At 75.9% G+C, this 56104-nt stretch carries 54 protein-coding genes and 2 tRNA genes (1 of these 56 only partly in view); 43 read left to right on the top strand and 13 right to left on the bottom strand.

What is annotated here, in order from left to right; translation table 11 throughout:
• The 3 genes from WDV86_RS10980 to WDV86_RS10970 all read left to right on the top strand — a co-directional run.
• Positions 1-169, top strand: the 3' end of a protein-coding gene (locus WDV86_RS10980) for a 2-hydroxyacid dehydrogenase (protein WP_339567675.1). The gene continues 839 nt to the left of window position 1, outside the view; 169 of the gene's 1008 nt are visible here — the last part of the coding sequence; the start codon falls outside the window, past its left edge; it ends in the stop codon at positions 167-169.
• A gap of 52 nt (positions 170-221) precedes the next feature.
• Positions 222-1976: a dihydroxy-acid dehydratase gene (gene ilvD, locus WDV86_RS10975; protein WP_339567674.1), complete on the top strand. Its 1755-nt coding sequence runs from the start codon at positions 222-224 to the stop codon at positions 1974-1976.
• 118 nt (positions 1977-2094) lie between these two features.
• Positions 2095-2586, top strand: coding sequence for an Lrp/AsnC family transcriptional regulator (locus tag WDV86_RS10970; protein WP_339567673.1), 492 nt, complete (start codon positions 2095-2097; stop codon positions 2584-2586).
• 6 nt (positions 2587-2592) lie between these two features.
• Here WDV86_RS10970 and WDV86_RS10965 read toward each other — a convergent pair whose 3' ends face one another.
• Complete coding sequence (locus WDV86_RS10965) at positions 2593-3027, bottom strand: GNAT family N-acetyltransferase (protein ID WP_339567672.1); 435 nt, start codon at positions 3025-3027, stop codon at positions 2593-2595.
• A gap of 392 nt (positions 3028-3419) precedes the next feature.
• Between WDV86_RS10965 and lat the strand changes: the two genes are divergently transcribed.
• From lat to WDV86_RS10920, 9 genes are all read left to right on the top strand, one after another.
• Positions 3420-4874, top strand: a complete 1455-nt coding sequence (lat, locus tag WDV86_RS10960) for an L-lysine 6-transaminase (RefSeq protein WP_339567671.1) — start codon at positions 3420-3422, stop codon at positions 4872-4874.
• A complete protein-coding gene (hglS, locus tag WDV86_RS10955; protein WP_339567670.1) occupies positions 4871-6304 on the top strand; it encodes a 2-oxoadipate dioxygenase/decarboxylase in 1434 nt (477 codons plus the stop codon). Before lat ends, hglS begins: the two co-directional genes overlap by 4 nt.
• A gap of 220 nt (positions 6305-6524) precedes the next feature.
• Complete coding sequence (gene amaB, locus WDV86_RS10950) at positions 6525-8057, top strand: L-piperidine-6-carboxylate dehydrogenase (RefSeq protein ID WP_445263045.1); 1533 nt, start codon at positions 6525-6527, stop codon at positions 8055-8057.
• A gap of 370 nt (positions 8058-8427) precedes the next feature.
• Complete coding sequence (locus WDV86_RS10945) at positions 8428-10401, top strand: acetolactate synthase large subunit (RefSeq protein WP_339567668.1); 1974 nt, start codon at positions 8428-8430, stop codon at positions 10399-10401.
• Positions 10398-10961, top strand: coding sequence for an acetolactate synthase small subunit (gene ilvN, locus WDV86_RS10940; protein WP_339567667.1), 564 nt, complete (start codon positions 10398-10400; stop codon positions 10959-10961). Before WDV86_RS10945 ends, ilvN begins: the two co-directional genes overlap by 4 nt.
• A gap of 126 nt (positions 10962-11087) precedes the next feature.
• Entirely contained in the window at positions 11088-12113 is a 1026-nt protein-coding gene (ilvC, locus tag WDV86_RS10935) for a ketol-acid reductoisomerase (RefSeq protein ID WP_445263035.1), read from the top strand.
• Between the two features lie 174 nt (positions 12114-12287).
• On the top strand, positions 12288-12854 hold the full coding sequence (locus tag WDV86_RS10930; protein ID WP_339567666.1) for an ASCH domain-containing protein: 567 nt from the start codon (positions 12288-12290) through the stop codon (positions 12852-12854).
• A 43-nt stretch (positions 12855-12897) separates the two neighbouring features.
• The gene (locus WDV86_RS10925) at positions 12898-13020 is read left to right on the top strand and encodes a hypothetical protein (protein ID WP_339567665.1); all 123 of its coding nucleotides are present in this window, start codon (positions 12898-12900) and stop codon (positions 13018-13020) included.
• Positions 13017-14198, top strand: a complete 1182-nt coding sequence (locus tag WDV86_RS10920; RefSeq protein WP_339567664.1) for a zinc-dependent alcohol dehydrogenase — start codon at positions 13017-13019, stop codon at positions 14196-14198. Before WDV86_RS10925 ends, WDV86_RS10920 begins: the two co-directional genes overlap by 4 nt.
• Before the next feature lie 142 nt (positions 14199-14340).
• On the opposite strand, the gene sdhA is transcribed toward WDV86_RS10920, so the two are convergent.
• On the bottom strand, positions 14341-16053 hold the full coding sequence (gene sdhA / locus WDV86_RS10915; protein ID WP_445263044.1) for a succinate dehydrogenase flavoprotein subunit: 1713 nt from the start codon (positions 16051-16053) through the stop codon (positions 14341-14343).
• A gap of 226 nt (positions 16054-16279) precedes the next feature.
• On the opposite strand from sdhA, the gene WDV86_RS10910 reads away from it, so the two are divergent.
• A complete protein-coding gene (locus tag WDV86_RS10910) occupies positions 16280-17167 on the top strand; it encodes a LysR family transcriptional regulator (RefSeq protein WP_339567662.1) in 888 nt (295 codons plus the stop codon).
• A 22-nt stretch (positions 17168-17189) separates the two neighbouring features.
• Here the strand turns inward: WDV86_RS10910 and WDV86_RS10905 are convergent, their stop codons facing one another.
• Positions 17190-17507 carry an antibiotic biosynthesis monooxygenase family protein gene (locus WDV86_RS10905; protein WP_339567661.1) on the bottom strand — a complete coding sequence of 106 codons (318 nt, stop codon included), beginning with the start codon at positions 17505-17507 and terminating at the stop codon, positions 17190-17192.
• Between the two features lie 101 nt (positions 17508-17608).
• Here WDV86_RS10905 and WDV86_RS10900 point away from each other — a divergent pair, with 101 nt between their 5' ends.
• On the top strand, positions 17609-18652 hold the full coding sequence (locus tag WDV86_RS10900) for a 3-isopropylmalate dehydrogenase (RefSeq protein WP_339567660.1): 1044 nt from the start codon (positions 17609-17611) through the stop codon (positions 18650-18652).
• A gap of 136 nt (positions 18653-18788) precedes the next feature.
• Positions 18789-19898, top strand: a complete 1110-nt coding sequence (locus WDV86_RS10895) for a branched-chain amino acid aminotransferase (RefSeq protein ID WP_445263043.1) — start codon at positions 18789-18791, stop codon at positions 19896-19898.
• A 60-nt stretch (positions 19899-19958) separates the two neighbouring features.
• Here WDV86_RS10895 and WDV86_RS10890 read toward each other — a convergent pair whose 3' ends face one another.
• Positions 19959-20873 (bottom strand): 3-methyladenine DNA glycosylase, encoded by a 915-nt coding sequence (locus tag WDV86_RS10890; protein WP_339567658.1) that lies wholly within the window; start codon positions 20871-20873, stop codon positions 19959-19961.
• Positions 20874-21114: 241 nt separating this feature from the next.
• Between WDV86_RS10890 and WDV86_RS10885 the strand changes: the two genes are divergently transcribed.
• From WDV86_RS10885 to WDV86_RS10865, 5 genes are all read left to right on the top strand, one after another.
• Complete coding sequence (locus WDV86_RS10885) at positions 21115-21891, top strand: fumarylacetoacetate hydrolase family protein (RefSeq protein WP_339567657.1); 777 nt, start codon at positions 21115-21117, stop codon at positions 21889-21891.
• On the top strand, positions 21888-23429 hold the full coding sequence (gltX, locus tag WDV86_RS10880; RefSeq protein WP_339567656.1) for a glutamate--tRNA ligase: 1542 nt from the start codon (positions 21888-21890) through the stop codon (positions 23427-23429). The genes WDV86_RS10885 and gltX overlap by 4 nt, the downstream gene beginning before the upstream one ends.
• Positions 23430-23538: 109 nt before the next feature.
• Positions 23539-23610, top strand: a tRNA-Gln gene (locus WDV86_RS10875).
• Between the two features lie 74 nt (positions 23611-23684).
• A tRNA-Glu gene (locus WDV86_RS10870) sits at positions 23685-23757 on the top strand.
• Between the two features lie 145 nt (positions 23758-23902).
• The gene (locus tag WDV86_RS10865; RefSeq protein ID WP_339567655.1) at positions 23903-25384 is read left to right on the top strand and encodes a nucleobase:cation symporter-2 family protein; all 1482 of its coding nucleotides are present in this window, start codon (positions 23903-23905) and stop codon (positions 25382-25384) included.
• Between the two features lie 37 nt (positions 25385-25421).
• On the opposite strand, the gene WDV86_RS10860 is transcribed toward WDV86_RS10865, so the two are convergent.
• Positions 25422-26141 (bottom strand): IclR family transcriptional regulator, encoded by a 720-nt coding sequence (locus tag WDV86_RS10860; RefSeq protein ID WP_339567654.1) that lies wholly within the window; start codon positions 26139-26141, stop codon positions 25422-25424.
• A 158-nt stretch (positions 26142-26299) separates the two neighbouring features.
• Between WDV86_RS10860 and leuC the strand changes: the two genes are divergently transcribed.
• The 4 genes from leuC (at position 26300) to murA (ending at position 30652) form a co-directional block, all read left to right on the top strand.
• Positions 26300-27727 carry a 3-isopropylmalate dehydratase large subunit gene (gene leuC, locus WDV86_RS10855; RefSeq protein ID WP_445263042.1) on the top strand — a complete coding sequence of 476 codons (1428 nt, stop codon included), beginning with the start codon at positions 26300-26302 and terminating at the stop codon, positions 27725-27727.
• A gap of 50 nt (positions 27728-27777) precedes the next feature.
• A complete protein-coding gene (leuD, locus tag WDV86_RS10850) occupies positions 27778-28392 on the top strand; it encodes a 3-isopropylmalate dehydratase small subunit (protein ID WP_339567652.1) in 615 nt (204 codons plus the stop codon).
• A gap of 193 nt (positions 28393-28585) precedes the next feature.
• Positions 28586-29101 (top strand): HU family DNA-binding protein, encoded by a 516-nt coding sequence (locus WDV86_RS10845; RefSeq protein ID WP_339567651.1) that lies wholly within the window; start codon positions 28586-28588, stop codon positions 29099-29101.
• 183 nt (positions 29102-29284) lie between these two features.
• Positions 29285-30652, top strand: coding sequence for a UDP-N-acetylglucosamine 1-carboxyvinyltransferase (gene murA / locus WDV86_RS10840; RefSeq protein ID WP_339567650.1), 1368 nt, complete (start codon positions 29285-29287; stop codon positions 30650-30652).
• Positions 30653-30800: 148 nt separating this feature from the next.
• On the opposite strand, the gene cofC is transcribed toward murA, so the two are convergent.
• The gene (gene cofC / locus WDV86_RS10835; RefSeq protein WP_339567649.1) at positions 30801-31502 is read right to left on the bottom strand and encodes a 2-phospho-L-lactate guanylyltransferase; all 702 of its coding nucleotides are present in this window, start codon (positions 31500-31502) and stop codon (positions 30801-30803) included.
• 32 nt (positions 31503-31534) lie between these two features.
• Here cofC and WDV86_RS10830 point away from each other — a divergent pair, with 32 nt between their 5' ends.
• Entirely contained in the window at positions 31535-32536 is a 1002-nt protein-coding gene (locus WDV86_RS10830; protein WP_339567648.1) for an NAD(P)H-dependent glycerol-3-phosphate dehydrogenase, read from the top strand.
• Positions 32537-32541: 5 nt separating this feature from the next.
• Positions 32542-33213, top strand: a complete 672-nt coding sequence (locus WDV86_RS10825; RefSeq protein ID WP_339567647.1) for a pentapeptide repeat-containing protein — start codon at positions 32542-32544, stop codon at positions 33211-33213.
• Positions 33214-33225: 12 nt separating this feature from the next.
• On the opposite strand, the gene WDV86_RS10820 is transcribed toward WDV86_RS10825, so the two are convergent.
• The gene (locus WDV86_RS10820) at positions 33226-34458 is read right to left on the bottom strand and encodes a trans-sulfuration enzyme family protein (RefSeq protein ID WP_339567646.1); all 1233 of its coding nucleotides are present in this window, start codon (positions 34456-34458) and stop codon (positions 33226-33228) included.
• A gap of 132 nt (positions 34459-34590) precedes the next feature.
• Complete coding sequence (locus tag WDV86_RS10815) at positions 34591-35370, bottom strand: DUF2071 domain-containing protein (RefSeq protein WP_339567645.1); 780 nt, start codon at positions 35368-35370, stop codon at positions 34591-34593.
• 257 nt (positions 35371-35627) lie between these two features.
• Here WDV86_RS10815 and WDV86_RS10810 point away from each other — a divergent pair, with 257 nt between their 5' ends.
• The 4 genes from WDV86_RS10810 (at position 35628) to WDV86_RS10795 (ending at position 40494) form a co-directional block, all read left to right on the top strand.
• On the top strand, positions 35628-35858 hold the full coding sequence (locus WDV86_RS10810; protein ID WP_339567644.1) for a hypothetical protein: 231 nt from the start codon (positions 35628-35630) through the stop codon (positions 35856-35858).
• Between the two features lie 195 nt (positions 35859-36053).
• Positions 36054-36401 carry a VOC family protein gene (locus WDV86_RS10805; protein ID WP_339567643.1) on the top strand — a complete coding sequence of 116 codons (348 nt, stop codon included), beginning with the start codon at positions 36054-36056 and terminating at the stop codon, positions 36399-36401.
• A gap of 936 nt (positions 36402-37337) precedes the next feature.
• Entirely contained in the window at positions 37338-39263 is a 1926-nt protein-coding gene (locus WDV86_RS10800) for an ABC transporter ATP-binding protein (protein ID WP_339567642.1), read from the top strand.
• Between the two features lie 61 nt (positions 39264-39324).
• Positions 39325-40494, top strand: a complete 1170-nt coding sequence (locus WDV86_RS10795) for a D-alanine--D-alanine ligase family protein (RefSeq protein ID WP_445263041.1) — start codon at positions 39325-39327, stop codon at positions 40492-40494.
• Positions 40495-40509: 15 nt separating this feature from the next.
• Here WDV86_RS10795 and WDV86_RS10790 read toward each other — a convergent pair whose 3' ends face one another.
• A complete protein-coding gene (locus tag WDV86_RS10790) occupies positions 40510-40980 on the bottom strand; it encodes a DUF3515 family protein (RefSeq protein WP_339567640.1) in 471 nt (156 codons plus the stop codon).
• The gene (locus WDV86_RS10785) at positions 40962-41192 is read right to left on the bottom strand and encodes an Lrp/AsnC family transcriptional regulator (protein ID WP_339567639.1); all 231 of its coding nucleotides are present in this window, start codon (positions 41190-41192) and stop codon (positions 40962-40964) included. Before WDV86_RS10785 ends, WDV86_RS10790 begins: the two co-directional genes overlap by 19 nt.
• A gap of 279 nt (positions 41193-41471) precedes the next feature.
• Here WDV86_RS10785 and WDV86_RS10780 point away from each other — a divergent pair, with 279 nt between their 5' ends.
• On the top strand, positions 41472-42536 hold the full coding sequence (locus WDV86_RS10780) for a thiamine-phosphate kinase (RefSeq protein ID WP_339567638.1): 1065 nt from the start codon (positions 41472-41474) through the stop codon (positions 42534-42536).
• A 153-nt stretch (positions 42537-42689) separates the two neighbouring features.
• Here WDV86_RS10780 and rpmB read toward each other — a convergent pair whose 3' ends face one another.
• Positions 42690-42875, bottom strand: coding sequence for a 50S ribosomal protein L28 (rpmB, locus tag WDV86_RS10775; RefSeq protein WP_339567637.1), 186 nt, complete (start codon positions 42873-42875; stop codon positions 42690-42692).
• A gap of 313 nt (positions 42876-43188) precedes the next feature.
• On the opposite strand from rpmB, the gene recG reads away from it, so the two are divergent.
• Genes recG through WDV86_RS10750 form a run of 5 tightly spaced genes read left to right on the top strand, consistent with a single transcriptional unit; the run spans position 43189 to position 48925 of the window.
• On the top strand, positions 43189-45504 hold the full coding sequence (gene recG, locus WDV86_RS10770; protein WP_445263040.1) for an ATP-dependent DNA helicase RecG: 2316 nt from the start codon (positions 43189-43191) through the stop codon (positions 45502-45504).
• Entirely contained in the window at positions 45501-46238 is a 738-nt protein-coding gene (locus WDV86_RS10765; RefSeq protein WP_339567635.1) for an ABC transporter ATP-binding protein, read from the top strand. Before recG ends, WDV86_RS10765 begins: the two co-directional genes overlap by 4 nt.
• Positions 46235-47920, top strand: coding sequence for a DUF6297 family protein (locus tag WDV86_RS10760; RefSeq protein ID WP_339567634.1), 1686 nt, complete (start codon positions 46235-46237; stop codon positions 47918-47920). The genes WDV86_RS10765 and WDV86_RS10760 overlap by 4 nt, the downstream gene beginning before the upstream one ends.
• The gene (gene rsmD, locus WDV86_RS10755) at positions 47917-48513 is read left to right on the top strand and encodes a 16S rRNA (guanine(966)-N(2))-methyltransferase RsmD (RefSeq protein ID WP_339567633.1); all 597 of its coding nucleotides are present in this window, start codon (positions 47917-47919) and stop codon (positions 48511-48513) included. The genes WDV86_RS10760 and rsmD overlap by 4 nt, the downstream gene beginning before the upstream one ends.
• A 4-nt stretch (positions 48514-48517) precedes the next feature.
• Positions 48518-48925 carry an NUDIX hydrolase gene (locus tag WDV86_RS10750; protein WP_339567632.1) on the top strand — a complete coding sequence of 136 codons (408 nt, stop codon included), beginning with the start codon at positions 48518-48520 and terminating at the stop codon, positions 48923-48925.
• 12 nt (positions 48926-48937) lie between these two features.
• Here the strand turns inward: WDV86_RS10750 and WDV86_RS10745 are convergent, their stop codons facing one another.
• Positions 48938-49558, bottom strand: coding sequence for an HAD family hydrolase (locus tag WDV86_RS10745; RefSeq protein ID WP_339567631.1), 621 nt, complete (start codon positions 49556-49558; stop codon positions 48938-48940).
• Positions 49559-49705: 147 nt separating this feature from the next.
• On the opposite strand from WDV86_RS10745, the gene coaD reads away from it, so the two are divergent.
• From coaD to WDV86_RS10715, 6 genes are all read left to right on the top strand, one after another.
• On the top strand, positions 49706-50206 hold the full coding sequence (gene coaD, locus WDV86_RS10740) for a pantetheine-phosphate adenylyltransferase (protein WP_339567630.1): 501 nt from the start codon (positions 49706-49708) through the stop codon (positions 50204-50206).
• A 308-nt stretch (positions 50207-50514) separates the two neighbouring features.
• The gene (locus tag WDV86_RS10735; protein ID WP_445263039.1) at positions 50515-51012 is read left to right on the top strand and encodes a YceD family protein; all 498 of its coding nucleotides are present in this window, start codon (positions 50515-50517) and stop codon (positions 51010-51012) included.
• A gap of 3 nt (positions 51013-51015) precedes the next feature.
• Positions 51016-51219: a 50S ribosomal protein L32 gene (rpmF, locus tag WDV86_RS10730; protein ID WP_339567628.1), complete on the top strand. Its 204-nt coding sequence runs from the start codon at positions 51016-51018 to the stop codon at positions 51217-51219.
• 83 nt (positions 51220-51302) lie between these two features.
• A complete protein-coding gene (rnc, locus tag WDV86_RS10725) occupies positions 51303-52022 on the top strand; it encodes a ribonuclease III (RefSeq protein WP_339567627.1) in 720 nt (239 codons plus the stop codon).
• A 28-nt stretch (positions 52023-52050) separates the two neighbouring features.
• Positions 52051-52953, top strand: a complete 903-nt coding sequence (gene mutM, locus WDV86_RS10720; protein ID WP_339567626.1) for a bifunctional DNA-formamidopyrimidine glycosylase/DNA-(apurinic or apyrimidinic site) lyase — start codon at positions 52051-52053, stop codon at positions 52951-52953.
• On the top strand, positions 52950-53270 hold the full coding sequence (locus WDV86_RS10715) for an acylphosphatase (RefSeq protein ID WP_339567625.1): 321 nt from the start codon (positions 52950-52952) through the stop codon (positions 53268-53270). Before mutM ends, WDV86_RS10715 begins: the two co-directional genes overlap by 4 nt.
• A 60-nt stretch (positions 53271-53330) precedes the next feature.
• On the opposite strand, the gene WDV86_RS10710 is transcribed toward WDV86_RS10715, so the two are convergent.
• On the bottom strand, positions 53331-54191 hold the full coding sequence (locus tag WDV86_RS10710) for a hypothetical protein (RefSeq protein ID WP_339567624.1): 861 nt from the start codon (positions 54189-54191) through the stop codon (positions 53331-53333).
• 170 nt (positions 54192-54361) lie between these two features.
• On the opposite strand from WDV86_RS10710, the gene WDV86_RS10705 reads away from it, so the two are divergent.
• On the top strand, positions 54362-56104 hold a 1743-nt coding region (locus WDV86_RS10705; RefSeq protein ID WP_339567623.1), incomplete at its 3' end, for a chromosome segregation SMC family protein.

Here is a 56104-nt window from a genome sequence, read left to right as displayed (position 1 = left end):
GCTGCCGCCCGACCACCCGCTGTGGCGGCTGGACGGCGCGCTCGTGACCCCGCACGTCGGCGGGGCGACCGACGCGATGCGCCCGCGCGTCGTCGCGCTGCTGCGCCGCCAGCTGGCCGCGCTCGTCGACGGCCGCGAGCTGGAGAACGTCGTCGCCACCGACGGCTGACGCCGGGACGGACCGGCCGGGGACGCCCCGAGGACGCTCCTAGACTCCGGGCATGACCTCCGGGACCGCCGACGCGCCCGTCACCACCTCCCCCGCACCGCCCGAGGGGCTCCCGGGCGTCGACCCCAAGCCCCGCAGCCGGCAGGTGACCGACGGCCTGGAGGCCACGGCCTCCCGCGGGATGCTGCGCGCCGTCGGCCTGGGCGACGACGACTTCGCCAAGCCGCAGATCGGTGTCGCGAGCTCGTGGAACGAGATCACGCCCTGCAACCTCTCCCTCGACCGGCTCGCGAAGTCCGTGAAGGACGGCGTGCACATCGCCCAGGGGTACCCGCTGGAGTTCGGCACGATCTCGGTCTCCGACGGCATCTCCATGGGCCACGAGGGCATGCACTTCTCGCTCGTCTCCCGCGAGGTCATCGCCGACAGCGTCGAGACCGTCATGCAGGCCGAGCGCCTCGACGGCTCCGTGCTCCTGGCCGGCTGCGACAAGTCCCTGCCCGGCATGCTCATGGCGGCCGCGCGCCTGGACCTCGCGAGCGTCTTCCTCTACGCCGGGTCGATCCTGCCCGGCATCGCGAAGCTCGAGGACGGCAGCGAGAAGCAGGTCACCATCATCGACGCCTTCGAGGCCGTCGGCGCGTGCTCGCGCGGGCTCATGAGCCGCCGGGACGTCGACGCCATCGAGCGTGCGATCTGCCCCGGCGAGGGTGCCTGCGGCGGCATGTACACGGCCAACACGATGGCCAGCGCCGCCGAGGCGCTCGGGATGTCGCTGCCCGGCTCCGCGGCGCCGCCGGCGACCGACCGTCGCCGGGACGGCTTCGCGCGGCGCTCCGGCGAGGCCGTGGTCGAGCTCCTGCGCCGCGGCATCACGGCCCGCGACGTCATGACGAAGGAGGCGTTCGAGAACGCCATCGCCGTCGTCATGGCCTTCGGCGGCTCGACGAACGCGGTGCTGCACCTGCTGGCCATCGCCCACGAGGCCGAGGTCGAGCTGACGCTGGCCGACTTCGACCGGATCGGCTCGCGCGTCCCGCACCTGGCCGACGTCAAGCCCTTCGGGCAGCACGTGATGACCGACGTCGACCGCGTCGGCGGCGTCCCCGTCGTCATGCGCGCGCTGCTCGACGCCGGGCTGCTGCACGGCGACGTGATGACCGTGACCGGCCGGACCATGGCCGAGAACCTCGCCGAGATCGCCCCGCCGGACGTCGACGGGGCCGTCCTGCGGGCGATGGACGCGCCGATCCACCGCACGGGCGGCATCACCGTCCTGCACGGCTCGCTCGCCCCCGGCGGCGCGGTCGTGAAGTCCGCCGGCTTCGAGTCCGAGGTGTTCGAGGGGACCGCGCGCGTCTTCGACCGGGAGCGTGCCGCCATGGACGCCCTGGAGGACGGCACCATCGCCGCGGGCGACGTCGTCGTCATCCGGTACGAGGGGCCCAAGGGCGGGCCCGGCATGCGCGAGATGCTGGCCATCACCGGCGCCATCAAGGGCGCCGGTCTCGGCAAGGACGTGCTGCTGCTGACCGACGGGCGATTCTCCGGCGGGACGACGGGGCTGTGCGTCGGGCACGTCGCCCCCGAGGCCGTCGACGCCGGCCCCATCGCCTTCGTCCGCGACGGCGACCGCATCCGCCTCGACGTCACCGCCAAGACCCTCGACGTCCTCGTCGACGCCGACGAGCTGGCCAGGCGGCGCGCCGACGGCTGGGAGCCGTTGCCGCAGCGCTACACCCGCGGCGTCCTCGCCAAGTACGCCAAGCTCGTCGGCTCCGCGTCCGGGGGAGCCGTGCTGGCCTGAGGTCCAGGCCCGAGGGCGTCGTCACGGTCGTCCAGGCTCGGTGGACGACCACGTCGCCGCGCTCGTCGGCTGGTGCCCGTCGGCGCGCAGCGGAGGGCGTCTGGGTACGGTCCCGGCCATGCCCGCGCCGACGCCCGGCCCCGAGGTCGACGACGTCGACCGCGCGATCGTCGCCGCCCTCGTGGCGGACGGGCGCACGAGCTTCACCGACCTGGGCCGGCAGGTCGGGCTCCCGACGTCGACCGTCCACCAGCGCGTCCGGCGCCTGGAGCAGCGGGGCGTGGTCAAGGGGTACACCGCCGTCGTCGACCACGAGGCGCTCGGGCTGCCGCTCTCGGCCATCGTCTCGGTGACGCCCTTCGACCCGGCCGCGCCCGACGACGTCCCCGAGCGCCTCGCCCGGGTCGCCGAGGTCGAGTCGTGCTGGTCGGTGGCGGGGGAGGAGAGCTACGTGCTGCTCGTGCGCACCCAGACCCCGGGGCGGCTGGAGGAGGTGCTGGCCGAGATCCGCACCGTCGGGTCGGTGGCCACGCGCACCACGGTCATCCTCTCGACGCCGTTCGAGGGGCGCCGCCACGCGCGCGAGATGCCGGCGGGCGAGCCAGGCTGACGTCGCTCACGCCGTGGGCTCGCGGCGCATGTGCAGCGTCGGCACCCGCTCCCGGAAGCAGCCCGTCGCCCCCGTCGGGGAGAAGCCGTGGCGCCGGTAGAAGGCGATGGCGCGCTCGTTGTAGCTCGCCACCTCGACGCGGACGCCGCGCCCGCCCGTCCACGCCAAGGCACCGCTCATGAGGCGCTCGGCGACGCCGGTGCCCTGGTGGGCGCGCAGCAGGTAGATCGCCGCGAGCGTGGCGTCCGGCTCCTCGCCGCCCGGCCTCTCGTCCTCCGGCCCCTCGTCGGGCTCGCCGTCCGCCGGCTGCTCGGCGTGGACGAAGCCGACGACGTCGTCGCCGCTGCGCGCGACCCGGTAGTAGACCCGGCTCGGGTCGGACCGCTGCGCGGCGAAGGTGCGACGTCGGTACTCCTCGGCCTGAGGTCTGAGGAGGGGCACGAAGAGCTCCTCGACCCACGCCGCGTCGACGCCGTGCTCGGGCGCTCGGGTAGGTCTCCAGCCAGGACTGCCGGTGCATGACGCCGAGCGCGCGGGCGTCGTCGTCACGCGGCGCCTCGACCCTCACCACGACGTCCTCCTCCGACCTCGTCCGTCCTTCCGACCCCACGCAGCACACCTTCCTCTCTCCGCGGAGCGACCTCACAGGGCTTTTCGAGCTGCTCGTTGCGCGTCGCGGTCGCCGCCCGTCGCCGGGGGAGGGACGCGTCACGGTCGTACATCGCGGGGAAGACGCGTCCGGTGGCCGATCGTCCGGAGGGAGTGGGTGGCGACGGGATGAACACCGCGCACGGTCCTTGCTCGCCGGAGGATCTCCCGCCTACCCTGCGGGCATGAGCGCTCCCACCGTCGACCGTCCGCAGGCCGCCCCGCACGTCGGGGAGGCAGAGGCCGTCACCGCCGCCACGGCCCACGAGCACGTGGCCGCGCACATGCTGGACGACGGCCTCGGGCTGGTCCTCGACCTCGCGGCCAGCCGCGGCTCGCGCCTGGTCGACGCGCGCGACGGCACCTCCTACCTCGACATGTTCACCTTCTTCGCCTCGTCGGCCCTGGGCATGAATCACCCGGACGTCGCCGAGGACGAGGACTTCCGTGCCGAGCTGCTGCAGGCGGCGCTCTCGAAGCCGAGCAACTCCGACATCGTCACCGTCGAGCGGGCCCGCTTCGTCGACACCTTCGCCCGCGTGCTCGGCGTCCCCGAGCTGCCGCACCTGTTCTTCGTCGAGGGCGGCGGCCTGGCGGTCGAGAACGCGCTCAAGGTCGCCTTCGACTGGAAGAGCCGCTGGAACGAGGCCCATGGGCTCGACCCGGCGCTCGGCACCAAGGTGCTGCACCTGCGCCAGGCCTTCCACGGCCGCACCGGGTACACGATGTCGATGACGAACACCGACCCGACCAAGGTGGCGCGCTTCCCCCAGTTCGACTGGCCGCGCGTGGACAACCCGCACCCCGTCGAGGGGGAGGCCGACAGCGTGCTGCGGGCCCGCGAGGACGCCGCGCTCGCCCAGGCCCGCGCCGCCTTCGAGGCGCACCCGCACGACGTCGCCTGCGCGATCGTCGAGCCGATCCAGGGCGAGGGCGGCGACAACCACCTCACGCCGCGCTTCCTGCAGGGCCTGCAGGCGCTGTGCCACGAGTTCGACGCGCTCTTCGTCTGCGACGAGGTGCAGACCGGCTGCGGCCTCACCGGCACCGCCTGGGCGCACCAGCAGCTCGGGCTCGAGCCGGACGTGGTCGCCTTCGGCAAGAAGGTGCAGGTCTGCGGCGTGATGGCGGGCCGCCGCGTGGACCTGGTGCCGGACAACGTCTTCCGTGTCTCGAGCCGCATCAACTCCACGTGGGGTGGCGGGCTCGTCGACATGGTCCGGGCCCGGCGCATCCTCGAGGTCTGCGAGCGCGACGACCTCTTCGGGCACGCCTCCCGGGCCGGGACGCACCTCGTGGCCGGTCTGCACGACCTCGCCGCCCGCCACCCGGAGGTCACGGGCGTGCGGGGCCGCGGGCTCATGTGCGCCTTCGACCTGCCCGACGGCGAGCGCCGCGCCGCGCTGCTGGCCCACCTGGAGACCCACGAGCACGTGCTCGCCCTCGGCTGCGGCACCCGCAGCGTGCGCTTCCGGCCGACGCTCACGGTCACGACGGCCGAGCTCGACGAGGCCCTCGCCGCCCTCGACCGCAGCCTGTCCGCCCTCTCCGGCACGGCCTCCGGGGACCCGCACATGGCCGGCGCCGCCGCCGGGGCGAGCGTCGGGTCCGTGCCGGCCCCCCTGCCGAGCGGCCGATGAGCTCCGGGGCGCTCGTCGGCACCACCGCGCTGCGCGCCCGCTTCGCCGCCGCCCTCTCGAGCCTCTACGCGGGGGAGGTCCCGGCCTACGGCACGCTCGTCGAGGTCGCCGGTGCGGTGAACGCGGCCGTCATGGCCGGCGACCCGGCGACGGCCCAGCGCCTCGGCAGCATCGAGCGGGTCACGGCCGAGCGGCACGGCGCCATCCGGGTCGGCACCGCCCGCGAGCTGGGCCAGGTGGGCCAGGTCTTCGCAGCCCTCGGCATGCACCCCGTCGGCTTCTACGACCTGCGCGAGGCCGGCCAGCCCGTCCCGGTCGTCTCCACCGCGTTCCGCCCGGTCGAGGAGGAGGAGCTGGCGGCCAACCCGTTCCGCGTCTTCACCTCGGTGCTGGCGACGGACGACCGCCGCTTCTTCGACGCCGACCTCCAGGAGCGCCTCGAGGCGCGGCTGGCGCAGCGCGAGCTCTTCAGCCCCCAGCTCCTCGCCCTGGCCGCACGGGCCGAGGCAGACGGTGGCCTGGGGAGCGAGGACGCCGACGTCTTAGTCCGTCTCGCGACGGCGGCTTTCGCCCTCTCGCCCGAGCCCGTCGACGCCGCCTGGTACGCCGAGCTCGAGCGCGTCTCGGGCGTCGCGGCCGACATCGGCGGCGTCGGCTCCACCCACGTCAACCACCTGACGCCCCGCGTGCTCGACATCGACGCGCTCTACGCCCGGATGACCGAGCGCGGCGTCACGATGATCGACGCGATCCAGGGCCCGCCCGGCGGCGGGGACCCGGTGCTGCTGCGGCAGACCAGCTTCCGAGCGCTCGCCGAGCCGCGGGCGATGCGGGACCCGGACGGCTCGGTGCGCGAGGGGGCTCTGCGCGTGCGCTTCGGCGAGGTCGAGGCCCGCGGGTGCGCGCTCACCCCGGCCGGCCGGGCCCGTTACGACGCCTGGATGGCGGCCGGCGGCACCCCGCAGGAGCGGGAAGCGCACTGGCGCAACCTCTTCCCCGCCGACGCCGACGCCCAGGCCGCCGCGGGTCTGACGAGCGTGCGTTGGGTGCCCGTCGCTGACCGGCCCGCGGACGGGCGCACCCCGGTGGGCGACCTGGCGCGGCTGCTCGCCGACGGGTGGGTGCGCGCCGAGCCCGTCGTCTACGAGGACTTCCTGCCCGCCTCGGCCGCGGGGATCTTCGCCTCCAACCTCGACCGGCGCGACGACGAGCCCGGGGGGCGCCGTGGCGACGGCGGCGCCAGCCACCGCGACCTCGCCTGGCTCGCCGAAGCCCTCGGCCGTGACGTCCTCGACCCCGTCGACCTCTACGCGGCCACCTCCCGCGCCAGCGCCGACGGCGTCGCCCGCGCCCTCGACCTCCCGCCGCTGGACCTGCCCGTCGCCGACGCGGCGGCGTCCGGCCGGGGCGGGGTCCTCGAGCACGCCTGAGGACACGGTCGCCTGCCACGCTGGCCCGACCCGGTCCAGCCCTCGAGCCGGACCTCGCCCGACCCGCCCACCCGCCCTTGACGGCGATCCCCGAGGAGCACCTCTCGTGACCAGCACCACCGCCACCACGACCGACCGGCCGACCGAGGGGGAGCCCCTCGAGGGCGCCGCAACCCCCGGCGGCGAGCACGTCCTCGGGCTGCGGCGCAGCACCGCCGAGATCCGCGAGGACGCCCTCGCCGCGCTGCGGGCGTGCGGGGTCGACGTCGACGCCCTCACCGCCGAGGGGGAGGCGGCTGCCGCCCGCGGGGCCGCCGTCGTCACCGCGCGCACCCCCATCACCGGCGAGGACCTCCTGGCCCTGCCGGCCACGAGCCCCGACGGCGTCGAGGCCGCCGTCACCCTGGCAACCGGTGCCTTCGGCGTCTGGCGGACGACGCCGGCGCCCGTGCGCGGCGCCCTCGTCAAGCGCCTCGGCGAGCTGCTCGTCGAGCACCTGGACGACCTCGCGGCGCTCGTGACGACCGAGGTCGGAAAGACGCCGTCCGAGGCGCGCGGGGAGGTGCAGGAGATGGTCGACGTCTGCGACCTCGCCGTCGGCCTCTCCCGCCAGCTGACCGGCCGGACGATGCCGTCCGAGCGCCCCGGCCACCGCCTCATGGAGACCTGGCACCCGCTCGGGCCGGTCGCCGTCGTCTCGGCGTTCAACTTCCCCGTCGCGGTGTGGTCGTGGAACAGCGCCCTCGCCGTCGTCTGCGGCGACCCGGTCGTGTGGAAGCCGTCGGAGCTGACCCCGCTGACGGCGCTCGCCTGCACCGCCCTGGCCGAGCGGGCCGCCCGTGAGTGCGGTGCGCCCGAGGGCCTCTTCCCGGTCGTGCTCGGCGGCGCCGACGTCGGCCGCCAGCTCGTCGACGACCCGCGCGTCCCGCTGGTCTCGGCCACCGGCTCGGTGCCGATGGGCCGTGACGTCGCCGCCCGGGTCGCCGCCCGCTTCGGCCGCTCGCTGCTGGAGCTGGGCGGCAACAACGCCGCCGTCGTCGCGCCGTCGGCCGACCTCGACCTGGCGGTCCGCGGCATCGTCTTCGCCGCCGCCGGCACGGCGGGGCAGCGCTGCACGACGCTGCGCCGCCTCCTCGTGCACTCCTCGGTCGCCGAGGAGCTGCTGGCGCGGCTCGTCGAGGTCTACGGCCGGCTCGCGGTCGGGGACCCGACGGCCCCAGGCGCTCTCGTCGGCCCGCTCGTCGCCCCCCGGGCCGCCGAGGCGATGGAGGCGGCGCTGGAGGCGGCGCGCGCCGACGGCGGCGAGGTGCTCGTCGGCGGCGAGCGGGTCCTGGTCGAGGAGGCGCCCGCGGCCCGCTACGTGCGGCCCGCGCTGGTGCGGATGCCGGCGCAGACCGACGTCGTGCGCGCCGAGACCTTCGCGCCCGTCCTCTACGTCATGACCTACGACGACCTGGCCGAGGCCGTCGCCGTGCACAACGACGTCCCGCAGGGCCTGTCCAGCGCCATCTTCACGACCGACGCCCGAGAGGCCGAGGCGTTCCTGGCCGCCGACGGCTCCGACTGCGGCATCGTCAACGTCAACATCGGCACCTCCGGCGCCGAGATCGGCGGGGCCTTCGGCGGGGAGAAGGAGACCGGCGGCGGCCGCGAGTCCGGCTCGGACTCCTGGCGCGCCTACATGCGCCGGGCGACCAACACGGTCAACTACTCCGACGAGCTGCCGCTCGCCCAGGGCGTCGACTTCGGCTGAGCGCCCGTCGGCCTCCGCGGGCCCGCGGAGAGCATCCGCTGCGCGAGACGCCCGTCCCACCCCTCGGGACGGGCGTCTCGTCGGTTGACGACGGCGGCCGAGCGGGCGCACTGTTGGCCCATGTCGAGTCCTCAGGACCTCCTCGTAGTTCTCGGGCGTGCGTGAGCCCGACGCCCTGACGGCTCCGCACGCGACCCCTCGCACCGCCCGCGCACCGCGCCGGCCGAGGGGTCTTGTCATGTCCGGGGCCGCCGCGGCGCAGCGAACGAGCTCCTGACGAGGCGACCAGCACCACCCGCACCACCGCCACGAGCACCCGCACCACCACGAGCCCGACCCGGGCCCGTGCCGCCCCACGTGGAGGACCGCCATGGCCACCGCCGACCAGCGCACCGCCCCTCGCCCCGGCCCGCCCGCCCCGGCGCCCCGCCCCGCCCCGCCGGCGCACGCGCAGCGGACGGTCGGCCAGGGGAGCGCGCACCCCGGCCCGAGCGCGCGGGCCGAGCCGGAGCCGATGACCGGCGCGCAGAGCCTGGTGCGGTCCCTGGAGGAGGCGGACGTCCGCGTCGTCTTCGGCATCCCCGGCGGGGCGATCCTGCCCGCATACGACCCGCTGCTCGACAGCCCCACGGTGCGTCACGTGCTCGTCCGCCACGAGCAGGGCGCCGGGCACGCGGCGCAGGGCTACGCGCAGGCCACCGGCCGCGTCGGCGTCTGCATGGCGACCTCGGGCCCCGGCGCGACGAACCTCGTGACGGCCATCGCGGACGCGCACATGGACTCGGTGCCCATGGTCGCCATCACGGGCCAGGTCTCCTCGGCCGCCATCGGCACCGACGCCTTCCAGGAGGCGGACATCGTGGGCATGACGATGCCCGTCACCAAGCACAACTTCCTCGTCACCGACCCCGCGAAGATCCCCCAGACCATCGCCGAGGCCTTCCACATCGCCTCGACCGGTCGCCCGGGCCCGGTGCTCGTCGACATCGCCAAGGACGCCCTGCAGGCCCGGACGACGTTCCAGTGGCCCGAGCACCTCGACCTGCCCGGCTACCGCCCGACCACGACGCCGCACCGGCGCCAGGTCCGCGAGGCCGCGCGGATGCTCGCGGCCGCCGAGCGTCCCGTGCTCTACGTGGGCGGCGGCGTCATCAAGGCGGGTGCCTCGGCCGAGCTGGCCGAGCTCGTGGAGCTGTCCGGCGCTCCCGTCGTCACGACGCTCATGGCCCGCGGGGCCCTGCCCGACAGCCACCCCAGCAACCTCGGCATGCCGGGCATGCACGGCACCGTCGCCGCCGTCACGGCGCTGCAGAAGGCCGACCTCCTCGTCACCCTCGGGGCGCGCTTCGACGACCGCGTGACCGGCCTGCTCTCGAGCTTCGCGCCGGACGCCCGCGTGGTCCACGCCGACGTCGACCCGGCCGAGATCGGCAAGAACCGCGCCGTCGACGTCCCCATCGTCGGGGACGCGCGCCGGGTCCTCGCCGACCTGCTGCCGGCGCTGCGCAGCGAGCACGAGGAGGGCCACCGCGCCGACCTGTCGACGTGGTGGCGCCAGCTCGACCAGCTGCGCCGGGACTACCCGCTCGGCTACACCCCGGCCGAGGACGGCTCGCTGTCGCCGCAGCACGTGATCTCCCGGCTGGGGGAGATCGCGGGGCCCGAGGCGACCTACGTCGCCGGCGTCGGCCAGCACCAGATGTGGGCCTCGCAGTTCGTCCGGTACGAGCGCCCCGGCAGCTGGATCAACTCCGGCGGCCTCGGGACCATGGGCTACGCCGTGCCCGCCGCCATGGGCGCGAAGGTCGGCGACCCCGACCGGGTCGTGTGGGCCGTGGACGGCGACGGCTGCTTCCAGATGACCAACCAGGAGCTCGCGACGTGCGCGCTCAACGGCATCCCCATCAAGGTCGCCATCATCAACAACTCCAGCCTCGGCATGGTGCGCCAGTGGCAGACCCTCTTCTACGACGGGCGCTACTCCCACACCGACCTGCACACCGGGGCGGCCGTGGCGATGGGCCAGCGCATCCCCGACTTCGTCAAGCTCGCCGAGGCCTACGGCTGCGTCGGCCTGCGGTGCGAGCGGCCCGAGGACCTCGACGCGACGATCGAGGCGGCCATGGCCGTCACCGACCGGCCCGTCGTCGTGGACTTCGTCGTCCACCGCGACGCGATGGTCTGGCCGATGGTCGCGGCCGGCGTCAGCAACGACCGGATCGAGTACGCGCGCGGCATCTCCCCGGTGTGGGACCGCGACGAGGAGACGAGCACCGAGGACGACGACGCGGCCGCACCCGCCGGGCCGGTCGCCGTCGCCGACGCGACGGAGGAGGGGCGATGAGTCTCCTGCAGCCCGCCCAGCAGCAGGGGCGGTCGACGACGCGGCACACCCTGTCCGTGCTCGTCCAGGACGTGCCCGGTGTCCTGGCCCGGGTCGCCGGGCTGTTCTCCCGCCGCGGGTTCAACATCGTGAGCCTCGCCGTCGGGCCCACCGAGCAGGTCGGGACGTCCCGGATGACGGTCGTCGTGGACGTCGAGTCCCTGCCCATGGAGCAGGTGGTCAAGCAGCTCAACAAGCTCGTCAACGTGCTCAAGATCGTCGAGCTGGACGAGGACGCCGCCGTCCGGCGGGAGCTGCTGCTCGTGAAGGTCCGTGCCGACGCGGCCACGCGCTCGCAGGTGCTCGACGTCGTCCAGCTGTTCCGGGCGCACGTCGTCGACGTCGCCCCCGAGGCCCTGACGATCGAGGCCGTCGGGGAGCCCGAGAAGCACGCCGCCCTGCTTCGCGTGCTGGAGCCCTTCGGCGTCCGCGAGCTGGTGCAGTCCGGCCAGGTCGCCCTGGCGCGCGGCGCCCGCTCGATGACCGACCGGCCCGCCGACCGGCCGCTGCGCTCAGCCTGACGTCCGACGCCTCGTGCCTCGCGCCGCAGGCGCGACGCCCTGGCCCGCCGGCGCCCGAGCCGCACCAGACCGTCCGTCCCGCACCACCGACCGTCCTGCACCCGCAACCGTTGAGGAGCCCTTCCCGTGGCCGACATGTTCTACGACGCCGACGCCGACCTGTCCCTGATCCAGGGCCGCACCGTGGCCGTCATCGGCTACGGCAGCCAGGGCCACGCGCACGCGCTGAGCCTGCGCGACTCCGGCGTCGACGTCCGCGTCGGCCTCGCCGAGGGCAGCCGCAGCCGCGCCAAGGCGGAGGCCGAGGGCCTGCGCGTCGTGACGCCGGCCGAGGCGGCCGCCGAGGCCGACTTCGTCGTCGTCCTCACGCCCGACCAGGTCCAGCGCGGCCTGTACGCCGAGGCCATCGAGCCGAACCTGCAGGACGGCGACGTGCTGCTCTTCGCGCACGGCTTCAACATCCGTTTCGGCTACATCACGCCGCCGGAGACGGCCGACGTCGTCATGGTCGCCCCCAAGGGCCCCGGCCACCTCGTGCGCCGCGAGTACGTCGACGGCCGCGGCGTGCCCGTCATCGTCGCCGTCGAGCAGGACGCGAGCGGGCAGGCCTGGCCGCTGGCGCTGTCCTACGCCAAGGCGATCGGCGGCCTGCGCGCCGGCGGCATCCGCACGACCTTCACCGAGGAGACCGAGACCGACCTGTTCGGCGAGCAGGCCGTGCTGTGCGGGGGTGCCTCGGCGCTCGTCCAGGCGGGCTTCGAGACGCTCGTCGAGGCCGGCTACCAGCCCGAGGTCGCCTACTTCGAGTGCCTGCACGAGCTCAAGCTCATCGTCGACCTCATGTACGAGGGCGGCATCGCCAAGCAGCGCTGGAGCGTCTCGGACACCGCCGAGTACGGCGACTACGTCTCCGGCCCCCGCGTCGTCGACGCGCAGGTGAAGAAGAACATGCAGGCGGTGCTCTCCGACATCCAGGACGGCACCTTCGCCCGCCGCTTCATCGAGGACCAGGACGCCGGCAAGCCCGAGTTCACGCGCCTGCGCGAGCAGGGCGAGGCGCACCCCATCGAGGAGACCGGCCGCAAGCTCCGCGGCCTCATGAGCTGGGTCAAGAGCGACGACGACTACGTCGAGGGCACCGCGGCGCGCTGACGCCGGCCCGACCCGCCGCGACCATCGCGCGGGCGGTCGACGAGAGCGACGAAGCGCAGGTCACCGGAGCCTGGTGGCCTGCGCTTCGTCGCTCTCGTGCTCCCTCGTCCGTGCTCCCCTCTCGTGCCCGAGGGGTCGGTCGGGAGGAGCAGCAGCACCGGGGAGGATGGGGCCATGGACCCCGCACCGCAGGACGCCGCGCCCGTCGCCCCGGAGGAGATCGTCCGGTTCTGGGAGACCGCGCGCGGGCGCGCGGGGATCGGCCGCCTCGCCGTCGTCACCGGCACGACGTCGTCGACGGCGCTCCCGCCGCCCGCGTGGGCCTTCGGCGACTCGCCGGAGATGGCCGACGAGCTGCTCGCGCTCGTCCTCGCGGGCACCAAGACGGCGACGGCGAGCGCCCGCTGGGAGTACGAGCACGAGGGCGAGGACCTGCCTCGGGCCGGTGATCTCTCGATCGTCCTCGACGGTGCCGGCCACCCCCGCGCGCTGGTGCGGACGACGTCGGTCGACGTCGTCCCGTTCGGCGAGGTCGGCGCCGAGCATGCCCGCGCCGAGGGGGAGGGAGACCTGTCTCTCGCGTACTGGCGCGAGGTGCACGAGCGCTTCTTCACCGAGGCGCTGGAGCAGGTGGGCCGCTCCTTCACCCGCGACCTGCCGGTGGTCTGCGAGGGGCTGACGCTGCTCTACCCGAGGCCCTCGGCGGCCCGCGAGAAGGCCCCGGAGCTCGTCGACGCCTGAGACCCGCCTCGCGGGACGTCGCCCCACCCCCCACGGTGGGGCGGTGAAGGACACCAGAGGTACCCAGGACACCGACGACCACGAGCACGGCCGGGAGCGGCGCGCGAGGGCGGCAGCCGCCCCGACGACCGGTCGGGCGCCGCGCCGAGAGCTGGTCCGGGCGTGAAGGCCGTCACGTGGCACGGGGCGAAGGACGTCCGGGTCGAGGAGGTGCCTGACCCGACCATCCAGGAGCCGACCGACGCGGTCGTCCGGGTCACGACGACGAACATCTGCGGGTCCGACCTGCACCTGTACGAGCCGCTGGGCGCGCTGATGGACGTCGGCGACGTCCTGGGACACGAGGCCATGGGCGTCGTGGAGGCCGTCGGCCCCGAGACCGGAGACCTGCGCGTCGGGGACCGGGTCTCCGTCCCGTTCCAGATCTCCTGCGGGCACTGCTGGATGTGCGACCGGCAGCTGTACACCCAGTGCGAGACGACGCAGGTGCGCGAGCAGGGCACGGGCGCCGCGCTCTTCGGGTACTCGACGTTCTACGGCCAGGTCCCCGGCGGGCAGGCGGAGTACCTGCGCGTCCCGCAGGCCCAGTTCACGCACGTCAAGCTGCCCGAGGGACCGCCGGACGACCGGTACGCCTACCTGTCCGACATCCTGCCCACCGCCTGGCAGGCCGTGGCCTACGCCGACGTCCCCGACGGCGGCACCATGGTCGTCCTCGGTCTCGGCCCCATCGGCGACTTCGCCGCACGCATCGGGGTGCACAGGGGCTACCGGGTCATCGGCGTCGACCTCGTGCCCGAACGGCTCGAGCGGGTCCGCGCCCGTGGCGTCGAGGTGGTCGACCTCTCCCAGCACGAGGAGGACCTCGGCGACCTCCTGCGGGACATGACCGACGGCCGCGGCCCCGACGCGGTCGTGGACGCGGTCGGCATGGAGTCCCACGGCTCGCCCGCGACCACCGCCGTCCAGAAGGCGGCGGGCCTGCTGCCGGACGCCGTGGCGGCGCCGCTGCTCAAGACCGCCGGCGTGGACCGCCTCAAGGCGCTGCACACCGCGATCGACGTCGTCCGGCGCGGCGGCACCGTCTCGCTGTCGGGCGTCTACGGCGGCGCGGCGGACCCGATGCCGATGATGACGATGTTCGACAAGCAGATCCAGCTGCGGATGGGGCAGTGCAACGTCAAGCGGTGGGTCCCCGAGATCATGCCGCTGCTGACCGACGACGACCCGCTCGGCGTCGACACCTTCGCCACGCACCGCCTGCCGCTGGACGCGGCGCCGGAGGCCTACCGCTCCTTCGCGCGCAAGGAGGACGGCTGCGTCAAGGTGCAGCTCAAGCCCTGATCACACGGTCTCCGAGGCCCGGGCAGGCAGGCTCTCGGAGACCCAGGCCGGCAGGCCGGGACCGCAGCGCCGAGCCCCGCGCACGACGACGCCCGCCCCCGCAGCAGCGGGGGCGGGCGTCGTCGTCGGGCGCGCTCACGCGTCAGTACTTGCGCTCCATCGGCTGGTAGCGCGTCTGGACGACGGGCTTGTAGTCCAGCCGGACGGCCTCGCGGCCGTCCTCGTCGACGGCGAGGTAGGCCATCGTGTGCCGCATGAAGTTGACGTCGTCGCGGGAGGTGTAGTCCTCGCGGAAGTGGCCTCCGCGCGACTCCTGACGGGCCAGGGCGCCGACGACGACGACCTCGGCCAGCTCCAGCAGGAAGCCCAGCTCCACGGCTTCCAGCAGGTCGGTGTTGAAGCGGCGGCCCTTGTCCTGCACGACGACCCGGCTGTAGCGCTCGCGCAGCCCGGCGAGGTCGGTGAGGCACTGCTTGAGGCTCGCCTCGGTGCGGAAGACCTGCGCGTTGGCGTCCATCGTCTCCTGCATCGCCGTCCGCAGGGTCGAGACGCGCTCGCCGGACTCGCGGCCGCGGATGGCCTCGATGGTGCCGACCACGCCGTGCTCGGCGTCCTCGGGCATCTCCAGCAGCGTCGTCGTCTCGGCGTTGGCGTAGTGCGCCGCGCGCAGGCCGGCTCGCTTGCCGAAGACGTTGATGTCGAGCAAGGAGTTGGTGCCCAGGCGGTTGGAGCCGTGCACGGAGACGCAGGCGACCTCGCCGGCGGCGTACAGCCCGCGCACGATGCTCTCGTTGTCCGACAGCACCTCGGTCTCGACGTTGGTCGGCACGCCGCCCATCGCGTAGTGCGCGGTCGGGTAGACCGGCACGGGCTCGGTGTAGGGCTCGACGCCGAGGTAGGTCCGGGCGAACTCGGTGATGTCGGGCAGCTTGGCGTCGATGTGCGCCGGCTCGAGGTGGGTGAGGTCGAGCAGGACGTAGTCCTTGTTCGGCCCGGCGCCGCGACCCTCGCGCACCTCGTTGGCCATCGAGCGGGCGACGATGTCGCGCGGCGCGAGGTCCTTGATCGTCGGCGCGTAGCGCTCCATGAAGCGCTCGCCCTCGGCGTTGCGCAGGATGCCGCCCTCGCCGCGGGCGGCCTCGGACAGCAGGATGCCGAGGCCCGCGAGGCCCGTCGGGTGGAACTGGAAGAACTCCATGTCCTCCAGCGGCAGCCCCGCGCGGTAGGCGATGCCCATGCCGTCGCCGGTGAGGGTGTGGGCGTTCGACGTCGTCTTGTAGACCTTGCCGACGCCGCCCGTCGCGAGGACGACCGACTTGGCGCGGAAGACGTGGATCTCTCCGGTCGCCAGCTCGTAGGAGACGACGCCCGCGACGGCCTTCTCGCCGAGGTCGTTGACGCCCATGACGAGGTCGAGCACGTAGAACTCGTTGAAGAACTCCACCTCGTGCTTGACGCACTGCTGGTAGAGCGTCTGCAGGATCATGTGGCCGGTGCGGTCGGCCGCGAAGCACGAGCGGCGCACGGCGGACTCGCCGTGGTTGCGCGTGTGGCCGCCGAAGCGGCGCTGGTCGATGCGGCCCTCGGGCGTCCGGTTGAACGGCAGGCCCATCTTCTCCAGGTCCAGGACGGCGTCGATGGCCTCCTTGCACATCACCTCGGCGGCGTCCTGGTCGACGAGGTAGTCCCCGCCCTTGACGGTGTCGAAGGTGTGCCACTCCCAGTTGTCCTCCTCGACGTTCGCGAGGGCGGCGCACATGCCGCCCTGCGCGGCGCCGGTGTGGGAGCGGGTCGGGTAGAGCTTCGTCAGCACCGCGGTGCGCGAGCGCTGGCCGGACTCGATGGCGGCGCGCATGCCGGCGCCGCCGGCACCGACGATCACCACGTCGAAGATGTGCGTCTGGACCACGGGGGCTCCTGTCGTCGTCGTGCCGGGTCGCCGTTGTCGTGCGCGGGACGGGCGGAGAGCGCCCGTCGTGCCCACCACGGTAAGGCTCTCGACGGTCGACGTCGACGATCGGGCGGCCGCCGGTGAGAGGTATCTCCTATCGACGGCGACGGCGCGGGCTACCGTGGAGCCTGTGCAGCTGCAGCAGCTCGCGTGCTTCGTGGCGGTGGTCGACGAGGCCCACTTCACCCGGGCCGCGCAGTCGCTGCACCTGGCGCAGCCGTCGCTGTCGGCGCAGGTCCGCGGCCTGGAGCGCGAGGTGGGCGGCCCGCTGCTGCACCGCCAGCGCGGCGCCGTCCGCCCCACCGAGGCGGGGGAGCGGCTGCTGCCGTACGCACGGCGGATCCTCGCCGACGCCGCGGCCGCGACCGCCGAGATGGCGCGCGTCCGGGGCCTGGAGACGGGCGTCCTGCGCGTCGGCGCGACGCCGAGCGCGGGCACGGCGCTGCTGCCACCCGTGCTGCGGCGCTTCCACGACGCCCACCCCGGGGTGCGGCTGGAGATCGCCGAGGGCGGCTCGCGGGCGCTCGTCGAGCAGCTGGCCGTCGGCGGCCTCGACCTCGCCGTCCTCGTGCTGCCGGTCTCCGCGCACGCGGGGGCGCTGGCGAGCACGCCGCTGCTACGGGACGCGCTCGTGCTCGCGAGCGCCGCCGACCGACCGCCGCCCGTGCCCGGGCCGAGCGCCGGCGCCGAGGACCTCGACGGCGTCGACCTCGTGCTCCCGGGGGAGGGCTACGACCTGCGCGCCAGCGCGCTCTCGGCGTGCGCGGCAGCAGGGGTGCAGCCCCGCGTCGTCGCCGACGGCGGCGAGCTCGACGTCGTCGTCGCGCTCGTGCGTGCGGGTGTCGGCGCGGCGGTGCTCCCGCGGACGGTCGTCGACGGCGCCGGCGAGGGCTTGCGCTGGGTCCCGCTGCGCGGTCCGGCGCTGCACCGGACCCTCGGCGTCGCCCACCGCAAGGACGTCCCCCTCGGCCGCGCCGCCGCGCAGGTGCGGCGGCTGCTCATCGAGCGGACGTCGTGAGCGCGCCGAGCGCGCGGTCGGCTCAGGACGACCGGGCGACGGCCTGCAGGTCGACGACCTCGAACTCGAGCAGGCTCGCGCCGCTGGCCACGGGCTTGGCGCGCTCGCCGGAGTGGGCCCGGGCCGCGTCACCACCCTCGCTCCAGGCGCGGAAGGACGCGTCGTCCTCCCAGCGGGTGAGGACGAAGTAGCGCTCCTCCCCGGCGACCGGTCGCAGCAGCTCGAAGCCGAGGAAGCCGGGCGTGCCGTCGACGGCGCCCAGGCGGGCGGCGAAGCGGCGCTCCAGCTCGGGGCCGGCGCCCTCGGGCACCTCGATGGCGTTGATCTTGATGACGGGCATGCCCCATGGTCCCCCAGCGACGCGCCCTGCGCCCGGGGTGCCCCTGTCCGCCGACCGGGACGCCGGTCCCACCCCTCGGGACCGCTGGCTAGCCTCGCCGCATGGCGCAGACGGTGAGGCTGGCGGTGGTCGGGGGCGACGGCATCGGCCCGGAGGTGGTGGCCGAGGGCCTGAAGGTGCTCGACGCGCTCGCGCCGTCGACCGGCCTGGACGTCGCGCCGACGCACTACGACCTCGGCGCCCGGCGCTGGCACGCCACGGGGGAGACCCTGCCCGACAGCGTGCTCGAGGAGATCCGGGGGCACGACGCCATCCTGCTCGGCGCGGTCGGCGACCCCGGCGTGCCGAGCGGCGTCCTGGAGCGGGGGCTGCTGCTGCGCCTGCGCTTCGCGCTCGACCACCACGTCAACCTGCGGCCGAGCCGGCTGCTGCCCGGTGTCACGTCCCCGCTGGCCGAGCCCGGCGAGATCGACCTCGTCGTCGTCCGGGAGGGCACCGAGGGCCCGTACACCGGCAACGGTGGCGCGCTGCGCGTCGGCACGCCGCAAGAGGTCGCCACCGAGGTGAGCGTCAACACGGCCTTCGGCGTCGAGCGGGTCGTCCGCGACGCCTTCGCCCGCGCCCAGGCCCGCCCGCGGCAGAGGCTGACGCTCGTGCACAAGCACAACGTGCTCACCTACGCGGGCGACCTGTGGCGGCGCACGGTCGAGGCGGTCGGCGCCGAGCACCCCGACGTCGCCGTCGACTACCTGCACGTCGACGCCGCCATGATCTTCCTCGTCACCGACCCAGCGCGCTTCGACGTCGTCGTCACCGACAACCTCTTCGGGGACATCGTCACCGACCTCGCGGCGGCGGTGACCGGCGGCATCGGGCTCGCGGCCTCCGGCAACATCAACCCCTCCGGCGAGGCGCCGAGCATGTTCGAGCCGGTGCACGGCTCGGCTCCCGACATCGCCGGCACCGGCCGGGCCGACCCGACGGCGACGGTGCTGTCCGTCGCGCTGCTGCTGGAGCACCTCGGGCAGGCGGACGCCGCGCAGCGCGTCGTCGACGCCGTCGCGGCCGACCTGGCCGGGCGGGCCGGTGCGCCCGCGCGGACGACGTCGCAGGTCGGGGACGCGCTGGCGCAGGCGCTCTCGTGACCGGCCGTCGCTCCGGGGCCGCGTGGACCCCGCCCGGGCGCCCGGCGGCACGGCTACGGTGACCGCCATGTCGAGCGCGACGTCCACACCGGCGCCGGCCTCCGCGCCGGACGCCGAGGCGACCCCCGCACCGGGCGTGCCCACCGAGCCGGACGCCGACGTGCGCCTGGACTTCCCGCTCGCCGACGGCGTCGCGCGCCGCGGCGACGCCGAGCGCGCCGGCATCCTCGACGCGCCGGGCTTCGGCAAGCACTTCACCGACCACATGGCCCGTGCGGTCTGGACGCCGGACGGCTGGGGCGAGGACGCCGTCGTCGCGCACGCCCCGCTCGTCCTGAGCCCGGCGGCCGCCGTCCTGCACTACGCGCAGGAGATCTTCGAGGGGCTCAAGGCCTACCGGCACGAGGACGGCTCGGTCTGGGCATTCCGCCCGGAGGCCAACGCCCGGCGCTTCGCCCGCTCGGCCCGGCGCCTGGCGCTGCCGGTGCTCCCGGAGAGCGCCTTCCTGCGGTCGATCGAGCAGCTCGTCGCGGCCGACCTCGACTGGGTGCCGACGGGCGGGGAGAACAGCCTCTACCTGCGGCCGTTCATGTTCGCCTCCGAGAGCTTCCTCGGCGTGCGGCCGGCGAAGGAGGTCACCTACCTCTGCATCGCCTCGCCCGCGGGCGCCTACTTCGGCGACGGCGAGATCCAGCCGGTCTCCATCTGGCTGTCGCAGGAGTACACGCGCGCCGCCCCGGGCGGGACGGGCGCCGCCAAGTGCGGCGGCAACTACGCCGCGAGCCTGCAGGCGCAGGCGGAGGCGGCCGCGCACGGGTGCGACCAGGTGGCCTTCCTCGACGCCGTCGAGAGCCGCTGGGTCGAGGAGCTCGGCGGCATGAACCTCTTCTTCGTCCTCGACGACGGCACGCTCGTCACGCCCGAGCTCACCGGCACGATCCTCGAGGGGGTCACGCGCACCTCGGTGCTGCAGATCGCCCGCGACCTCGGGCACGAGGTGGAGGAGCGCCGCGTCGACGTCGCCGAGTGGCGCGACGGGTGCGCCTCCGGCCGGGTCCGCGAGGTCTTCGCCTGCGGCACGGCGGCCGTCGTCACCCCGGTCGGGGCGCTCGTCGAACCGGGCAGCCGCGCCGTCCCCGGCGACGGCGGCACCGGCGAGGTCACCGCGGCCATCCGCCGGCGCCTCACCGACGTCCAGCTCGGCCGGGCCGAGGACGTCCACGGGTGGATGCACCGGCTGGTCTGAGCGCACAGGGAGGCGTGTGGACCCACGACGCGCAGGACGGCGTCGTGCGCCCACACGCCGTCAGCCGCCGCCGGTCGTGACGGCGTCGAGCAACGGCAGCAGCGCCTCGCGCAGCTCCTGGCCGCGCTCGGCGAAGGCCTTCTGCTCGCTGACGTACTGCGCCCGTCCCGCCGCGGTCTCGACCCGGACCGGCTCGCGGCCGTAGGCCGACAGGTCGTAGGGCGAGGCGCGCATGTCCAGCTCGCGGATGTCCCGGGCGAGCCGGAAGGCCGCCAGCACGAGCGAGGACGGCGCCAGCGGCACGAGGAGGGACGCCGAACGGTAAAGATCCATCCCGGCGTGGAGGCAGCCGGGCTGCTCCAGCGCCGGCTGGGTCTCCCGGGTCGGGCGCAGCGGGCTGAGCGCGACGGCGCTGCCGGGGTAGAAGCGAAACGCGTCGACGTGGGTGCACCGCAGCCAGCCGCGACGGGCGCCCTCCTCGACGACGGCGTCGGTGCCCTCGGCGCCCAGGCGCAGCGGCTGGCGCTCGTGCCGCAGGACGGAGGGGTCGTCGCCGGAGCCGTGCACCATCGCCCACTCGTGCAGGCCGAAGCAGCCCAGCTCCGGGGCCCGGGCACGGGTCGCGGCGACGACGTCGCGCACGTGCCCGAGCCGGCGGCCTTGTGACGCGGCGACCGCCGCGGTGTCGACGACGACGCCCTCGCCGTCGCGCCACGGCGCGTACCCCTTCCACGACAGGCGCTCGCGCGCCGCCTCCCCGCGCAGGACGACGCCGGCGCCGGGGTGCCAGCGCGCCAGCTGCCCGGGCCGGAAGCGGTAGTAGGAGAAGAGGAAGTCCTCGACGGGGTGCGGCTCGCCGGCCAACGCGCGCTCCCGGTGCCCCGCCGTCAGCGCCTCGACGGCCCGCCGGTGCTCGTCGGCGAGGGGCACCCACTCCTGCTCGGCGAGCACGGTCGTCACCTCGGCCTGGAGCACCCGCCCACGGTAGGCGCGCGACCCCCGGCACCTCGACGTCGACAGTCCGCCAACGGGGTCTCCCCCCGTCACGTCGACGTCGACGTGACGGGGGAGAGCGCCTCCGGGTGGCAGGTCGTCGTCGAAGTGCCGGGAGAGGGCGCCTCCGATCGGCGGGTAGTCGTCGAAGCGCCGGGGAGGGGCGGGTAGGCCGGGGGAGCGGACGGACGGCGAGGGGTGACGGCGTCGTTACCCTCGCGGCGTGCGCATCGCGAGGTTCACCCGGGACGACGACATCAGCTACGGGTTCGTGGAGGGGGAGCCCGGGGACGAGCGGCTGCACGTCATCACGGGCGACCCGCTGTACACCCAGCTCAAGCCGACGGGCGTCGTGGTGGGGATGGACGAGGTGCGCCTGCTCGCCCCCGTGATCCCGCGGAGCAAGGTCGTCGGCGTCGGGCGCAACTACCGCGACCACGCCCGCGAGATGGGCAACGAGGTGCCGACGTCGCCGCTGCTCTTCCTCGTGCCCAACACCGCCGTCGTCGGCCCCGACGACCCGATCGTGCTGCCCGAGTTCTCCAGCGAGGTCGACTACGAGGGCGAGCTCGCCGTCGTCATCGGCCGGATCTGCAAGGACGTGCCGCGCGAGCGTGCCTCCGAGGTGGTCTACGGCTACACCTGCGCCAACGACGTGACGGCGCGCGACGCCCAGCGCGGCGACGGGCAGTGGGCCCGCGCCAAGGGCTTCGACTCCTCCTGCCCGCTGGGCCCGTGGATCTCCACCGAGCTCGACACGAGCGGTCTGTCCCTGCGCACACGCCTCGACGGCGAGCTCGTGCAGGACGGCACGACCGCGGACATGGTCTTCGACGTCCCCGACCTCGTCGCCGCCGTCTCCGCGGCCTTCACGCTGCTGCCCGGCGACGTCATCCTCACCGGGACCCCGGCCGGCGTCGGGCGCATGGAGCCCGGCCAGCGGGTCGAGGTCGAGGTCGAGGGCATCGGCACGCTGGGCAACCCGGTGGTGTTCCGGTGAGCCCGGCGAGCACCGCGACCAGCCCCGACACCTCTGGTGCTGCGGGCCTCGACGAGGCGACGGGCGCCGACGTCCGCGTCCGCTTCTGCCCCTCGCCGACGGGGACGCCGCACGTCGGCCTCGTGCGCACGGCCCTGTTCAACTGGGCGTGGGCGCGCCACTGCGGCGGCACCGTCGTCTTCCGCGTCGAGGACACCGACGCCGCACGTGACAGCCAGGAGTCGATGGACGCCATCGTCGAGGCGCTGGCCTGGGTCGGCATCGACTACGACGAGGGCCCCGGCGTCGGCGGCCCGCACGCGCCGTACCGCCAGAGCGAGCGCCGCGAGACCTACGCCGACGTCGTCGTAAGGCTCGTCGAGGGCGGCTACGCCTACGAGTCCTTCTCCACGCCCGAGGAGGTCGAGGAGCGCCACCGCGCCGCCGGGCGCGACCCCCAGCTCGGCTACGACGGCTTCGACCGCGACCTCACCCCGGCGCAGGTGCAGGCCTTCCGCGACCAGGGCCGCGAGCCCGTGCTGCGGGTGCGGATGCCGGACGAGGACGTCGTCGTCGAGGACCTCGTGCGTGGCACCGTGACCTTCCCCGCCGGCTCGGTGCCCGACTTCGTCGTCGTCCGGGCGAACGGCCAGCCGCTGTACCCGCTCGTCAACCCGGTCGACGACGCCCTCATGGGCATCACCCACGTGCTGCGCGGGGAGGACCTGCTCTCCTCGACGCCGCGCCAGGTGGTGCTGCACCGGGCGTTCGTCGAGCTCGGTCTCTCCCGGCGGGTCCCGCGCTTCGGGCACCTGCCGCTCGTGCTGGGGGAGGGCAACCGCAAGCTCAGCAAGCGCGACCCGCAGTCCGACCTCTTCCTCCACCGCGAGCGCGGCCTGCTGCCGGAGGCGATGGTCAACTACCTGGGCCTGCTCGGCTGGTCCATCGCCCCCGACCGGGACGTCTTCACGCCCGCGGAGATGGTCGCGGCCTTCGACGTCCGCGACATCGGCGCCAACCCGGCGCGGTGGGACCAGAAGAAGGCCGAGGCCATCAACGGCGACCACCTGCGGATGCTCGCGCCCGAGGACCTGCTCGAGCGGGTGCTGCCGTACCTGCGCGCCGCCGGCCTGCTCGACGGCGACCTGACGCCGGCCCAGCGACGCCTGCTGGAGGGGGCCGTCCCGCTGGTGCAGACGCGCATGGCCGTGCTGTCGGAGGCGCCGGGGATGCTCGGCTTCCTCCTCGTGGCCGACGAGGACCTCGTCGTCGAGGAGGACGCCCTGGCGGCCCTGCGGCCCGAGGCGGCCGACGTCCTCGACGCCTCCGCCGCAGCCCTCGTCGACCTCGCCGAGTGGGAGACCGCGGCGGTCGAGGCGGCGCTGCGGGCAGCCCTGGTCGAGGGGCTCGGCCTGAAGGCCAAGTTCGCCTTCGGCCCGCTGCGCACCGCGGTGACCGGCCGGCGGGTCTCCCCGCCGCTGTTCGAGTCGATGGAGCTGCTCGGCCGCGAGAGCACGATGCTGCGGCTGGCGGCGCTGCGACGTCGCCTCGAAGGGTGAGGTCGGCCTCGTCCGGTCCGTCGCCAGCCGATTTGGGAGCCGCCCGGGACGCGCGCTACTGTCGGGTGCCGGTACGGCGCTCGGCCCCGCGGCCAGGCGCATACCCCGGTGGGGTATGGTGTAATTGGCAGCACGACTGATTCTGGTTCAGTTAGTCTAGGTTCGAGTCCTGGTACCCCAGCGCTTGACCCGGTCCGTCACCAGAGCGGACCACGGCACCACCGCTGCGAAAGCAGTGCAGCATCCAGCTGCGACGGCCCCGTTGTGTAGCGGCCTAGCACGCCGCCCTCTCAAGGCGGTAGCGCCGGTTCGAATCCGGTCGGGGCTACAGGTACGGCCCGGTCTCCTCGTGAGGCCGGGCCGTTCGTCGTCCCAGGCGCTCGTGCGCCCGTGCCGCGCACAGTTCATGTGCGTGTCACACCGGCGGAACGTGCGGCGACTTGCCTGGAGGCCCACCGACGGAGGGGGCCGGCATGGCCATCGGCAGGAGCACGCGCAGGGGCAAGGGGTCCCAGGCGGCGGGTGCGGCCGCCGAGCCACCGGAGGAGGTCACCGACACGGGGGCCACGACGGCGGCCGACGCCGACGGCGCCGTCGACCAGCTCGTCTACGGCCTCGACGACCGGCCGCCGCTGCCGGCCGCGCTGCTGGCCGCCGTCCAGCACCTCCTCGCGATCTTCGTGGGCATCGTCACGCCCACCCTCATCCTCGCGGGCCCGCTCGGGCTCGACGCGGCGACGACGACGTACCTCGTGAGCATGTCGCTCGTCGTCTCCGGCGTCGCGACCTTCATCCAGGTGCGCCGCTTCGGGCCGGTCGGGTCCGGGCTGCTCAGCATCCAGGGCACGAGCTTCGCCTTCCTCGGACCGCTCGGCGCCGCCGGCGCCGCCCTCGGCGGTGGCACGGCCGCCCTGGGGACCCTCTTCGGGATGACCTTCGTCGGCTCCTTCCTCCAGATGGCCCTGAGCCGGGTCATGCACCTGCTCAAGCGGGTCATCACGCCGATCGTCACGGGCACCGTGGTCACCCTCATCGGCCTGAGCCTCATCGGGTCCGGGATGACCGACGCGGCGGGCGGGGCGGCGGCAGAGGACTTCGGCAGCCTGCGCAACCTCGGCCTCGCCGGGCTGGTGCTCGCGACGATCGTGCTGGTCAACCGGGCCAGCAACCGCTTCCTGCGGATGTCGGCCATCGTCATCGGTCTCGTGGTGGGCTACGTCGTCGCCGCGGTCATGGGCATGGTCGACCTCAGCGGGGTCGGGGACGCCCCGGTCTTCAGCGTGCCGATCCCCTTCCGGTACGGCTTCGACTTCGACCTGGCGCTGTTCATCCCCATCGCCTTCATCTTCCTCATCTCGGCGGTGGAGACGACGGGTGACCTCACCGCCACCTCGATGGTCTCGGGCCAGCCCGTCAAGGGGCCCACCTACATCCGGCGCATCAAGGGCGGCGTCCTCGGCGACGGCGTGAACTCCGCCCTGGCTGCCGTCCTCAACTCCTTCCCCAACACGACCTTCAGCCAGAACAACGGCGTCATCCAGCTGACGGGGATGGCCAGCCGTTTCGTCGGGATGATCCTCGCCGGCATGCTCGTGCTCGTCGGGCTCTTCCCGATCATCCCGGCGGTCGTCACGGCGATCCCGCGACCCGTGCTCGGCGGGGCGACCATCGTGCTGTTCGGCACGGTCGCGGCGGCGGGCATCAAGATCATCTCCACGAGCGACGACAAGCTCGACCGGCGCGACGTCCTCATCCTCGCCGTGTCGCTGGCGCTGGGGCTCGGGGTCCGGCTCGTCCCGGACGCGCTCTCGGGCCTGCCGACGACGGCCGCGACCATCTTCAGCTCGCCGATCACCACGGGTGGTCTCGCGGCCCTCGTCCTCAACCTGGTGCTGCCGCGCTCGGACGGCACGCACGGCATGCGCCCGCGGGAGGGTGGCGGCGCGACGGCGTGAGCGCCGCCCGGCAGCGGGAGGTCGGCGCGGCCGGCGCTCAGCCCTCGGCGCGGCGCAGCGCCTCGGACAGCCGTTGGGCGGTGGTGACGACGGCGGCCGCGTGCATCCGCCCCGGCTGGCGCGTGAGGCGCTGCAGCGGGCCGGAGATGGAGACGGCGGCGACGACGCGCCCGGCCGGGCCGCGCACGGGCGCCGAGACGGAGGCGACGCCGGCCTCGCGCTCGCTGACGCTCTGGGCCCAGCCGCGACGGCGGACGCCCGAGAGCACGGTGGCGGTGAAGCGGGCGCCCTGCAGGCCGCGGTGGAGGCGGTCGGGCTCCTCCCAGGCCAGCAGCACCTGCGCCGCCGAGCCGGCGTGCATGGACAGCGTCGCGCCGACCGGGACGGAGTCGCGCAGGCCCATCGGGAGCTCGGCCGCGGCGACGCAGACCCGCGCGTCGCCCTGGCGCCGGAAGAGGGAGGCGCTCTCGCCGGTGTGGTCGCGGAGCGCCGTCAGGGCGGGGCCGGCGGCCGCGAGGAGGCGGTCCTCGCCCGCGGCCGAGGCCAGCTCCGGCAGGCGGGGTCCGAGGACGAAGCGGCCCTGCAGGTCTCGGCCGACCAGGCGATGATGCTCCAGGGCCACGGCGAGGCGGTGCGCCGTCGGGCGCGCGAGCCCCGTCGCGGCCACGAGCTGGGCCAGGCTGGCTGGGCCGGCCTCGAGCGCCGCCAGCACGGTGGCGGCCTTGTCGAGGACGCCGACCCCGCTAGACTTGTCCATAGGGCGATACTGCCGTCTCTCACTGTGAGATCGCAAGCAGGATGGGCGGCCGGGTCGCCCGGCGCGGCGGAGCGCCGTCGGTGCCGTCGGTGCACGAGGTCGGAGAGCGGCGCGGAGGCTGCCCACGAGAGGCGTGGGCCGGAGGACTGAGGTGGATGATGGGTCGGACCCTGGCCGAGAAGGTGTGGGACGAGCACGTGGTGCGCCACGGCACCGGCGGTGAGCCGGACCTGCTCTACGTCGACCTCCACCTCCTGCACGAGGTCACCTCCCCCCAGGCCTTCGAGGGTCTGCGGATCGAGGGGCGGGGCGTGCGCCGTCGCGACCTCACCATCGCCACCGAGGACCACAACACCCCGACCCTCGACATCGACAAGCCCATCGCGGACCTGACGAGCCGCACCCAGATCGAGACGCTGCGCCGCAACTGCGCCGAGTTCGGCGTCCGGCTGCACCCGCTCGGCGACGCCGAGCAGGGCATCGTGCACGTCGTCGGGCCCCAGCTCGGCCTGACCCAGCCCGGCATGACGGTCGTCTGCGGGGACTCCCACACCTCGACGCACGGGGCGTTCGGCGCCCTCGCCATGGGCATCGGCACGAGCGAGGTCGAGCACGTGCTCGCCACCCAGACGCTGCCGCTGACCCGGCCGCGCACCATGGCCATCACGGTCGACGGCGAGCTGCCCGAGGGGGCGAGCGCCAAGGACGTGATCCTCGCCGTCATCGCCAGGATCGGGACCGGCGGCGGCCAGGGGTACGTGCTGGAGTACCGGGGCTCGGCCATCCGCGCCCTGTCGATGGAGGCGCGGATGACCATCTGCAACATGTCGATCGAGGCGGGTGCGCGCGCCGGCATGGTCGCTCCCGACGAGACGACGTTCGCCTACCTGGCCGGCCGCGACCACGCCCCGACGGGCGCCGACTGGGACGCCGCGCTCGCGCACTGGCGCACGCTGGCCACGGACGAGGACGCCGAGTTCGACGCCGAGGTCGTGCTCGACGCCGCCGACCTCGAGCCCTTCGTCACCTGGGGCACCAACCCCGGGCAGGGGCTGCCGCTCTCGGGGGTCGTGCCCGACCCCGACGCGATGGGCGACGAGGGCCAGGCCGCCGCGGCCCGCCGGGCGCTGGCGTACATGGACCTCGCGCCCGGGACGCCGCTGCGCGACATCGGCGTCGACGCCGTCTTCCTCGGCTCGTGCACCAACGGGCGCATCGAGGACCTGCGGGCTGCGGCCGAGGTGCTCCGTGGCCGGCGCAAGGCCGACGGTGTCCGCGTGCTCGTCGTCCCCGGCTCGGCGCGGGTGCGCCTGCAGGCCGAGTCCGAGGGGCTCGACCGGGTCTTCACCGACTTCGGCGCCGAGTGGCGCTTCGCCGGCTGCTCGATGTGCCTCGGGATGAACCCCGACCAGCTGGCGCCGGGGGAGCGGGCGGCGTCGACGTCGAACCGCAACTTCGAGGGCCGCCAGGGCAAGGGCGGCCGCACGCACCTGGTCTCGCCCGTCGTCGCCGCCGCGACCGCGGTGCGCGGGACGCTCTCCTCGCCCTCGGACCTCGACGCGCCGGCGACGCTGCAGCCCGCCTGACGCCGACGCCGGCCCCGGTCACCGCCCCCAGCACATCGACGAGGAGTCTCGTGGACCCCTTCACCCGCCACACCGGCACCGGCGTCCCGCTGCGGCGCAGCGACGTCGACACCGACCAGATCATCCCCGCCGTGTACCTCAAGCGGGTCTCGCGCACCGGCTTCGAGGACGGGCTGTTCTCCGGCTGGCGCCAGGACCCCGGCTTCGTCCTCAACCAGGCGGCCTACGCCCGCGGCAGCGTCCTCGTCGCCGGCCCGGACTTCGGCACCGGCTCCTCCCGCGAGCACGCCGTGTGGGCGCTGAAGGACTACGGCTTCCGGGCCGTCCTGTCCAGCCGCTTCGCCGACATCTTCCGCGGCAACGCCGGCAAGCAGGGTCTCGTCGCCGGACAGCTGGCCCAGGAGGACGTCGAGCTGATCTGGAAGCAGCTGGAGGCCCGCCCCGGCACCGAGGTGACGGTGGACCTCCAGGAACGCGTCGTCGTCTGCGAGGAGCTCGTCGCGCCGCTGCAGGTCGACGACTACACCCGCTGGCGCCTGCTGGAGGGGCTCGACGACGTCGGCCTCACCCTGCGCGAGGTCGACGCGATCGACGCCTTCGAGACCGGCCGCCACGCCTGGCTGCCCCGGACGCTGCCGGAGCCCCTGCCGAGAACCCCTGCCTGACCTCTCCGCTGCACCGTCGTGGACGGTGCGTGAGCGCCTCCGACGGACCGTCACCGATCCGGCCGGCCCTGCCCCGTCGGGGCGAAAATGCCGGGACGACAACCCCTTCCGGGTCTTCTCAGCGCCCGCCGCGGGCCTTACCTTCGGCGCCAGGTCGCGCGCCCGAGGGTCGGGTCGTGCCGGAGGAGGGGCCATGAACAAGGGTGAGCTCGTCGACGTCCTGGAGGAGCGGCTGGGCAGCCGCCGCGCCGCCAGCGACGCCATGGAGGCGGTGCTCGACGCGGTCGTGCGGTCGGTCGCGAAGGGCGAGCGCGTCGCCATCAGCGGCTTCGGCACCTTTGAGCGGGCCGACCGGGCACCGCGGACGGGGCGCAACCCCCGTACGGGGGAGACGGTGCCGATCGCCGGGACGTCGGTGCCGCGCTTCAAGCCGGGGACGGCGTTCCGCGCGCTGGTCGCCGACCCCAGCCAGGTGCCCGCGCCCGAGGCCGAGCCGGTCGGTGGGCTGCGCGCCGTCACGACGCGCCGCAGCGGCGTCGACCTCGAGATCCCGGCCGGTGGGCTGCCGCCGCTGGAGCCGGCGGCGGAGGCCGAGCCGGTGGCCGAGCCGGTGGTCGAGGCCGACCCCGGCGAGGACGCCAAGACCAAGAAGAAGGCCAAGAAGGACGCCAAGAAGAAGGACGGCAAGAAGGCCAAGAAGAAGTCCTGAGGGCGTCCGCCTGCCCCGGCCGCCGGAGACCGGCCGGCCGGGGGTCCGTCGTGCCCGCTCTGCGGGCGGGCGGGCCTCGGTAAGGGCGGCGCGCCGGGCCGGTGTCCAGGAGCACGGCCTGCCCGGGGGCATGATGGGTCGCCGAGGCGGCGCCAGCCGGGCGCGGCCGGAGTGGAGGTCCACGTGCCGACTGGCGAGGTGCTCACCGTCCAGGGCGGGCGGCCGGTCGACGGCAGCGTGGCCGTGCGCGGGGCGAAGAACTTCGTCTCCAAGGCGATGGTGGCCGCGCTGCTGGGCGAGACGCCAAGCGTGCTGCGCAACGTCCCCGAGATCCGTGACGTGGGCGTGGTCACAGGACTGCTGGGGCTGCACGGCGTCGACGTCTCCCGGCCGGACGACGGCGTCCTGGTGCTGGACCCCACGGACGTCGAGTCGGCCCACGTCGCCGACATCGACGCCCACGCCGGCTCCAGCCGCATCCCGATCCTCTTCTGCGGCCCGCTCGTGCACCGCCTCGGGGAGGCCTTCATCCCCGACCTCGGTGGTTGCCGCATCGGGGACCGGCCGATCAACTACCACCTCGACGTCCTGCGCCAGTTCGGCGCCGTCGTCGACAAGCGCCGCGGCGGCATCCGCATCAGCGCACCGGACGGGCTGCGCGGCACCCGGATCGAGCTGCCCTACCCCAGCGTCGGCGCCACCGAGCAGGTGCTGCTGACGGCCGTGCGCGCCTCCGGCTTCACCGAGCTCCACGGCGCGGCGACCGAGCCGGAGATCGCGGACCTCGTCGCGGTGCTGCAGAAGATGGGCGCGATCATCAGCGTCGACACCGACCGCACGATCCGGGTCGAGGGCGTCGAGCGGCTGCGCGGCTACGACCACCGCGCCCTCACCGACCGGATCGAGACGGCGTCCTGGGCCTGCGCGGCCCTCGCCACCCGGGGGCAGGTCTTCGTCGAGGGGGCCACCCAGCCGGAGATGATGACCTTCCTCAACGTCTTCCGGAAGGTCGGCGGGGAGTTCGACGTCACCGACGACGGCATCCGCTTCTTCAGCCCCGGCGGGCCGCTGCGCTCCCTCGCGCTGGAGACGGACGTCCACCCGGGCTTCATGACCGACTGGCAGCAACCCCTCGTCGTCGCGCTGACGCAGGCCGACGGCCTGTCGATCGTGCACGAGACGGTGTACGAGAACCGCTTCGGCTTCACCGAGGCGCTCGGCGGGATGGGCGCGCGCATCCAGGTGTACCGGGAGTGCCTGGGCTCCACGCCCTGCCGCTTCGGCGGCGCGCAGTTCCGGCACTCGGCCGTCATCTCCGGGCCGACGCCGCTGCGAGGGGCCGACATCGTCGTGCCCGACCTGCGGGGCGGGTTCAGCTACCTCGTCGCCGCGCTGGCGGCGACGGGTGTCTCCCGCGTCGCCGGCATCGAGCTCATCGACCGCGGCTACGAGCGCTTCGCGGCCAAGCTGGAGGCGCTCGGCGCCGACGTCGACTGGTCCGACGCGCCCTCGGCCGCCCCCGCCCGCGGGCGTGTGCCGGCGGTCGCCTGAGGTGCGGGTGCGCCCCGCAGCACACCGTCCTCCGGCTCGTCGGCCTCGTCCTCGGCGTCGTGAGAGCCCGTGCCGCCAGGTGTGCGACCCCCGGGTGCGGCACCACCCGGCGAGCCCGGCGCCCCGGCGCCCCGACCTGCTGATCTCGTCAGGCGCCGACACCGAGCAGCGCGCGCGTGCGGCGGCCGAGGCCGAGCCGCCGGGCCGCCTGCAGGTCCGCGGGGGTGTCGACGTCGCGGCGCACGGTGGGGAGGTCAGGCACGGGCGCGAGGCGCCGGGCGCCGAGGGCCTCGTGCCGCTCGGCGGAGCCGGCGCCGTAGGCGGTGCGCAGCCCCTCGGGGCCTGCGGCGGCGAGCAGCGCCGTGCCGGAGCCCTCGGCGTCGGGCAGCAGCGCGGCGCAGGCACCGTCGGCGAGCGCACCCGCGGCCTCGGCGAGCGCCCTGGCGAGCTCGACCGGGTCGAGCGCCGGAAGGTCGGCCAGCAGGACCGCGACGCCCGTGCCCGCCCCGTCGAGCTGCCCCCCGGCGGCGGCGCGGACGCCATCGGCCACCGCGGCGTCCAGCGGCGTGCGGTGCCCGACGGGCGACGAGGGCACGACGACGACGGCTCCCACCCCGTGGGCGCGGCGGCCCACCTCGGCGTCGCCCGTGACGACCACCGCCCGCTCGACGCCGGGCGTGCGCAGCACGGCCTCGAGGCAGTCCATCGCCATCGCGAGGGCGAGCTCGCCGCGGGCGGCGGCCTCCCCGCCCAGGCGGCTCTTCGCCGTCGGGCCGCCCTTGACGGGCAGCACGACGCGCCAGCGGGTGGGAGCGGCGGTCCCGCGACCGGGACCCGGGGCGGCGCTCACGCCGCGATGCTGCCACCGCCGGCGGGACGTCCATGACCCGCGTCGCCGTCCTCGGGACCGGCAGCTGGGGCACGACCTTCGGGCTCGTCCTCGCCGACGCCGGCGCCGACGTCGTGCTGTGGGGGCGGCGCGAGGACGTCTGCGCCGACGTCGCCGCCGGGAGGGGCAATCCGGCGTACCTGCCCGGCGTCGACCTGCCGCCGTCGGTCACCGCGACCACCGACGCCCAGGCCGCTCTTGCCGGGGCCGACATGGTCGCCCTCGCCGTCCCCTCGCAGGTGCTGCGCCCGGTGCTGGCCGACCTCGCCCCGCACCTGCCGGCCGACGTCCCGCTCCTCAGCCTGGCCAAGGGGCTCGAGGCCGGCACCAGCCTGCGGATGAGCGAGGTCGTCGTGCAGGCCGCGCGCGTGGACCCGGGCCGGGTCGCCGTGCTCTCCGGGCCCAACCTCGCCCTGGAGATCGCCGCCCGCCAGCCCACCGCCGCGGTGGTCGCCGCGAGCGACGCCGGTGTCGCCGGGACGGTCGCGACCACCTGTCGCACACCGACCTTCCTGCCCTACACCCACCACGACGTGCTCGGGGTCGAGCTCGGCGGCGTCGTCAAGAACGTCGTCGGCCTCGCCGTCGGCATGGCCGAGGGCATGGGCTACGGCGACAACGCCAAGGCCTCGATCATCACGCGCGGCCTGGCGCAGACCTCACGGCTGGCCGTGGCGCTCGGCGCGGAGGCGGCGACCGTCGCGGGCCTGGCCGGCATGGGGGACCTCGTGGCCACGTGCGCCTCGCCGCTCTCGCGCAACCACCGCACCGGGGTGCAGCTCGGCCGGGGGCTGGACGTCGCCGCCGCGGCGGAGGTGGTGCAGCAGACCGCCGAGGGCGTGCGCTCGGCGCCAGCGGTGCTGGCGCTGGCCCGGGAGGTGGGGGTGGCCATGTCGATCGTCGAGCTCGTCGTCGACGTGGTCGAGGGCCGCACCACCGCCGCGGAGGGCGCGCGCGTCCTGCTGGGGCGCGACGTGCGGCACGAGAGCGCCTGAGCCGCGTGGCGAGGAGTCGTCGGGGCGCGCAGTCCCGGGTCGAGGTCGTCCTGGAAGGGCTGCTCGACCGCGAGGAGCCTCCGGCGCCGGGCGAGAGCCTCGACGGCGTCCGGCTCGCGGGCCTGGACCTGTCCGGGCAGGTCCTGGCGGACGTCCGCCTGATGGACTGCGCCGTCGCCGGCGGGCGCCTCGACGGCGCCGTGCTGCGGGGCGCCCGGCTGGTCTCGTGCCTGCTCGAGGAGGTCGGCGCGACGGCGGTGGACCTGCACGACGCCACGCTGCGCGAGCTCGTGCTCACGCGGTGCCGCTTCGGCGTCCTCGGCCTCGTCGGGGCCTCGCTGGCGCGGGTCCGCCTGTCGGGCAGCCGGGTCGACCACCTCGACCTGCGGGGCGCCGAGCTCTCCGACGTCGTGCTGGAGGACTGCGTGGTCGGCGAGATCGACCTGACGCAGGCGTCGGCGACGGCGGTGCGGCTGGTCGGCGGCCGGGTCGGGCGCCTCGTGCTCAGCGACTCGCGGCTCGACGACCTCGACATCAGCGACGTCGAGGTCGCCGCGGTGACGGGGCCTGGGGACCTGCGGGGCGTCGTCCTCGCGCAGGCGCAGGCGGTCTCCTTCGCCACGGTCCTGGCCCAGCACCTGGGCGCGCGCGTCCTGCCCGGTCTCTCGAGCGGCTGAGGTCGGCGGGCGTCAGGGAAGAGCGGCGAGCGCCTGCGCCAGGTCGTCCCACAGGTCGTCGGCGTCCTCCAGCCCGACCGACAGGCGCAGCAGCCCCGGCGGTGTGGACGCGGGCTCGTTGGCGTGACGCCGCCGGCGCTCGACGAGGGACTCGACGCCGCCCAGGCTCGTCGCCGGCGTCCACAGCCGCAGGGCGGCGACGAAGGCGTCGGCGCGGCGGGCCACCTCGGCGTCGTCGAGCCCCTCTGTCCCCGCGGGCTCGAAGGACAGGACGCTGCCGAAGCCGCGCATCTGCGCGCGGGCGCGCTCGTGGCCGGGGTCGTGCGCGAGCGAGGGGTGGCGGACGCGGCCGACGGCCGGGTGGGCGTCGAGGCGCCGGGCGAGGTCGGCGGCGGTCACGCCGGTCCGCTCGACCCGCAGCGCGAGCGTCCGCAGCCCCCGCAGGGCCAGCCAGGCCTCCATCGGCCCGGCGATGGCGCCGTGGATCCGCCGGTAGGTCGAGAGCCGCTGCAGCAGACCGGCGTCGGAGGTCGCGACGGCGCCGAGGAGGACGTCGGAGTGCCCTGACAGCAGCTTGGTCACCGAGTGGACGACGACGTCGGCGCCCAGGGCCAGCGGCTGCTGCACCAGCGGGGTGGCGAAGGTGCCGTCGACGGCGACGAGCGCCCCGGCCGCGTGGCCAGCGTCGGCGCAGGCGCGGAGGTCGGCGACCTCGAGGAGGGGGTTGGTGGGCGACTCCAGCCACAGCAGGTCGGCGCGGTCGTCGAGGGCGTCCTCGACCGCGCCGGTGTCGGCGACGTCGACGAAGGTCACGTGTGCGCGGCCCTCGGAGGCCAGGCGCTCCAGCAGCTCGACCGTCGTGTTGTACGACGAGCCCGGGGCGACGACGCGCCCGCCGACCGGCACGAGCGACAGGACCGCTGCGACGGCGGCCATGCCCGAGGCGAGGACGAGCGCCCCGCCGTCGGGGCCGGCGCCCTCCAGGTCGGCGAGGACCTCCTCCAGCGGGTCCCACGAGGCGTTGCCGGACCGGGCGTAGGTCCGCGCGCCGGGGGCCGGTGCCCCCGCGCCGACGAAGGTCGAGGACAGGGCGACCGGGTGGTTGACGGGCGCGTCGGGCTCGCGCGCCGGTCGTCCGCCCGCGACGACCCGGGTCGCCGTCGACCAGGGGCTGCCGTCCGCACGCGTCCCGTGGACCGGCCCCGCCGAGGTGTGGTCGGGCGCGTCGCCGTCACGGTCAGCCATGCCCGGAGGCTAGGCCCGACGCCTCGTCCCGACACCACGCGCGTACACCCCACCCGGCGCCGGCGCCTCACGCCGGAGATCGGCCCGGGAGACGCGAGAGCGACGTCGATGTGCTGGAGGGTGGGGACCGGGTCAGGTGGGCATGAGCGAGGGCAGCGCCGTCCAGGTCACGGGGACGCGGCGCATGAGCAGGGCGTCGTCGAGGACCGCGCTGCCGGGCGGGAAGACGGCGGGGTCGTCGTAGAGGCTGGAGCGGACGTCGAGGGGGCGGCAGGCGTCGACGTTCCAGGCGTCGGTGCCCAGGTGCATGCCGTCGTGGGAGGTGCCCCCGGTCGCCGACCACCCGGTGGACCCCGCCTCGAAGAAGGCCGAGGCTGCCGCCAGGTCGGCGAAGAGGGCGCTGCCGTGCAGCTCCGGCACGACCTCGACGTCGGCCGCCAGCGACGTGCCGTCGAAGGCGTCCATGGCGACCCGCACGCGGTCCTCGGACTCCTCGACGTCGAAGCGGGCCCGGCCGTGCGTGCCGGGGAAGAGGCGCCCGCCGGCGAGGGCCACGAGGCGGCTCCCGGTGTGCCGCTGCGGTATCCAGACGCCGGACCGCTCCTCGCCGTCCTCGTCCCACGTCACGGCCATCCGGTGCGCGGCGTTCTCCGCCCGCAGCCCGACGGCCGCGGGCAGGCCGCGCGGGCGAACCGACCCCAGGCGGATGAGGCACACGCCGACGACGGCGGCGCCGTCCACGAGCTGAGGCCGAAAGGGGGCGGGCAGCAACGGCGCCACGACGTCGGGGTCAGCGCGCCAGCTCAGCAGCAAGCGCCGCTCCACCTCGGCGGACAGCTGCACCGCGAGGCGCCGTGCCCTGACGGTCGGGTCCGTGGAGGGCCGCCCGGGTGCGGTGGTCGCGTCGTCCACGCCTGCCTCCGTGCGGGTGGTGGAGCCCGGTGGGTCGGTCTCACCGTAGCGACGCCTTCCTGGCGCTGTCCTCGTTGCTCGCGACGTCGGCCTCCCCGGCTCTCGTCACCCGTCATGGCCCATGCCAGGTACTCGGACGCGAGGCGTCGTCACGCAGCCAACGTCAGGTGGCTGAGCGGCTGCGAGGCACCGCGGACGGCGGCCAGCATGCCGGGGCACCCGCTCGGGCCTGTCGCTGCCCCGTCTGACGCTCGTGCGTGAGGTTCGAGACCGGACGGGTCTGTCGGACGTCGTTGACGCGGGCGCGGCCGCGCGGTGCGCGTACCTGCGGCGTTGCCGGCAGGGGGCTCTGGCTGGGACGGCGGCTGGGTCGTGTTCCGGCCAGCTACGACATCGAGGCCGCCGTCACCGCGGCGGCCGTCTATGACCGCAGCATCGGTCTCGTCGCCGAGATGGAGGTCGTGGTCATGCTTTCGCTCCGTGAGTGACAACAAGCTCCATCTCGCGCAGAGCGCGGGCGTGGAGAAGGGGCGCTGTTCGTCTCTGTCGCCACTCGGTACGGCGGCCTGTCCGCACGTCGATCGGCCACCGGGGCGGCGACCGACGGCGACGCGGAGATCGCGCAGTCGGTGACGAGGGACGTCGACCTCCGCCTGCGCCGTTCTCCGCTCTAGCCTCCGTCGGTGAAGGCACGGCTGGAGCAGCTGGTGATCGACGCACGCGACCCACGCGTCCTGGTGCGCTTCTGGGCGGAGGTCCTTGGTGGCGAGCCCGTCGACCGGGCCCGCGGCTGGTCCCACGTGGCGGTGCCAGGCTCGCTGCGCCTCGCCTTCCAGCCTGACCCGGAGGGCAAGAGCAGCCGGAACCGTCTGCACCTGGATCTCGAGGTGGACGACATCGAGGCCGCGGTCGAGCAGGCGGTCGAGCTGGGAGCTCTCCGGGTCGTCGGCGGCACTGTCACCGGCGAGACCGGGTCCTTCCACGTGATGCAGGACCCCAAGGGCAACGAGTTCTGCTTCGTCCACGACTGATCAGCGCGCTCACACCAGCGTCGATCGCCTGACTGGCGCCTCCGCCCGTCGTGCCGCGGCCGGTCGGCGGTCTCAGGGGGTCGTGAACGGGACGCTGACCGGCCAGTGACCTTCGACGGGCACCGGGTGGCCGGGCCTCTTGCGTCAGCGTGGAGGGACGCCTGGTGCGACGTCGACGAGGAGGTGCCTCCTGTCGCGGGCCGCGGCGACGACCTCTTCGACGCCGGGATGTCTCGGCTCAGCCCTCGTCTCTCTCGTCGAGGATCTCGCCCCGAGCGCGAGCCGCGAGGGCGTCGCCCGCGTCGGCACCGGCTCGCAGGTGGTGCGACGGCTTCGCCGGTGTGATCGAGGTCGAGGAGCAGCACGGCGCGGTCGGGGGTCGCGGCGTGACGGAGGAGCCCCTCGGGCTTCAGTGAGGTCTCTCGTCCGAGGCCTCCCAGCCGGCCTCACGAGAGCCTGCGCGTCGTCCTCAGCCACCACCGGACTGAAGGTCGTCCCTCCGAGACGCCCCCGGTGCGGCTCCGGGGGGCATCCCAGCAAGTCGTCCTCGTGCGGGTACCGGGCCGTCGCCGCAGGCCCGCTCGACTGCGCCGATGACCAGGGAGACGCGGCTGAGCCTCCTGTCCGGCTGTCGGGAGCTGGGTCGAGCTGCGGGCCGGGAACCTCGCGCCCGGTTTGCCCGCGGCGTCCGCCGAGGGGATCGGTCGTGGGACGACAGCGACCGCGGTCGACGTCGACGGCCGGTCGGGCCACCGCAGAAGCACCCCCACCGTCGGCCGGGCTCCTCGTCATTAGGCTGCCCTCACCGCGGGCCGCCGCTCGCGCAGCTGTCGGCGGGCACCGGTACGACGGCTCCCGACGGAGCCGCCTGGGCTCCCGCGGGGCCGGCGGCTCCTGCGCCACCGGCCCACCCCTTGCGACGAGGCGGACACCCCCATGAGCGCCACCACCACGCCCGACGGCCTGGGCCGCCGGGGCAGCAGCACGCCCCCGCTGCGCGCCCTGTGGCGCCACCACCGCGACCACCGACCGAAGTTCCTCCTCGCCGTGGCGACGACCTCGCTCAACACCGCGGCCGACATCGCCCCCGAGCTGCTGCTCGGCGTGGCCATCGACGTCGTCGTCCAGGGCGACGAGTCGATCGTCAGCACGCTGCTCGGTGTCGAGGGGCGTTTCGAGCAGCTGCTCGTGCTGGCCGCCCTCAACGTCGTGGTCTGGGTCGTGGAGTCCCTCACCGACTACGCCGCCTCGCTGCTGTGGCGGGGCCTGGCTCAGACCGTCGAGGACGAGCTGCGCACGCAGGCCTACACCCGGGTGCAGGCGATGGACCTCTCCTGGCACGAGCGCACCCCCACGGGCCAGGTGCTCGCGGTCCTGTCCGACGACGTCAACCAGCTCGAGCGCTTCCTCGACGTCGGCGCCCGGACCGTGCTGCGCACCGTGCTCACCGTCCTGCTCGTCGGCGTCGTCTTCTTCGCCACCAGCTGGCCGGTGGCGGTGCTCGCCTTCCTGCCCGTCCCCCTCATCGTCGTGGGCTCGATCCGCTACCAGCGCCGCCTCGAGCCGCTCTACGACGACGTCCGCGAGAGCGCGGGGGAGGTCTCCGCCGTCGTCGCCGGCAACCTCGGCGGCGTCTCGACCATCCGGGCCTTCACCGCCGAGCGCCGCGAGAGCGCCCGGGTGGCCCGCGCCTCGCGGGGCTACCGGCTGGCCAACGCCCGGGCCATCCGCGCCAGCTCGGCCTTCGTGCCGCTCATCCGCATGGCCATCCTCGCCGGCTTCACGGCGACCCTGCTGCTGGGCGGCTGGTACACGCTGCAGGGCACCCTCGAGGTGGGGCTGTACTCGGTGCTGGTCTTCCTGACGCAGCGGCTGCTGTGGCCCCTGACCGAGGTCGGGCAGACCCTCGACCTCTACCAGCGCGCCATGGCCTCCACCCGCCGCATCTTCGGGCTGCTCGAGCTGGAGCCGCGGGCCGCCGAGGGCGTGGCGTCGCTGCCCGTCCCCGTGCGCGGCGCGCTGGAGCTGCGCGGCGTGCGCTTCGGCTACGAGGACGGCCCGGACGTGCTCGGGGGGCCGGGCGAGACGCTCGACCTCGTCGTGCCCGCCGGGCAGACCCACGCCGTCGTCGGCACGACGGGCGCGGGCAAGTCCTCGTTGCTGCGCCTGGTGCTGCGCTTCGCCGACCCCCGCTCGGGGCAGGTGCTGCTCGACGGCCGCGACGTGCGCGAGCTCACGTGGGACTCCCTCCGCGGGGCCATCGGCTACGTCAGCCAGGACGCCTTCCTCTTCCACGGCACGGTGCGCGAGAACGTCGCCTACGGCCGCCCGGACGCCACCGACGCCCAGGTCGAGGAGGCCGCCCGCGCCGCCGAGGCGCACGACTTCGTCGCCGCGCTGCCGCAGGGGTACGCCACCGTGGTGGGCGAGCGGGGCCAGACCCTCTCCGGCGGGCAGCGCCAGCGCCTCGCCCTGGCGCGGGCGCTGCTGCGCGACCCGGCGCTGCTGGTGCTCGACGAGGCGACCTCCGCGGTCGACACCGAGACCGAGGCCGCGATCCAGCGCTCCCTGGCCCGCGTCGCGGCCACGAGGACGGCGCTCGTGGTGGCCCACCGGCTCTCCACGGTCCGCGACGCAGACAGGATCTGGGTGCTCTCGGCGGGCCGCGTCGCCGAGCACGGCACGCACGATGAGCTGCTGGCGCTCGGCGGGACGTACGCCGGGCTGTGGTCGGTGCAGACCGGCGAGCACGTCGGTGAGCGGGGCGGGCAGGACGTCCAGGAGCCCGGCCGGCCGGACGCCCGCGCGACGCGGGTCGGGGTCCAGGACGACCTCCCCGGCGCCGCGACCGGGCGCCGGTAGCGTCCCGGCGGTGGACGACGAGCTGGCCCCCCGCACCGACGCCGGCGACCACGAGACCCGCGTGCTCGCGGACGAGGGACGTCGTCGCCGCGTCGCCGTCGTCTTCGGAGGGCGCTCCAGCGAGCACGCCATCAGCTGCGTGACCGCAGCGGGCGTCCTGCGGGCGCTGGACCGGCAGGCCTGGGACGTCGTCCCCGTCGGCATCGCCCCGGACGGCCGGTGGGTGCTCGCGGCCGACGACCCGGGCCGCTGGGAGCTGCGCGACGGCGTCCTGCCCGAGGTCGACGGCGACGACGGGCCCGCCGTGCTGGCCCCGCGCTCGCCCGTCGACCAGGGGCTCACGGCGCTGGAGCCCGGCGACGTCCCGCGGGCGCTCGGGGCGGTCGACGTCGTCCTGCCGCTGCTGCACGGGCCCTTCGGGGAGGACGGCACCCTGCAGGGGCTGCTGGAGCTCTCCGACACCCGCTACGTCGGCTCCGGCGTGCTCGCCTCCGCGCTCGCGATGGACAAGCACTACGCCAAGACCGTGCTGGTCGCCGCGGGCATCGCGGTCGCGCCGTGGGTGCTTCTCACCGAGCGGTCCTGGCGCACCGACCGCCACGGCCGCCTCGGCACGGTGCTCGCCATGGCGGCCGAGGCCGGGGCGGACGCCGTCTTCGTCAAGCCCAGCCGCGCAGGCTCCTCCATGGGCGTCACCCGGGTGCTCGTGCGCAGCGACGGGGCCGAGGTCGACGGCGCACGCGAGGCGCTCACCGCGGCGGTCGAGACCGCCCGCCAGCACGACCCGAGGGTGCTGGTCGAGGCCGGCGTGGCCGGGCGCGAGCTGGAGTGCGGCGTCCTCGGCGGGCTCGGCGGCGCCGCCCCGCAGGCCTCGGCGGTGGGCGAGGTCGCCGTCACCGACGGGCGCGACTTCTACGACTTCGAGGCCAAGTACCTCGACGGGGACGCCGTCGCGCTGACCTGCCCGGCCGACGTCGACGACGACGTCGCGGCAGCGGTGCGCGAGGTGGCCCTGTCGGCCTTCGACGCGCTCGGCTGCGAGGGCCTCGCCCGCGTCGACGTCTTCGCGGGCGCGGACGGCAGCGTCGTCGTCAACGAGGTCAACACCATGCCCGGCTTCACGCCGTCGTCGATGTTCCCGCGCCTGTGGGAGGCCTCCGGCCTGACCTACCCCGCGCTCGTCGAGCGGCTGCTGCTGCTGGCGCTCGAGCGGCCGACCGGGCTGCGCTGAGCCTTCCGCAGGCCGTCACAGGCACTCTCGCCGCTGCTCCAACGGCTCGACGAGCGCGGAGAGGGCGGGCAGGACGTCGGCGGCCGACAGCCCCCCCGTCGCGGCGACCTCGGTGGCCGGCACCCGCCCGTAGGTGGTCCAGGGCGGGGAGGCCTCCTCGTCGGCGGCGAGCCAGTCGACGCCGTCGACGGCCAGGCATGCGTCCGTCGTCGGGCCGGGCAGGGCGACGCCGCAGCGTAGGACCACCTCGGCGGAGCCGTCGGGAGCGGCCCAGGCGGCGGTCGACTGCCCTGTCGTGGGCACCGACGGCAGCCCCGCGAGCTCGTCGACCTCGCGCAGGAGCACGAAGACCTGCGCGCAGCCGGGGTCGGTCGCCTGCTCCGCGGCCGGGACCTCCCGGACCGACACCCCGCACCCGCCGAGCAGCACGCCGCCGAGCGCCGCCACGGCCAGGGCGGCCGCGCGGCTCAGCCCACGACGGTGCACGTGACGGTGCGGGTGATGCCCGCGACCCCCTGCACGCGGGCGGAGACCAGGCGTCCCAGCTCGGGCGTCGAGGAGGCCTCGACGCGGGCGATGACGTCGTAGGGACCGGTGACGTCCTCGGCGAGGACGACGCCGGGGATCGCGGCGAGCGACGCGGCGACCTCCGAGGACTTGCCGACCTGGGTCTGGACGAGCACGTACGCCTGCTCCACGAGGCACCTCCTGCTTGCTGCGGTCCGCCGGGGCGGCCGGCCGGTCGTCGGCGCCCTCACGGACCTCCGGGCGCGGCCCCGGGGAGGGGCCGAGGCCGGGCGTCGTCGCACCGGCCCCTGGGGGCGCGTGCGAGGAGGTCGCCGTCTCGGGCGACCGCCGGGACGGGCGCGCGCGACGCTACCGTGACCGCGGCCGTGCTCCCCAACCGGCGCACGAGGCCCCCGGGGAGGCCGGCGCGAGCCCAGCGCGGCCGAGGCCGCCGGTCGAGGAGAGGTGCTGTGCCCGGACGTCACGCCCGTGCGCTCCCGGAGGAGGAGCCCCTCGACGCCCTCGTCGGGGAGGAGGAGCTGCTGGCCGGCATCGTCCCGCAGCTGCCGACGGGGGACCGCACGGACCTCGGTCCCGGTGACGACGCCGCCGTCGTGCGCGCCGACGACGGCCGGGTCGTCGTGACGACGGACGCCCTCGTGGCCGAGCGGCACTTCCGCCCGCGCACGGCCTCGCCCGAGGACGTCGGGTGGCGGGCCGCCGCGCAGAACCTCGCCGACGTCGCCGCGATGGGTGCGGTGCCGACGGCGCTCGTCGTCGCGCTCGTCGTGCCCCGGCGCCCACCGGAGCCGTGGTCGCCGGGGTGGACGAGCGCGCTGGCGCGGGGTCTCGCGGCGGCCTGCGCCGGGCTGCCCGGCGCGCAGGGCTGCGGCGTCGTGGGCGGGGACCTCACGGGCGGCGCCCAGGTCGTCGTCGCCGTCACCGCGCTGGGGGACCTGCGGGGGCTGGCGCCCGTGCGCCGCGACGGCGCCCGGCCCGGCGACGTCGTCGCGCTGGCCGGCACGCTGGGGCGCTCCGCCGCGGGGCTCGCCGTCCTCGAGCGCCGCCCGCGGCCCGGGGCGGCGGCGCACGGGGGGAGCGGGGTCGAGTCGGCCGCCGACGAGGTGGTCGCCGACCTCGTGCGGGCGCACCGGCGTCCGCGGCCGCCGGTCGCCGCGGGCCCGGCCGCCGCCGAGGCGGGGGCGAGCGCCATGCTCGACGTCTCCGACGGGCTCGTGCGTGACGCCGGCCGGCTGGCGCGGGCGAGCGGGGTGGTCCTCGACCTGTCTGCCGAGCGGCTGATGCCCCACCGCGAGCACCTCGCCCGCACCGCCGGGCTCCTCGGCGTCGACGCGTGGCAGCTCGTGCTCGAGGGCGGCGAGGACCACGGGCTCCTCGCGACCTTCCCGCCGGAGGCGGTGCTGCCGGAGGGCTTCACCCCGGTGGGGGTCGTGCGGGAGACGGCCCTGCCCGGTGTCCTGCTCGACGGTGAGGCCTACGGCGGCGCCGGCGGGTGGGACCACTTCGCGTCGTGACCTCCGGCCCAGGAGCCAGGCCCGTCGGGCCCAGGTGCCAGGCGCAGACGTCGGACGTCGGGCCGCTCCGGACGCGCGAGAGGCCGGCACCCGCAGGTGCCGGCCTCGTGCCCGGTGCGCGCCGCCGTCAGACCACGGCGCCGTCAGGTCGCGTCAGCGCGAGACCTTGCCCGCCTTGAGGCAGGAGGTGCAGACGTTGCGGCGCTTGGGCGTGCCGCCCTCGACCACGCGCACCCGCTGGATGTTGGGGATCCAACGACGCTTGGTGCGGCGGTGGGAGTGCGAGATGGAGTGGCCGAAGCCCGGCCCCTTGGCGCAGATGTCGCAGGTGGCAGCCACGGTCGTCTCCTACTGTTCTTGGCTGGTCGCTCGGCCGGTGCGGGTGTCGCGGTGGTCGAGCACTCGTCTCGGGAGGCGCGCCGCGTCCGCCCGGGCGGGCGGCACTCGGCGCGAGCCGGACCAGGGTAGCCGAGGACCCGTCCGGTGCCCAACGCCGCGGTGCCGGCGCTCGTGTCCGCTGTCGACGTCGGGGGGCGGCCCTACTGTGCGCGCCATGGCAGAGGGCTCCTCGGGCGGCGCGTCGCGCCCCCGGGGCCTGCCGGCACCACGCGGCGCGGAGGACTCCGGCGGGATCCTCGCGCAGGTGGGCCGGATGGACGAGCCGCTGGCGCGCTGGGTGGGCCCGCCGACGGCCACGGCGCTCGAGGCGCACCTGGGTCTGGCCACCGTCGGGGACCTGCTGCGCCACTACCCGCGCGAGTACCGCCGCCGTGGCCAGCTCACCGACCTGCGGGGGCTGGAGGTGGACGAGCACGTCACGGTGCTGGCGCGCGTCGTCTCCCTCGGCGCGCGGAAGATGCAGCGCCGTGCGGGCTTCGTCGTCGACGTCGTCGTCACCGACGGGACGACCCGGCTGCGCCTCACCTTCTTCCCGCGCCACACCGGGGGCCTCGCGCGCCTCAAGCGCGACCTCGTGACGGGACGCCCCGGCCTCTTCTCCGGCAAGGTCGGCGCCTACCGCGGCGAGCTGCAGCTCGTGCACCCCGAGTACCACCTCACGGGGGTGCCCGGCGGTCCACCGGGCAGCACGAGCGACGGCGGGGCCGAGGTCCTCGCCGCCGAGGGCACGGCGATGGACTCCTTCCTCACCGACGTGCTCCCGATCTACCCGGCGAGCGCCGGGATGCAGAGCTGGACCGTCGCCAAGGCCGTGCAGACCGTGCTCGCGACGCTGGGCGAGGACGACGTGCCCGAGCCGCTGCCCGACATGGTGCTCGCGCGCCACGGCTTCCCCGGGCTCCTCGACGCCCTGCGCGCGGCCCACCGGCCCGCCGCAGCGGGCGAGCAGGACGCCGCCCTGCGGCGGCTGCGCCACGAGGAGGCCTTCGTCCTGCAGGCCGAGCTGGCCCGGCGCCGGCTCGCGACGGCGGCCCAGCAGGCGGTGCCCCGACGCGCCGTCGCCGACGGCCTGCTGGCCGCCTTCGACGAGCGTCTGCCCTTCTCGCTGACCGAGGGCCAGCGGCGCGTGGGGGAGGACATCGCTGCCGATCTGGCCCGGCCGCAGCCCATGCACCGGCTGCTGCAGGGCGAGGTCGGCTCCGGCAAGACGGTCGTCGCGCTGCGGGCGATGCTCGCCGTCGTCGACGCCGGGGGGCAGGCCGCCCTGCTGGCCCCCACCGAGGTGCTCGCCGTGCAGCACCACCGCTCGCTCACGCGGCTGCTCGGGGAGCTCGCCGAGGCCGGCACGCTCGGCGGCGCCGACGTCGCGACCCGCGTGGCGCTGCTCACCGGCAGCCTCGGGGCGCGCGCCCGGCGGGAGGCGCTGCTGCAGGCCGCGAGCGGCGAGGCCGGCGTCGTCGTCGGCACCCACGCCCTGCTGCAGGACGCCGTCCAGTTCGCCGACCTCGGGCTCGTCGTCGTCGACGAGCAGCACCGCTTCGGCGTCGAGCAGCGGGACGCGCTGCGCGCGAAGGCCTCCGCGGCGCCGCACCTGCTCGTCATGACGGCGACGCCGATCCCCCGGACCATCGCCATGACCTCTTTCGGCGACCTCGAGACGTCCTCGCTGCACGAGCTGCCCGCGGGGCGCTCGCCCATCGCCTCGCACGCGGTCAACGCGCAGAACCCGGCGTGGGTCGCCCGGATGTGGCGGCGCGTGCGCGAGGAGGTCGACGCCGGGCGCCAGGCCTACGTCGTCTGCCCGACGATCGGGGACGAGCAGCCCGCCGGCGTCCGCGGGCACGAGCCGGCACCCGAGGAGGACGCCGAGGACGGCACGCTGCCGGGGACGGGGGCCGGCCGTCGCAGCGGTCGTGGCGGCGGACGAGCCCCCAGCAGGCCTGCGGAGGACCGCGTCCTGGTCTCGACCGCGGCCGTCAGCGAGCTGCTGGCGAGCGAGCCGTCGATGGCCGACGTGCGCCGCGCCGTCCTGCACGGCCGGATGCCGCCGGAGGAGAAGGACGCCGTCATGCGGGCGTTCGCGGCCGGCGAGGTCGACGTCCTCGTCGCCACGACCGTCGTCGAGGTGGGCGTCGACGTCCCCAACGCGACGTGCATGGTGGTGCTGGACGCCGACCGCTTCGGCATCTCCCAGCTGCACCAGCTGCGGGGGCGGGTCGGCCGCGGTCAGCACGCCGGCGTCTGCTTCCTGCTCTCGCCGCTGCCCGAGCACGCCCCGGCGGTCGCGCGGCTCGCGGCGGTGGCCGCCACGACCGACGGCTTCGCCCTCGCCCAGCTCGACCTCGAGGCCCGCGGCGAGGGCGACGTGCTCGGCGCCCGGCAGTCCGGTGGCCGCTCGTCGCTGCGGCTGCTGCGGGTCGTCCGCGACGAGCAGGTCATCGCGGCGGCGCGCGCGGACGCCGCGGAGGTCCTCGCCGCCGACCCCGAGCTGCGGCGCCACCCGGCGCTCGCCGGCGCGGTGACGCAGCTGCTGCGGCCGCAGCACGAGCAGTTCCTGGAGCGGGGGTGAGGCGCGCCGGCCGGCCGGCGGAGCCCCCGAGCGCCGCTCCGGGCACGGCGGCCGACGGCGGGCTGCTGGTCCGAGCCCGTGACCTCCTCGTCGGGTACACGGGCCAGCCGGTCTCGCCGCCCACGACCTTCGCCGTGGTGCCCGGAGCCGCGACGGCGCTCGTCGGGCTGAACGGCGCCGGCAAGACGACGGTGCTCAAGGCCGTGCTCGGCCAGCTCGCGCCCCTCGGCGGCGAGCTCGAGGTGCTCGGCGGTCCCGTCGACGAGCGGTCGGTGGCCTTCCGGCGGGCCGTCGCGAGCGTCCTGGACGTCGACGTCCAGCTCCCCGGGCTCACGGTCCGGGAGCACCTCGACCTCGTCGCGCGCGGCCACGGCGTCCGCGACGCCGACGACGTCGTCGACCAGGCGGTGCTCGACCTCGGGCTCGAGCCCGTCGCCGAGAACCCGGCCACCGCGCTGTCCTCGGGGCAGCGACGGCGGATGCTGCTGGCCGCGGCGCTCGTGCGGCCGCGGCGGCTGCTCGTCCTCGACGAGCCCGAGCAGCGGCTCGACCTGGCCGGGCGCGAGGACGTCGTCGACCGGCTGGTCGAGGAGAAGGAGGCCGGCGTCGGGCTCCTGCTCGCCACGCACGACCCGCTGCTGCTGGCCGAGGTCGCCGACGAGGTGCTGCTCCTGTCCGAGGACGGCGTCCTGCCCGTCACCGCCGCCGAGGCGGCCCGGGAGCTGGGCCGGTGAGCGAGGAGCCGGCGGGCGGGGTCCCCGAGCACCTGCTGCGACCGGTCGTGGACGGCCCGGGCACCTCCGCGCGGCAGCTGCGGGCCGACGCGCGACGAGCCGCTCGGCGGGCGAGCGGCGCGACCCTCGGCCGCCTGCTCTCCGACGTCTACAGCGGCGTCCTCGGCGTCGCGACGTCCCTGCTGCTGCTCGCCGGCGTGCAGGGGCGCCTCGGGGCGCTCGGCGGGGTCGCCGCGCCGGGAGAGCCCCCGGACGGCGTGAGCCTGCCGGTGGAGGTGCTGGTCGTCGCCGCGCTGCTGCTCGTGCTCGGGGGCGTGGTCGGGCTGCTGGCCCGGCTCGGCCCGCTGTCGCTGCCTCCGGCGCAGGCGGTCTGGTGGCTGCCACTGCCGGTCTCGCGCGGGGCGCTGCTGCGGCCCGTCGTCCTGCGGCGGGCGCTCGTGACGGCCGTGCTGGCGGTCGGGGCCAGCGTGCCCGTCCTGCTGCTCCTTCTGCCCGCCGGCGGTGGCGTGGTGACGCCGGTCGTCCTGGTCCTCTCGGTCGCCGGGCTCGCGCTCGTGCTCGTCGCGGTCGCCGGCCTCGTGCAGGCGACGCGCGGGACCGCCTGGCCGCTCGTCGTCCTCGCCGACGCCCTTGTCCTGCTGGCGCCCCTGCTCGTCGCGGCCGCGGCGCTGCCGGGGGTCGTGCCGGTGCTCGCGCCGGTGCTCGGCGGGGGCCCGTCCGCGGCGCTCGTGCTCGTCCCGGTCCTCGCCGCGCTCCTGGCGGCCGTCGCCCTCGCCCTGCTCGGTGTGCGTGCGGGGCGGGTGCCGGCGGTGTCGCTGACGTCGGCGGGCGCGCTCTCGTCCTACGTCACCGGCTCGGGGCTGCTGCTGGACACGCGGGCGCTGGGCCGGGCGCTCTCGGCCCCGCCGCGCACGCGCCGCCGCCGGCGGTCGCGGGTGACGCGTGGCCGGCTCGTCCACGGGCCGGTGCGGGCGTTGCTGCTCGCCGACGTCCTCGCCGTGCTCCGCTCCCGGCGCCGCGTGGTCACCGCGGCGGTGCTGGCGCTCGTGCCGGCGGGCGCCGCCGCGGCCGCGGGCGACGCGAGGGTGCTCGTGCTCGTGGTGCTGCTCGTCGCCGGCTACGGCGCGGCGACCACGCTGGCCGAGCCGGTGCGCGAGCGTGTGCTCGTGCCCACGCTCGACGCCACCTGGCCGCTGACGCCGGGCGCGGCGGCCACGGCGCACCTGCTCGCCCTCGCGATGCTGACGACGACCGCCCTCGCCGTCGCCGCTGGCGCCCTGGCGGTCCTCGCGCCGGGCTCGCTGCCGCTGACGCTGGTCGCGGCGAGCGGGCCGGGGCTGGCCGCCGCGGCGCTGCGCGGGGCCTCCCGTCCCGAGCTCGACCCGGCGTCCGCGGTCGTCACGACGCCGGCCGGCCCGCTGCCGGTGGGCCTGCTCACGAGCCTGACGCGGGGGCCGGACGTCGCCGTCGTCGCCCTGCTGCCGCTGGCCGTCGGTGCCCTGGCGCTGGGGGACGGCCAGCAGCTGCGACCCGTCGCCGAGGGGACGCTCGTCGTGCTCGCGCTGCTCTTGGGCGCGGGGCTCGGCGCCGTGGCGGCGTCGGGGGCGCGCCCGCCGGGACCCGAGGGGGCCGGCGAGGGTGGGCGGCGGCCGCCGCAGCCCGCCGCGGAGGTCACGTCGTGACCCGCCTCGTCGCCGGGGCGGCCGGCGGGCGCACGCTTCTCGTCCCGCGGGGCAGCGCCACCCGCCCGACGTCCGAGCGGGTCCGTGAGGCCCTCTTCAGCCGGCTGGAGCACGAGGGGCTGCTCGACGGCACCCGGGTCCTCGACCTCTACGCCGGCTCGGGGGCGCTGGGGCTGGAGGCCGCGAGCCGGGGGGCGGCGGCCGTCGTGCTCGTCGAGGCCGCGCGCGAGGCGGCGCGCGCCTGCCGCGCCAACGTCGCGAGCACCGGGCTGGCGGGGGTCGAGGTGCGCGAGGCGCCCGTCGAGCGGGTGCTCGCCGCGCCGCCCGGGCCGCCGCTGGACGGCGGGGCGGACCTCGTGCTGCTCGACCCGCCCTACGACGTCGCCGACGACGCGCTCGGTGCGGTGCTGCGTGCGCTCGTCTCGGCGGGATGGTTGGCGCCCGAGGCGGTCGTCGTCGCCGAGCGCTCCTCCCGCTCCCCGGAGCCGGCGTGGCCCGACGGGCTGTCCCGCTACGCCTCTCGGCGCTACGGCGAGACCGTCGTCTGGTTCGCCGAGCTGCTCGACGCGAGCCCTCCCTCCGAGGAGGGCTGAGCGGGTGGAGGACTCCGCCGTCGTCCTGGCCGCCGGTGCCGTCGTCACGGACGACACCGGGCGGGTGCTGCTCGTGCTGCGGGGTCGCGATCCCGAGCGGGGCCGCTGGTCGGTGCCCGCCGGCAAGAGCGAGCCGGGGGAGTCGCTGCGCGAGACCGTCGTGCGCGAGGTGCGCGAGGAGACGGGGCTGGACGTCGAGGTCGGCGCGGAGCTGTGGTCGCTGCGGCTGCCCGCCGGCGACGGGCGCGAGTTCGAGGTGCACGACTTCGCCGCCCACGTCGTGGGTGGCCGGCTGGCGGCCGGGGACGACGCCGCCGACGTCCGCTGGTTCACCCCGGCCGAGCTCGACGGCGTCCCGCTGACGGCGGACCTGCTCGGCTACCTGCGCCGGGCCGGCGTCGTGCCCGGGTGAGCGCCGGCGCCGTCAGCGAGCAGGCCGGCGGACGGGCAGGCCCAGGTCGGCCAGCGCGTCGCGCAGCGCCTCGGCGGTGGTGAAGCCGACGGCGCGCAGGCCCAGGGCCGCGGCGGCCTCGACGTTGGCGGGGGAGTCGTCGACGAAGGCCGTCGCGGCGGGGTCGAGGTCGAAGCGGTCGAGCAGGCGGCGGAAGAGCGCCGGGTCGGGCTTGGTGAGGCCCTCGCGCCCCGAGACGACGACGCCGTCGAAGGTGGACAGGCCGACGACGTCCTCCAGCAGCTCACCCGCCCGCTCGAAGAGCTCGGCCGACCAGTTGGTCAGCGCGATCAGATGCAGGCCGGCGGCGTCCAGCTCCTCGACGACCGCGCGCGTGCCCGGCACCGGGCCGGGCAGGGCGTCCAGGAAGCGGTCGACGTAGGCCTGGCCCACCGCGGCGTGCTGCGGCGGGAGGGCCGCGACGGCCTCGGCGCAGGGCACGCCCGCGTCGAGCGTGCGGTTCCAGGCGAGGAAGTCGACGTCCGCGTGGAAGGTCTCGACGTCGGTGGGGTCGAGGTGGGCCCAGGCGCGCTCGGGCTCCCAGCGCACGAGCACCCGGCCCAGGTCGAGGACGACGGTGGTCACGCCCGGCACGTGGGCACGGTAGCGAGGAGGACGAGCCGGGGTCCGGGGACGCCCTGCCGTCCTTCGCGGCCCAGGGCACCCGGCTGCGCGTCCCCGGTGGGCGGTCGGGGCGGCGAGCGACCGGTCGGTGCCGGTGCCGACCGGCACACTCGGCCCATGACCACGGCGGCGTGCCCCGGCTCCTTCGACCCGGTGACGCACGGGCACCTCGACGTCGTCGCGCGCACCGCGGCGCTCTTCGACGACGTCGTCGTGCTCGTCGTCCACAACCCGGGCAAGGCGGGGCTGCTGACGCCCGAGCACCGCGTCGCGCTGCTGGAGGAGGTGCTCCCGGACGCGCTCGGCGAGGCCGCCGGCCGGGTCCGCGTCGAGCCGGTGCCCGGGGGGCTGCTCGTCGACGCCTGCCGACGGGTGGGGGCCGCGTGCGTCGTCAAGGGCGTGCGTGGGGGCGCCGACGTCGACGCCGAGACGCCCATGGCGCTCATGAACCGGCACCTGTCGGGCCTGGAGACGCTCCTGCTGCCGGGCGACCCGCGCTGGCAGCACGTGGCGTCCTCCCTCGTGCGCGAGGTCGCGCGTCTCGGCGGCGACGTGGCCGACCTCGTGCCCGCACCCGTCGCCGCCGCGCTGCGCGAGGCGTCGGAGCGGTCGGCGTGAGCGGCAGGGGCCGGCGCCCGTCGTCCCCGGCAGGCCGCGCGAGAGGTCGCCCCGCGGCCGGACGGCGCGTCCTCACGCCTGCGGTAGCCTTGCCGGTCGGTCCGCACGCACCCGCGGCAGGCCGAGGACGACCAGGGCCCCCGCGCCCGCCGCACCCCCGCCCGAGCCCCGCGCACGTCGTGGACCGGGCGAGACCGCACCACCTCGACGCCTCCTGGGTGTCGCGGAGGAGGACCGCCGTGACCACGCTGGACCACCGCTCCCCGCTCGTGCTCGACACGCGGGAGCTCGGCCGCCGTCCGGGGTCCATGCGGACCGTGCGACGCAGCGTGGAGGCACCGGCCGACCTCGGCACCGCGGTGGTGGGCGTGGCCGAGGGCAGCCCGCTCGAGCTCGACCTGCGGCTCGAGTCGGTGATGGAGGGCGTGCTCGTGTCGGGGACGGCGCGGGGCACCTCCACCGGTGAGTGCGTGCGGTGCCTGGACCCGCTCGAGCGTGAGCTCGTGGTGGACCTCCAGGAGCTGTACACCTACCCGGGCCGGGCGCCGGAGGACGACCCCGACGGCACCCAGGACGACCTGCACGAGCTGGACGGCGACCACCTCGACGTCGAGCCCGTGCTCCGGGACGCGGTGGTGCTCGCGCTGCCGTTCCAGCCGGTGTGCTCGCCGGACTGCCCGGGACTGTGCGCCGACTGCGGCGTCCGCCTCGCGGACGCCGGGCCCGGCCACCAGCACGACAGCGTCGACCCGCGATGGGCGGCGCTCCAGGCGTTGGCCTCCGACCGGGGCCAGGAGGAGGACTGACACATGGCCGTCCCGAAGCGGAAGATGTCCCGCAGCAACACCCGCCACCGCCGCTCGCAGTGGAAGGCGGAGGCGACCCCGCTCGTCGCGACCGTCGAGAACGGGCGCACCACCTACGCCCGCGGCCACCACGCCCGCGTCGTCACGGACTCCCAGGGCACGCCCCTGTACCTGGAGTACAAGGGCCGCAAGGTCAAGGACCTCTGAGCGGCGACGCCCCGAGCCCCGCGGGCGGCGGCACCGAGGTCACCCCGGTCGACCCCGGTGCGGCCGCCGCGCTGGCAGAGCTCGTGCCCCGCGCGCCGGAGCTCACGGCCCGGCTCGGCCTCAACGTCGAGCCGGGCCTGCTGCTGCGTGCGCTCGTGCACCGTTCCTGGTCCTACGAGCACGACGGCGCGCCGACCAACGAGCGCCTGGAGTTCCTCGGGGACTCGGTGCTCGGGCTCGTCGTCACCGACGCGCTCTACCGGCGCCACCCCGACCTGCCCGAGGGGCAGCTGGCCAAGCTGCGCGCGTCCGTCGTCAGCTCCCGGGCGCTGTCCGGCGTCGGCCGCGGCCTGGGCCTGGGCGAGCACGTGCTGCTCGGCCGGGGCGAGGAGGCGACGGGCGGGCGCGACAAGACGTCGATCCTCGCCGACACGGTGGAGGCCGTCATCGGCGCGGTCTACCTCTCCTGCGGCCTCGACGACGCCCGTGCGCTGGTGCACCGGCTCGTCGACCCGCTGCTCGCCTCCTCGGCGGTGCTCGGCGCGGGCCTGGACTGGAAGACGAGCCTGCAGGAGCTGGGGGCCAGCAGCGGCCTGGGTGCGCCGGTCTACCGCGTCGTCGGCGAGGGTCCCGACCACGCGCGCACCTTCACCGCGGTCGTGCTCCTCGCCGACGTCGAGCGGGGCGAGGGCACGGGGCGCAGCAAGAAGGAGGCCGAGCAGCACGCGGCCGAGGCGGCGTGGCGGGCCATGGGCGGGACGGGCGAGGACTCCCTCGCCCGCGCCGCCGGCGTGGCCGGCTGAGCCGGCCGGCAGGGGCGAGGGAGGAGCCGTGCCCGAGCTCCCCGAGGTGGAGGTGGTCCGTCGTGGCCTCGACGCCCACGTGGTCGGGCGCACGATCACCGACGTCGCCGTCCTGCACACCCGGCCCGTGCGCCGTCACCTCGCCGGACCGCTGGACTTCGTCGGGCGGCTCGCCGGGGCCCGCGTGGACGCCGCCGTCCGCCGCGGCAAGTACCTCTGGCTGCAGCTGGGCACGGGCGACGCGCTGTCGGCGCACCTGGGGATGAGCGGGCAGATGCTCGTGCAGCGACCCGAGGCGCCCGCCGAGCGGCACCTGCGCGTGCGGATGGACCTCGACGACGGCGCCCAGCTGCGCTTCGTCGACCAGCGCATGTTCGGCGGCCTCCTCGTCGCGGGGCTCGTGCCGACCCCGGACGGCCTGCCGGCGGGGACGTCGGCGGCGGGGGAGTCCGACCCGCTGCTGCCGCCGGAGGTCGCGCACGTCGCCCGCGACCCGCTGGACCCGCACCTCGACGTCGAGGCCTTCGTCGAGCGGGTGCGGCGCCGTCGCACGGGGGTCAAGCGGGCGCTGCTGGACCAGACGCTGCTGTCCGGCGTCGGCAACATCTACGCCGACGAGGCGCTGTGGCGCTCACGCCTGCACCACGCGCGGCCGACGGAGACGCTGACCCGCCCGGCGGTGCGGCGGCTGCTCGACGACGTCGCCGACGTGATGCGTGCGGCGCTGGCGCAGGGCGGCACGAGCTTCGACCGGCTGTACGTCAACGTCAACGGCGCGAGCGGGTACTTCGACCGCTCGCTCGCCGTCTACGGCCAGGAGGGCGAGCCGTGCCCGCGGTGCGGCGCGCCCGTGACGAGGGAGGCCTTCATGAACCGCAGCTCCTACCGCTGCCCCCGGTGCCAGCCCGTCCCGCGACGGGCGCGCTGGTGAGCGCCGGGTCGGCCGGCGGCGAGCACGTCGTCCGGCTGCTGGCGCACGTGCGCGGGCACGTGCAGGGGGTCGGGTTCCGGTGGTGGGCTCGTGCGCGCGCCCTCGAGCTGGACCTGGTCGGCGTCGCGCGCAACCTGCCCGACGGCCGGGTCGAGGTGGGCGCGCAGGGCTCGCGCGCCGCGTGCGAGCAGCTGCTGGCGATGCTGGAGGCGCCCGACGGCGACGAGGCGACCCGGCGTCGTCCCGGCTCGGTGACCGGCGTCGGCGTGCAGTGGCTGGAGCCGCGCGGCGACGTCGAGGGCTTCGTCGAGGCCTGAGCCGCCCCGCCGCGTCCTCCACCCCGCGAGGTGACGTGCGGACGAGCGGGGCGGTGCCGCTCAGCCGACGAGCGCGGGAGCGGTCGACGTGCCGGTCGCCGGTTCCGGCGGCGCGGCCCAGGCGTCGCGGCGGCTGACGACCGGCACCGCGAGCAGGTGGAGCACCTCGGTGCCCTCGACCACGGCGAGGTGGACGCGTGGAGCGGTCCGGGTCCCGAGGAAGGGGCTGTCGTCCCCGCGGAGCTCCAGGACGACGTAGCCGCTGGCGCTGCCGGCGACGCCGACGAGCGCCGTGCCGCCTGCGGGGTCCTCGCCTGCCGCCGCGAGGACGGCCGTCGCGACGGCCGGGGCGACGGCGTACCGCTCGTCGCCCACCCCGCGCGTCGGCCCGCCGAGGTCGCTGCGGTCGGCCGCCGGCTCGACGAGGGCCGTCGGCGCGGGCCACCTCCCGGGCGAGGAGTCCGCGTCGACGCCGGGGTCGGTGCCCGGGCCGGCGCCGTCACGCCGCTCGTCGCCGACGGCGAGGCGCACGTCGACCTCGGTGCGCTCGTCGACGGCGACCAGCACGACCACCTGCCGGCCCCCCAGGCCCTGGGCCCGGGACCAGCTGACGACGAGGCGGGACGCCGTCGGCGCGCCCACGTCGGGCGTGTGCACGGCGAAGCCGTCGGGGCGGGGGACGTCGGTCACCGCCGGCCGCCCGACCGAGGCCGGGGCCGCGGCCGGGTCCCCGGCGCGCTGGCCGACCGCGAAGCCACCCACCAGCAGGAGCAGGCCGGCGAGGCCGGCCAGCGCCTGCCGACGTCGCCCACCGCCGGCGACGGAGCCCGCTGCACCCGGCGTCTCGTCGTCGAGGTCCGCCGGTCCCGGCCGTGCCGGGTCGGGCCCGCCCGCGGCGCGCCCGACGGCGTCACGGCTCACCGGCCCCCCATCGACCCATGGTGCGCCTGCCCCGCCGGGCCGACCACTCGCCCGGCACGCCGTCGTCGTCGTGCCGGGGCGAGGTGAGGGGGCACGGCTACGCTCGCGGCCACCTGCGCCGGGAGGCCCTCGCGACGACCTGACCTGCGCCACCGGACCGGAGAGGCGACGTGCACCTCAAGACGCTCACGATGAAGGGCTTCAAGTCCTTCGCGTCCACGACGACGCTGCGTCTGGAGCCGGGCATCACCTGCGTCGTGGGGCCGAACGGGTCCGGCAAGTCCAACGTCGTCGACGCCCTCGCCTGGGTCATGGGCGAGCAGGGCGCCAAGACGCTGCGCGGCGGGTCGATGCAGGACGTCATCTTCGCCGGCACGGCTGGTCGCGACGGCGCCCCGGGGCGCCCGCCCCTGGGGCGCGCCGAGGTCTCCCTCACCATCGACAACACCGACGGCGCGCTGCCGCTGGACTTCACCGAGGTCACCGTCTCGCGGACGATGTTCCGCACCGGCGGCAGCGAGTACTCCGTCAACGGCGCTCCCGCGCGCCTCCTCGACGTCCAGGAGCTGCTCTCCGACAGCGGGATCGGGCGCGAGATGCACGTCATCGTCGGGCAGGGACAGCTCGACCAGGTGCTGCGCGCCACGCCCGAGGACCGGCGCGGCTTCGTCGAGGAGGCCGCCGGCGTCCTCAAGCACCGCCGCCGCAAGGAGCGCGCCCTGCGGCGCCTGGAGTCGATGGCCGCCAACCTCGCCCGGCTGCAGGACCTCACGGCCGAGGTGCGCCGCCAGCTCGGCCCGCTCGGCCGGCAGGCGAAGGTGGCCCGCCGGGCCCAGCTCGTGCAGGCGGAGGTGCGCGACGCCCGGGCCCGGCTGCTCGCCGACGACCTCGCCCAGCTCCGCGCCGTCCTCGCGCAGGACGCCGTCGACGACTCCGCCCTGCGCGCCCGCCGCGCCGAGGTGGAGGAAGGCCTGGCCGCGGCGCGCGAGGAGGTCACCGCCGTCGAGACCGCCGAGCGGGAGGCCGCCCCTGGGCTCGTCGCCGCCGAGGAGGCCACGCACCGCCTCGCCCGGGTGCGGGAGCGGCTGCGGGGCACCGCCGAGCTCGCGGCCGAGCGCAGCCGGCTGCTGGGCACGCAGGAGGACGGGCCCTCGGGACCGGACCCGGCCGAGCTCGGCGCGCAGGCGGAGCGGCTGCGCGCCGAGGCCGCCGCCCTGGAGCAGGACGTCGCGACCGCGCGGGCGGCGCTCACGACCGCCGAGTCCGGGCGCGTCGACGTCGAGCAGGCGCTCGCCGAGGCCGAGCGTCAGGTCGCCGCGCTGGCCCGCGCCGCCGCGGACCGCCGTGAGGGCCTCGCCCGGCTCACCGGCTCCGTCGGGGCCCGCCGCAGCCGCCTGGAGGCGGGGGAGGCCGAGGTCGGCCGGCTGGAGGGCGCCATCGACGGGGCCCGTGCCCGCCGCCGCGACGCCGAGCGGGAGCGGGCGCTGCTGGAGTCGCAGGTCGCCGACGTCGAGGAGGGCGAGGAGGGCCTCGACGACGCGCACGAGCGCGCCGCGGCCGCCCTGGCGAGCGCGGGCGAGGACGTCGAGCGCGCCCGCGAGCAGGAGCGGGCCGCGGAGCGCGACCGCGGCAGCGCGCAGGCCCGGCTGGAGGCCCTGGAGCTGGGGCTCGCCCGCCGCGACGGCTCCGGCGCGCTGCTGGCGGCCGGTGACCGCCTGCCCGGCGTGCTCGGGCCGGTGACCGAGCTGGTCGACGTCGAGCCGGGCTACGAGGACGCCGTCGCCGCCGCCCTGCGCGGCGTCGCCGACGGGGTGGCGGTCGAGAGCCTCGCCGTCGCCGTCGACGCCCTGCGGCTCCTGCGCGGCGACGACGCGGGCACCGCGTCGCTGCTCGTCGCCGGTGGGCGTCCCGGT

Origin of the sequence: Pseudokineococcus sp. 1T1Z-3 (assembly GCF_037482365.1) — a bacterium.
GTDB lineage: Bacteria > Actinomycetota > Actinomycetes > Actinomycetales > Quadrisphaeraceae > Pseudokineococcus.
This window is presented reverse-complemented; position numbering and strand designations above follow the sequence as displayed.

What these genes read in the sequence shown, in the direction of transcription:
- ilvD (WP_339567674.1), top strand. Translation starts at nt 222, where the DNA reads ATGACCTCCGGGACCGCCGACGCGCCCGTCACCACCTCCCCCGCACCG.
- WDV86_RS10970 (WP_339567673.1), top strand. Translation starts at nt 2,095, where the DNA reads ATGCCCGCGCCGACGCCCGGCCCCGAGGTCGACGACGTCGACCGCGCG.
- lat (WP_339567671.1), top strand. Translation starts at nt 3,420, where the DNA reads ATGAGCGCTCCCACCGTCGACCGTCCGCAGGCCGCCCCGCACGTCGGG.
- hglS (WP_339567670.1), top strand. Translation starts at nt 4,871, where the DNA reads ATGAGCTCCGGGGCGCTCGTCGGCACCACCGCGCTGCGCGCCCGCTTC.
- WDV86_RS10945 (WP_339567668.1), top strand. Translation starts at nt 8,428, where the DNA reads ATGGCCACCGCCGACCAGCGCACCGCCCCTCGCCCCGGCCCGCCCGCC.
- ilvN (WP_339567667.1), top strand. Translation starts at nt 10,398, where the DNA reads ATGAGTCTCCTGCAGCCCGCCCAGCAGCAGGGGCGGTCGACGACGCGG.
- WDV86_RS10930 (WP_339567666.1), top strand. Translation starts at nt 12,288, where the DNA reads ATGGACCCCGCACCGCAGGACGCCGCGCCCGTCGCCCCGGAGGAGATC.
- sdhA (WP_445263044.1), bottom strand. Translation starts at nt 16,053, where the DNA reads ATGCGCGCCGCCATCGAGTCCGGCCAGCGCTCGCGCACCGCGGTGCTG.
- WDV86_RS10905 (WP_339567661.1), bottom strand. Translation starts at nt 17,507, where the DNA reads ATGCCCGTCATCAAGATCAACGCCATCGAGGTGCCCGAGGGCGCCGGC.
- WDV86_RS10900 (WP_339567660.1), top strand. Translation starts at nt 17,609, where the DNA reads ATGGCGCAGACGGTGAGGCTGGCGGTGGTCGGGGGCGACGGCATCGGC.
- WDV86_RS10865 (WP_339567655.1), top strand. Translation starts at nt 23,903, where the DNA reads ATGGCCATCGGCAGGAGCACGCGCAGGGGCAAGGGGTCCCAGGCGGCG.
- WDV86_RS10860 (WP_339567654.1), bottom strand. Translation starts at nt 26,141, where the DNA reads ATGGACAAGTCTAGCGGGGTCGGCGTCCTCGACAAGGCCGCCACCGTG.
- leuC (WP_445263042.1), top strand. Translation starts at nt 26,300, where the DNA reads ATGGGTCGGACCCTGGCCGAGAAGGTGTGGGACGAGCACGTGGTGCGC.
- WDV86_RS10845 (WP_339567651.1), top strand. Translation starts at nt 28,586, where the DNA reads ATGAACAAGGGTGAGCTCGTCGACGTCCTGGAGGAGCGGCTGGGCAGC.
- WDV86_RS10830 (WP_339567648.1), top strand. Translation starts at nt 31,535, where the DNA reads ATGACCCGCGTCGCCGTCCTCGGGACCGGCAGCTGGGGCACGACCTTC.
- WDV86_RS10820 (WP_339567646.1), bottom strand. Translation starts at nt 34,458, where the DNA reads ATGGCTGACCGTGACGGCGACGCGCCCGACCACACCTCGGCGGGGCCG.
- WDV86_RS10800 (WP_339567642.1), top strand. Translation starts at nt 37,338, where the DNA reads ATGAGCGCCACCACCACGCCCGACGGCCTGGGCCGCCGGGGCAGCAGC.
- recG (WP_445263040.1), top strand. Translation starts at nt 43,189, where the DNA reads ATGGACGAGCCGCTGGCGCGCTGGGTGGGCCCGCCGACGGCCACGGCG.
- coaD (WP_339567630.1), top strand. Translation starts at nt 49,706, where the DNA reads ATGACCACGGCGGCGTGCCCCGGCTCCTTCGACCCGGTGACGCACGGG.
- WDV86_RS10735 (WP_445263039.1), top strand. Translation starts at nt 50,515, where the DNA reads ATGCGGACCGTGCGACGCAGCGTGGAGGCACCGGCCGACCTCGGCACC.
- rpmF (WP_339567628.1), top strand. Translation starts at nt 51,016, where the DNA reads ATGGCCGTCCCGAAGCGGAAGATGTCCCGCAGCAACACCCGCCACCGC.